Raw genomic sequence first — 57,671 nt, 5'->3', positions numbered from 1 at the left:
GTTCATGTACCAGGGGTCGACGTAGAACGACATGTTGATCACGTCGAGGCCGATGTCCGCGCCGTAGGTCAGCGCGTCCACCACGGGCTGGAGGAAGAAGTAGCCGGAGTCCTGGCCACCGCGGATGTTGACCAGCGACACGTTCGGCGCGACGCCGGACACGCCGAAGCCGTTGGCGGCGGCGCCGATGGTGCCCGCGACGTGCGTGCCGTGGCCGCCGTCGTCGCGGTCGGCGGGGTCGACGCAGCCGCGGAACTCGCACGGCCCGTCCAGCTCGTCGCCGTTGGGGTCGTTCGGGATGTCGATGGTGAAGTTGCGGGACAGCTCGCGGTTGAAGTTCGGCGCGATGTCCGGGTGCGTGCCGTCGACCCCGGTGTCCAGCACGCCGACGTGGACGCGCCGGTCACCGGCCTGCCGGGCGCGGGCGATGTCGGAGCGCACCAGGCGCAGGCCCCACAGGGCGTCGTCGAGCGGGTCGAGACCGGCCGTAGTGCGGGGTTGGCCCTGGGGGGCGGGCCGGGCGTTCGCGCCGACGTGCTCGGTCTCGACCTCGTGCTGCTCGCGGACCTGCCGGTTCGCGCTGCGGGGGGTGTGGCCGATCGGCCGCACCGGGGCCGCGCCGAACACCGCGTCGGCGGCGGTGACGCGCCGGACGAACCCCGTGGCCGGCGCCTTCACGGTCAGCGTGCCGACCGCGGCGTTCTCGGCGGTGACCCGGCCACCGGCGGCCTCGACGGCGGCACGCGCGGCCGGGAGCGGCGCACCGGTTTCCACGAGGACGGTGTAGTCGGCGTCCTGCTGCTGGGCCGACACGGGTTGGACGGTGGCCACGAGCACCACCACCGCGCTCGCCACCGCGAGCACTGGCCGAGCTAATCGTCTGGGTCTCAACGTTGTCTCCTCGCACCGGATCGGATCGCGTCGCGACACCCTGTCACAGGCGACCGCCGGCGGTCAGGGTCCTTCGTCGGGTTCCGGGTACGGGGTACGGGGTGCCGGTGGCGGTTACGCCGTCCGGGCGTACCAGTGGTCTAGACCTCCCTCTAGCGTGGTCCGGACCATCCCGTAGCCACCGCCAGTGCGAGGAGAACGATGTCGATGAAGAGGTGGGGCGCAGCCGTCACGGCCGGCGCCCTGTCGATCGGGCTGCTGGTCGCCGGCGCCCCGGCCCAGGCCCACGACCGCCACGGCTCCGGCGCCGTCCGCACCGTCGGGTACTACACGCAGTGGAGCTTCGCCGACCGCGGCATCCCGGTCCGCTACCTGGTCGACAACGGCACCGCGGCCAAGCTCACCCACCTCAACTACGCCTTCGGCCTCCTCGACGAGCAGGGCAGGTGCGTCAGCTCCGACCCGGTGGCCGACTACCAGCGGCCCTTCACGGCGGAGCAGGCCGTCAACGGCAGGGCCGACCGGCCCGGCCAGGCGCTGGCGGGCAACCTCAACCAGATCAAGCAGCTCAAGCAGAGGTTCCCCGGGCTGCGCGTCTACATCTCCCTCGGCGGCTGGACGGGGTCGAAGTACTTCTCCAACGCCGCGCTCACCCGGCAGTCGCGCGCCGCGCACGTGAAGTCCTGCGTCGACCTGTGGCTGAAGGGCAACCTGCCGGGAGCGCCCGCCGGTGCGGCCAAGGGCGTGTTCGACGGCATCGACCTGGACTGGGAGTGGCCGGCCACCGAGGGCAACGCCGGCAACGTCGTGCGCCCCGAGGACAAGCAGAACTTCACCGAGCTGCTGCGCGAGTACCGCGTGCAGCTGTTCGCGCAGGGTCTGAGGGACCGCAGGTCCTACGACCTCACCGCGTTCCTGCCCGCCAACCGCGAGGCGCTGGACCGCGGTTACGAGGTCGAGAAGGTCTACCGGCTGCTCGACTTCGCCACCGTGCAGGGTTACGACTACCACGGCACCTGGGAGAGGACCACCAACCAGCAGTCGGCCCTCCGCGTGCCCGAGGGCGACCCGACCACGCCCCCGGACAGCGGTGAGATCGTCGTCGACGCGCACCTCCAGCGCGGGGCGCCGCGCCACAAGGTCGTCCTCGGCGTGCCGTACTACGGCCGCGGCTGGACCGGCGTGACCAACTCGAACAACGGCCTGTTCCAGCAGTCCACCGGCCCCGCCCCGGCCACCTACGAGGCGGGCTACGACGACTACCGCCTGCTCAAGAACCTGCTGGCCGACGGGAGCTACAAGCTCTACCGCGACGAGGCGGCAGGCCACGCCTGGCTGTTCGACGGCACCACGTTCTGGACCTACGACGACCCGATCGAGCTCAAGCGCAAGGGTCGGTTCATCCGCGACCGCGGGCTCGGCGGCGCGATGATCTGGTCGCTGGACGGCGACACACCGCAGGGTGAACTGATCAACGGGCTGTACGCCGGTCTGCACCGGCGCTGAGGAGACCCGCGGCTGTGACGACCACGGGGTGCGCCGCGCGAGGCGGCGCACCCCGTGGTGGGTCGGCCCCGTGGTGGGTCAGCCCACCGGCCGGGTCAGGCCGGTGAAGCGGCGGGTCTGCGCGGTGATCGCGTCCTCGACCGGCATCCGCTCCAGCGAGGACGCGCCGTAGAAGCCGTGGACGCCGGTGGTGGCGCCCAGCACGTGCCGCACGTCCTCCGGCTCGGCGATCGGACCGCCGTGGCACAGCACCAGCACGTCGTCCCGCACCGCGTGCGCCGCGTCGGCCCACTCCTGGAGCAGCCCCGCGCACTCGTCCAGGCCGCGCGAGGACACCGCGCCGATCGTGCCGCCGACGGTCAGCCCCAGGTGGCAGACGACGATGTCCGCGCCCGCCTCCGCCATCGCCTCCGCGTCCCGCGCGGAGAACACGTACGGCGCGGTGAGCAGGTCGTGCGCCGCCGCGGCCGCGATCAGCGACACCTCCAGGTCGAACCCCATGCCGGTGGCTTCGAGGTTGGCCCGGAAGTTGCCGTCGATCAGGCCGACGGTCGGGAAGTTCTGCACGCCGCAGAACCCCATCCGCGCCAGTTCGGGGAGGAAGACCTCCGGGTCGAGGAACGGGTCGGTGCCGTTGACGCCCGCGAGCACCGGCGTGCGCGTCACCACGGGCAGGATCTCCCGGCCCATCTCGACGACGACCTCGTTGGCGTTGCCGTAGGCCAGCAGCCCGGCCAGCGAGCCGCGGCCCGCCATCCGGTACCGGCCGGAGTTGAACACCGTGAGCAGGTCGACGCCGCCGTTCTCCTGGCACTTGGCCGACAGGCCCGTCCCGGCGCCGCCGCCCACGACGACCTCACCCCGCGCGGCCTTGGCGCGCAGCCGCTCCAGGACCTCGGCCCGGCGGAACCGCGGCACGGCCGCTACTTCCCGCGCAGGTGACGGAGCACCGCGCTGATGTCGTCGTCGCCCAGGCCGTCCCGCACCGCCGCGGCCAGCCGCTCCCGGGCGCCCGCGACCACGCCGCCGTCGACGCCGCCCGCCTCCAGCACCAGCCGCAGGTCCTTCTCGGCCAGGCCGAGGGAGAACTGGGTGGAACCGGGGTCGTCGAGCTTCTTGCGCACGCGCGGGACCAGCGGGCTGACCACCGTGCCCTCCAGGGCGGTCAGCGCCAGTTCCTGGTCCAGCCCCAGCTCGTCGGCCAGCGCCAGCGCCTCGCCCACCATCACGAACGACGCGCCGAGCACGATGTTGACCAGCAGCTTCACCGAGGCGCCCGCGCCGAGCGGCCCCACGTGCTTGACCTTGCCCAGCACCGCCAGCACCTCGGAGGCGGCCGCGACGTCGTCCGCGGAGCCGCCGGCGTAGATGCCCAGCTCCCCGGAGGACGCGGCGGGCAGGCTGCCCTTCACCGGGGCGTCGACCAGCCGGGCGCCCCCGGGCAGGAGCTCGCGCAGCGCGGCCACCGCCCGCGGCCCGATCGTCGACATCTCCACCACCAGCGCGCCGTCCGCGAGGCCCGCGGCCGCGCCGTCCGGCCCGGCGAACACCGCCTCCACGGCCTCGGGCCCGGTGAGCATGGTGATCACCAGTTCGGCGCCGGCGACCGCCTCCGCCGGCGTGCCCGCGGCGCGGGCGCCCGCGTCGACCAGCGGTGCGGTGCGCTCCGCGGTGCGGTTCCACACGGTGAGTTCGTGGCCCGCCGCCACCAGGCGGCCGGCCATGAGCGAGCCCATTCGGCCCAGTCCGAGAAACGCTAGTCGAGTCACGGGCGTGGACCGTACCGGAGGCGCGCGTTCCCGCAAGGGTCTTTCGGTCGGGTTCATCGCCTATCTATAAACCACTGATCGGTCTAATGGAGATCACGCCCTGTGAGCAGGGAGGCCCAGTTCAAGCCCTGGTAAAGCCCATTCGTTTTCCTTATGGCCACTAACGGTCTATTGGCTGTTCGTCTGTTGTTCACCTAGCGTTGCGGTCGCTCAGACGCCGTGAGGGCGTCGTTGCCACTGGGGGAAGCATTGGCACCAACTGGAGCGCGCGCTGCCGAGCGCGCGCAGTACGAGCACGAGCACAGACGGGGGACCGCCGGCCTTTCTGAGCTGGTGTGGCGTCACGTCCGGGTCCGACCGGAGGCGTGCGCCGTCCACTCGCCCGGCACGGGGGAGTCCCTGACCTACCGACAGCTGTGGGCGCGTTCCGAGCGCGTCGCGGCCGGCTTGGCGCTCCGAGGCGTCGAGCGCGGTGAGGTCGTCGCGGTCGACCTGGGGCGTTCGGTCGACCTGGTGGTGGCGCTGCTGGGCGTGGTGCGCGCCGGCGGGGCCTACCTGCCGCTGGACGCGCACGCTCCCGCCGAGCGCCGCGCCCTGCTGCTGGAGGAGGCCGGTGTCCGCACCACGCTGACCGCGGCCGACCTGGAGGACACCGGCGCGCGGGAGGACGAGGACCGCGCCGTGGACGGGACCGATGTGGACGCGGCCTATGTGGACGCGGCCGACGTTGACGGGACCGTCCCGCGCGGGACCGACGTGCGCGCCGCCGGCGACGACCCCTGCTACGTCAACTTCACCTCCGGTTCCACCGGGCGCCCCAAGGGCGTCGTCGTGCCGCACCGCGCCGTGGTCCGGCTCGTCTCCAACGCCCGCTACTGCACCGTCGAACCGGGGGACCGCGTGGCCAACGCGTCCAACCCCGCCTTCGACGCCACCACCTTCGAGGTGTGGCACACCCTCACCGCGGGCGCCGCGGTGGTGGTCTTCCCGGCCGTGACCGAGCTGCGCCTCGACGACTGGGCCGAGCTGGTGCGGACCGAGGGCATCACCACGATGTTCCTGACCACCTCGCTGTTCCACATGGTCGCGCGGGAACGGCCCGGTGCATTCCGGGACCTGCGGACCGTGGTCGTCGGCGGGGAGCAGCTGGACCTGGCGGCCTGCCTGCGGGTGCTGGCCGAGGGCCCGCCCGGTCGGCTCGTCAACGGCTACGGGCCGACCGAGACCACGACCTTCGCCACCTACTACGACTGCACGCCCGACTCGTTGGCGGGCCGCGACCGCGTCCCGGTCGGGTTCCCCCTCCAGGACACCCCGGTCCACGTGCTCGACGCCGAGCTGAGGCCCGTCGAACCGGGTGCCACGGGTGAGCTGTGCGTGGGCGGGCCCGGCGTGGCGCTGGGCTACCTGAACCGACCCGACCTCACCCGCGAGCGCTTCGTGCCCGTCCCGGACGGCGACGGCCCGGTGTACCGCACCGGCGACCTGGCCAGGGTGCTGCCCGACGGCGCGCTGGAGGTGCTCGGCCGGCGGGACCGGCAGGTCAAGCTGCGCGGCTTCCGGATCGAGCTGGAGGAGGTCGAGCGGGCCGTCCTGGCCACCGGCCTGGTGGACAGCGCGTTCGCGGAGAAGCTGGGGGAGGGTCCCTCGGCCTACCTGGCCTGCGCCGTGCTGCCCGTGCCCGGCGCGGACCCCGGCGACGCCGCCGGGCTGCCCGCCGCCCTGGAAGGCGCCCTGGCGCGCTCGCTGCCCGCCTACGTGGTGCCGACCCGCTGGCACGTCCTCGGTGGACTGCCCTACGGGCCCACCGGCAAGGTGGACCGCGCCGCGCTCTTCGCCCCCCTGCGGTCCCCGGCCGAGGAGGACGGGGAAATTCCCGGTGAGGGTGTATCCACGACCGGCGAGCCGGCTCCGATAAGTGTGGCGGGACAGGTCGAACTCGTCTGGAAGGACGTGCTGGGGGTGCCCGCCGCGGCGCCCCGGGACAACTTCTTCGACGTGGGAGGCAACTCGATCCTCGCGATCCAGCTGGCCTCGCGGCTCCGCGAGCGGCTCGCGGTCGACGTGGAGCCCACCGACGTCCTGCTCGCCGAGTCGCTGGCCGAACTGGCCGACCGGGTGGGCGAGCGGGTGTCCGCCAAGCCCTAGCGGCCCGTCCGCCGAACCACCACCCCCGGCACGGCCGGGGCACCACCGCACGTCCCCACGCGCCCCGGGCCGCACCGCGCCCCGAGGTGTCCTCGCCATGCCCGATTCGGAGATCCCACGCGTGAATGACCTGCCTTCCGGCCCCACCAGGCTGGGTGCTCGCGTCGCGCCGCTCTCGTTCGCCCAAGAGCGGCTGTGGTTCATCGACGCCGCCGCGCCCGGCTCCGCGACCTACAACGTCCCGCTCCTGCTGAGCTGGCGCGGGACCGTCGACCCCGCCACCCTGACCGCCGCCCTCAAGGCCGTCGTGGACCGCCACGAGGTGCTGCGCACGACCTATCACCTGCGTGACGGCGCGCTGGTGCAGGAGATCGGCGACACCGGCGAACCGGCGGTCGAGGTCGTCGACCTGTCCGGTGTGGACGGTGCTCGGGACCGCGCCCGCGCCGAGGCCGCCGACCTCGCCCGCCGGGGCTTCGACCTCGCGGACCGGCCGCCGCTGCGCTGCGCGGTGTGGCGCGGCGTGCCCGGCGGGGACCTGGTGCTGCTCGTGGTGCACCACATCGCGGTGGACGGCTGGTCGCTGCCCTCGCTGTTCGCGGACCTGGCCGCGGCCTACGACGCGGTCGAGGCGGGTGAGCCGGCCGCGCTGCCGGAGCTGACCGTCCAGTACGCGGACTTCGCGGTGTGGGACCGGGCCGTGACCGACTCGCCCGCGATGGAGAAGCTGCTCGCCGACCGCGCCGAGCAGCTGAACGAGGTGCCCGGCGACCTCCTGCTGGGCCCGGCGCGCCCCCGCGCCGCGGTGGCCGACGGCGACCGGCCGGGCGAGGAGCACGTGTTCGCGATCCCGGCGGAGCTGTGGACCGGCGTGCGGGACCTGGCCCGGACGCTGCGCGCCACCCCGTTCGTGGTGCTGTTCGCCGCGTACCAGGCGGTGCTCCAGCGGTGGTCCGGCCGCGACGACTTCCTGGTCGGCACGGTCACCGCCAACCGCCCGCACGCCTCGGTGGAGCAGCTGGTCGGCTTCTTCGTCAACACCGTGCCGCTGCGCTGCCGGCCCGAGCCGGACCTGGCGTTCGCCGAGCTGTGCAAGCGGGTGCGCACCGAAGCGTTCCAGTCGCTGACCCACCAGCGCATCCCGTTCGACCGGCTGACCACCCGCACCTCGCGCGGCACGGCCACCATCAGCTTCGCGCTCCAGAACATGCCCGCCCCGGGCGCGGACGGGCGGTGGACCGGACCGGAGCTGCTGCCCACCCGGACCGCCAAGTTCGACCTGATCCTGATCGTCGAGGAGGAGCTGGGCGGCCCGCGCGGGCGGATCGAGTTCGACACCGACGTCTACCCCGCCGAGGTCGCGGCCCGGCTCGCCGGGAACTTCCTCACCCTGCTGACCGCCGCCGTCCGCGACCCCGGCACCACCGTGGCGCGGCTGCCGCTCGGCGCCGCCCGCGAGGGCGTCCTCGTCGGCGCGGACCAGGACCTGGACGGGGCGGTGTCCGTGCTCGACCTGGTCGGCCGCGGCTTCACCGACCCCGGCGCCACCGCGGTCAGCGCCGCCGGCGACCGCGTGTCGTGGCGCGAGCTGGACACCTGGTCGCGCGCCGTGGCGCACCACCTCGCCGACCGCGGCGCCGGACCCGGCGCGTTCGTCCCCGTGCTGGCCGCGCGCGGCCCGGCGCTCGTCGCGGGCTGGCTGGGCGCGCTGCGCACGGGCGCCGCCTACGCGCCGCTGAGCCTGGACACCCCGGCCGACCGGCTGGACCACGTGCTCACTGAGCTGGACGCGCGGGTCGTGCTGGTCGACCACGCCGGCGCGGCGCTCCTCGCGGCGCACGGCACGCGGGTGGACGCCGTGCGGATCGAGGACCTCCGCGCCGCGCGTGACCTGCCCGAACCGGTGCCGACCGAACCGGTGCCGACCGCACTGGCGCTGCCCGAATCGACGCTGCCCGAACCGACGCCGACCGCACCCACGCTGCCCGACCCGGTGCTGACCGGCCGCGAACCGGCCGTGGTCATCTACACCTCCGGCACGACCGGCAGGCCCAAGGGCGTGCTGGTGCCGCACGGCGGGATGCTCAACACCGCCGTGTGGTGGGCGCGCGACATCGACCTGGGCCCGGCCGACCGGGTGCTGTGCACCTGGTCGACCTCCTTCGACGGCGCCACGCACGAGGTGTTCCGCTCGCTGATCGCCGGCTCCGAGCTGGTCTTCGCCGACGACGTGGAGCGGCGCGACCCCACGGCGCTGGCCCGGCTGCTGCGCGGGGTCACCGTCACCTCGATGACCCCGAGCCTGCTGCGCGCCGTCCTCGACGCCGACGACGATCCCGCGCCCACCGCGCTGCGCACCCTGTACGTGGGCGGCGAGGGGCTGCCCACCGCGCTGGCCCGGGAGTGCCTGGACCGCTGGGGCGTGCCGATGCGCAACATCTACGGCCCGACCGAGGCGTCCTGCATCAGCACGTTCGCGCCGGTGGACCTGGCCGACGGGCGGGCGCCCGCGATCGGCGTGCCGCTGCCCCGCACCCGCGCCTACGTGCTGGGCGCGCACCGGGAGGAGCTGCCGGTGGGCGTCCCGGGCGAGCTGTACGTGGCCGGCGCGGGCGTGGCCCTCGGCTACCTCGGGCAGCCCGAGCGCACCGGCGCGGCGTTCCTGCCCGACCCGCACGGCGAGGGGCCCGACACCCGGATGTACCGCACCGGCGACCGGGTCGTGCTGCGCGAGGACGGCCTGGTCGAGTGCCTGGGCCGGGTGGACGACCAGGTCAAGGTGCTGGGCAACCGCATCGAGCTGGGCGAGGTCCGCAAGCTGCTGGAGGAGCGGCCCGAGGTGCGCGCCGCCGCGGTCCAGGCCGAGGGCGAGCCCCTGCGGCTCGTGGCGTGGATCGAGCTCGCCGAGCCGGACGCGCCGCTGCCCACCCGTGACGAGGTGCTCAAGCCCCTGCTGCGCTGGCTGCCCGCGGCGGTGCTGCCCGCCGAGGTGCACGTGGTCGACGCGCTGCCCATGACCGGCAACGACAAGACCGACTTCGCCGCGCTCGGCGCGCTGCGCTCGGTGCGCCTGCCGCACGCCACCGCGCCCGCGGGCGAGCTGACGCCGGACCAGGAGCGCGCCGCGCGGCTGTTCGCCGACGCCCTCGGCCGCGACGTCGCCGAGTTCGGCGTGGACGCCGACTTCTTCACCAGGGGCGGCCACTCGCTGCTCGCGGTGAAGATGCTGGCCGGCACGCGGGCGGCGCTGCGGGACTTCCTGGCCGACCCGACCGTGGCCGGGCTCGCCGCGCTGCTCACCGCGCCCGAGCCGGAGGCCGTCGCCGCGCCGGCGGCGGACGACCGCTTCCCCGTGACCGCGGTGCAGCAGCGGTTCTGGTTCATGGACAAGGTCTCCGCGCTGCGGTCGGCCTACCTCGCGCCGGTGCTGACCGAGTTCACCGGCCGGGTCGACCTCGACGCCCTGCGCCGCGCCGTGGAGCTGGTGCTGGGCCGCCACCCGGCCCTGCGTTCCCGGTTCGCGCTGGACGCCAAGCAGCGCAAGGTCTTCTACCGCACCGACGGCGCGCCGCCGGAGGTCGTGGTCACCGACGCCGCCGGCTGGTCCGCCGACGAGGTGGCCGACCACCTGGCCGACGCCTGCTGGACGCCGTTCGACCTCGCGGTCGACGCGCCGGCGCGGGCCGAGGTCGTCGCGCTCGACGACCGCGCCGTGCTCGTGCTCACCGCCCACCACATCGTCACCGACGGGTGGTCGCAGCAGGTGCTGGCCGAGCAGATCGCCGCGGTGTACCGGGGCCGGGACGACCTGGCCGACCCCGTGCACCCGGCCGCGCTGGCCGGCGAGCCGGTCGACGAGGCGCGCATCGCCGCGGTGGTGGAAGCCCTGCGGGGCGCGCCCACGGACGTCGACCTGCCCCGCGACCGGCCGCGGCCGACCGTGCAGTCCACCGGGGGCCGCACCACCACCGCGCTGCTCGACCGCGAGGTCACCGCCGCGCTGCGGGCGGCGGGCGCCGAACTGGGCTGCACCACGTTCATGACCACCGCCGCGCTGCTCGCGGTGGCGCTGGCCCGCCGCGGCGACCAGCGCGACTTCCTGTTCGCCTTCCCCTGGGCCGGCCGGGACCGGGCGGGCGGCGCGGACGCGGTGGGCATGTTCATCAACACCCTGGTGCTGCGGGTCGACCTGCGCGACGAGCCGACCTGGCGCGAGCTGCTGGTCCGCGTCCGCGACCGCAGCACCGCCTGCTACCGCGACGCCGACGTGCCGTTCGACGCCATCGCGGCGGCGCTGCACCCGGGCCGCGACCTGAGCAGGCCGCCGGTGACCCCGGTCTACACCACGGCCCTGCCCGCGCCGGCGGAGCCACCGGACCTCGGGCCCGGAACCACGGCCCGCTACCTGCCACCGGAACCGACGCACATCAAGTACGAGTTCGAGCTCGTGGCCACGGACCTGCCCGACCGGGTGGAACTGGCCGCCTCCTGCGCCACCGGACTGTTCGACGCCCGCACCGCGGCCGGCCTGCTCGCCTCGGTGACCGCCGCGGCGGGCGACCTCGCCGTCGACCTCGACGCGCCCGCACTCAAGGAGATCCGCAAGTGAACACGCAAACCGCCACCGACCTCGCGGCCACCACCGAGGGGGTCCGGCAAGCCTGGGCCGAGGTGCTGGACCGCACGACCGTGCCGGACGACGTCAACTTCTTCGAGATCGGCGGCGACTCGCTGCTGCTCATCGTGCTGCTGGAGCGCCTCGGCGGCATGACCGACCGCGAGCTGGAGGCGGCCGACCTGTTCCAGCACAGCACCGTCCGCGCCCAGGTCGAGCTGCTCACCTCGCCCGACGCCCCGCGCGAGCTGGTCGAGCTGGGCGCCACCAACCGCCGCGGGCTGCTCGGTCGCGCCCGCCGCACCGGACAGGGGGAATGACCCGGTGAGCGACACCGACATCGCGGTGGTCGGGATCGGCGCCCGGTTCCCGGACGCCTGGACCCCGCAGGACTTCTGGCGCAACCTGGAGGACGGCGTGGTCTCGCTGCGGGAGCTCCCGCGCGAGGCGATGCTCGCCGCCGGGGTGACCGAGGCGATGCTGGGCGAGCCCGACTTCGTCCGGGTGGGCACGAGCCTGCCCGGCCACGCCGACTTCGCGGCCGAGTTCTTCGGCTACCCGCCCACCGAGGCGGAGCTGATCGACCCGCAGCAGCGCATCTTCCTGGAAGCGTCGTGGGAGGCCCTGGAGACCGCCGGGCACGCGCCCCGGCCGGGCGGCCCCGTCGTGGGCGTGTTCGCGGGCGGCGCGCAGAGCACCTACACCTCGGTGCTGTTCGCGGCGAAGGCGCAGGCCGAGGGCATGGCCGCGGCCATCGACGACGTGGACCTGCACCTGGGCGGGCTGGGCGACTTCCTGCCCTCCCGGGTGGCCTACAAGCTGGGCCTGCGCGGTCCGACGGTCGGCGTGCAGACCGCCTGCTCGTCCTCGCTGTACGCGGTGCACTACGCGACGCTGAGCCTGCTGTCCGGCGAGTGCGACATCGCCCTGGCCGGCGGCGCGACCGTGCTGGAGCCGATCGCGGGCTACCGCTACCAGCCCGGCGGGCTCATGTCCGCCGACGGTTTCTGCCGGGCCTTCGACGCCAGGTCCACCGGCACCTCGTTCAGCTCCGGCGTGGGCGTGGTGGCGCTGCGCAGGCTGTCCGACGCGCTGGCCGACGGTGACCACGTGCTCGCCGTGGTCAAGGGCAGCGCGGTCGGCAACGACGGCGCCGACCGCTCCGGCTTCACCGCGCCCAACCCGCTCGGCGTGGCCGAGGTCGTCTCCGGCGCGCTGCGCGTGGCGGGCGTCAGCGCGGACGAGCTGCGCTACGTCGAGGCACACGGGTCCGGCACCTCGCTGGGCGACCACATCGAGCTGCGCGGCCTGGCCGAGGGGCTGCGCGCCAGCACCTCGCGCACCGGCTTCTGCTCGCTGGGCACGGTGAAGGCCAACATCGGGCACACCGGCCCGGCCGCGGGCATCGCCGGGTTCATCAAGGCCGTCCGCATCGCCCAGACCGGCACGCTGCCCGCGCACCCGATGTTCGAGCGGCCCCGCGACCCGGGCCTGCTGGCCGAGAGCCCGTTCCACATTGCCACCGAGGCGGGCGCCACCACCGACCGCGACCGGCACGTGCTGGTCAACTCGATGGGCCTGGGCGGCACGAACGTCGCCGCGGTGCTCGCCCCGCCGCCCGCGCCCACCCGGCCCGCCGCCCGCGCGGACGAGGTCGTCCGGCTGGTGCTGTCCGCGCGGACCCGCACCGAGCTGGACGCCATGTCCAAGCGGCTCGCCGACGCGCTCGACCCCGACGCGGCGGCCGACGTCGCGCACACCCTGCGCGTGGGCCGCAAGGCGTTCCCGGAGCGCCGCGTGGTCAGCGCGCCCGCCGGCAGGCTGGCCGCCGCGCTGCGCCTGCCGCGGCCGCCGGCGGCGCGCACGGTCCGCGCCACCCCGCGCCGCGCGCTGGTCGCCGCGGCCGAGGGCGTCGAGCAGGCGGTGCTCGACCGCTTCGCGCTCGCCTTCGGGGCGGACGTGGAGGTCGTCGCCGGGCCCGAGGACAACCCGCCGCCGAACACCCACGTGGTGTCCGCGACGGGGGACGTCGACGAGGCGATCACCGACGCCTGGCTGCACGGCGTCGAGGTGGACTGGGCCGCGTTGTCCGACGGCACCGGCCGCCGCGTGCCGCTGCCCGCCTACCCGCTGTCCCGCCGCCGGGCCTGGGCGCTGGACCGCTACCCGGCCCTGCACGCCACGCCCGCGCCGGCGTGCGCGGCCGTCCCCGCCGCCCCGTCGACCGAACCCGTGGTGGGCGCCGACGACGTGGAGCAGGGCCTGCTGGAGGTCTGGCGCGACCTGTTCGGCGGCGGCCGGGTCGGCCTGGACGACGAGTTCGGCGCGCTCGGCGGCTCGTCGCTGCTGTCCGTGCAGATGGTGCTCAAGATCCAGAAGCGGTTCGACGTGCTGGTCAACGTGCACCGGGCGGGCGGCAGCAAGGCCACCGTGCGGCGCATCGCCGAGATCGTGCGCGGCCTGCGGGCGGGCGCCGAGCGCGGCTCGTCCGACATCGACCCGATCGCCGACGGCGACGGCGACCTGGTGGACCGCGACCTCCAGCTGCCGCTGGGCGAGCTGGCGCCGTTCGAGGCGCCGGGCCGGGACGTGCTGCTCACCGGCACCACCGGCTTCCTGGGCACGTTCCTGCTGCACGAGCTGCTCGCGGCCACCGAGGGCCGGGTGTACTGCGTGGTCCGCGCGGACCACGAGGCGCGGGCCCGGCAGCGGCTGCGCGACGCCTCGGCCAAGTTCGGCCTGCCCGAGCCCGACCCGGCCCGCGTGCACCTGGTCCTGGGCGACCTGCGGGACGTCACCGGGCTGCTGGAGTCCTACCGGGACGGCGAGCTGGCCGGCCGGATCGGCTACGTGCTGCACTGCGCGGCCAAGGTGGTGTTCACCGAGCCCTACCGCGTGCTGCGCGAGGACAACGTCCTGGCGACGGTCGACCTGCTGCGCTGGATGCGCGGGCACGGCATCCGCGACTTCAGCTTCGTCTCCACCGTCGCGGCCACGCACTACGCGCTCGGCACCGACAACAAGATCCTGGAGACCCGCGACCAGCCGCTGGACCCCCAGCAGGGTGGCTACGGCGTCGGCAAGTGGGTGGCCGAGCGGCTGCTGGAGCGCGCCGAGCAGGACGGGATGCGGGTGCGGATCTTCCGGCCCGGGTTCATCCTCGGCTCGACGAAGACCGGCGCCTGCAACGACAAGGACCTCATCTGGAACGTCCTCACCAGCGGCCTCGCGGTCGGCGCGCACCCGCTCGACGACCGCGCCATGCCGATGGCCCCGGTGGACGTGGTGTCCAGGGCGATGGCCGAGCTGACCGTCTCGCCCGGCTCGGTCGGGCGGGTCTACCACCTGGTGGACCGCAAGAGCTTCAGCCCGCGCCGCCTGTTCGGGCTGCTGGCCGGCGCCGGCTGGCGGACCGAGGCGGTGACCCCGGAGACCTGGCAGCGGCGGGTCGCGGACAAGGCGCTGGAGACCGGCAGCGGGCTGCTGTCGACGATGGCCCTCTACGAGCTCGACGGCCACGAGCTGGACGAGGACGGCCTGGAGGCGGTCGCCTGGCGGCCGTGGCTGGAGCGCGCCGAGCTGGGCTCCGCGCCGACCGGTGACCTGCTGCGGCGCTGCCTGACCTTCCTCGCCGAGCGACACCCGAAGTTCGGCGACCTGATCGGCGACCTGCTCGTCCGGTCCGACGTGGACGACCAAGACCTGGTGGAGGTTCGATGAGCGAGCAGGGGATCAACCGGCTCGGCGTGGTGGGCGCGGGCACGATGGGCACGGCCCTGGCGACGCTGGCGATCGGCCGCGGCCTGCCCGTGGTGCTGGTCGACGTGGACGACGCCGTGCTGGAGCGCGCCCGGGACAACGTGGCGCAGCAGCTGCGGCTGGCCCAGCTCATGGGCAGGCTGCCGCGCACCGCGTCGGTCGGCGAGCTGGTCACCACCACCTCGGTGGGCCGGCTGGCCGACGCCGACGCCGTCATCGAGGCCGTGACCGAGCTGCCCGAGGTGAAGGCCAAGGTGCTGGCGGAGGTGTCCGCGGCGGTGCGCCCCGGCACGCTGCTGGTGACCAACACCTCGGCCATCCCGGTGGACGAGCAGGCCGACTGGACCGCCCGGCCCGAGGAGCTCGTCGGCATCCACTTCATGAACCCGCCCTACCTGATCCGCACCGTCGAGGTCATCCACGGCCCGCGCACCGGGCAGGACGCCAAGGACCGCACCGACGCGCTGCTGGCGGCGCTCGACTGCGAGGGCGTCGTGGTCGGGGACGGGCCCGGGTTCGTCATCAACCGCATCCTCCAGCGCATGATCAACGAGGCGGCCCGCATCGTCGAGGAGGGCCGCGCCACCCCCGAGGCGGTGGACGCCGTCTTCCAGGGCTGCCTCGGGCACCGCACCGGCCCGCTGGCCACCGCGGACCTGATCGGCCTGGACAACGTCGTGGACTCCCTGAGGGTCCTGCGCGAACGCACCGGCGACCTCGGCTACGAGCCGTGCGACCTGCTGGTCGCGAAGGTCGCCGCCGGCGACCACGGCCGCAAGACCGGCCGCGGTTTCTACGAACACGGAGAGGCACAGTCGTGACCCTGTCTACCACCCAGCAGACCACCACCACCGGCCGGAACGACGCCGAGATCGAGCAGCACGTGCTGCGCTTCATCGAGCAGCACACCAAGAAGACCTGGGCCCCCGACACGGACCTGTTCGCCTCGGGCGCGGTGTCCTCGCTGTTCGCGCTCCAGCTCGTGATGGCGCTGGAGAAGGCGTTCGACGTCTCGGTGGCGGGCGAGGACCTCAAGCTGGACAACTTCCGCACCGTCAACGCGATGGTCGCGCTGGTGCGCAGGCTCCAGGACGAGGGCAGCGGTGAGTGACGACCTGAGCGAGGCCCGCGTGCTGGTCACCGAGCTCGTCGGCGACCGCGCTGGCGAGTGGGACCGCGCGGGCCGCATCCCCACCGAGGTGGTCCGGCGGCTGGGCGAGGAGGGCCTGCTGTGCGCCGAGGTGCCCGCCCGCTTCGGCGGGCGGGGCTGGTCCAGCCTGGACAACGGCGGGTTCACCGCCCACGTCGGCTCGCTGTGCAGCTCGCTGCGCAGCCTGATGACCTCGCAGGGCATGGCGGCGTGGGCGGTCCAGCGGTTCGGCTCCGCCGCGCAGCGCAAGCACTACCTGTCCCGCCTCACCGGCGGTGAGCTGGTCGGCATCGGGTTCAGCGAGCCCGGCGCGGGCAGCGACCTGTCCGCGATGGGCACCACCATCCGGGTCGAGGGCGACGCGGTGGTGGTGGACGGCACCAAGGTGTGGCTCACCGGCGCCGGGTACGCGGACCTGCTGGTCGTGGTCGGGCGGTTCGGCGACGGCGCCGCCGCGGTGGTCGTGCCGACCACCGCCGCGGGCGTGTCCGTCCGCCCGGTGCCCGACCCGATGGGCTGCCGCGCGGCCGGCCACTCCACGGTGGAGCTGCGCGACGTCCGACTGCCGCTCGACGCGCTGCTCAGCGGCGCGGGGCAGCCGGTGTCCATGCTGGTCACCACCGCGCTGACCTACGGCCGCGTGTCCGTGGCCTGGGGCTGCGTCGGCATCCTGCGGGCCTGCCTGACCGCGGCGACGCGGCACGCGGCCTCCCGGGTCCAGTCCGGCAAGCCGCTGGCCGAGCACCAGCTCGTCGCCGGGCACCTGGCGGACCTGCTGGTGGCCGAGCAGGTGGCCACCCGGGTCTGCGAGCACGCCAGCCGGTGCTGGGACGACAGCTCGCCCGAGATGGTCACCGCCGCCGTGGTGGCCAAGCACGTCAGTGCCACCAACGCCGCGCGACAGGCTTCGACCGCCGTGCAGGTGCTCGCCTCCGCGGGCGCCGAGGACGGCCACGTCGTCGCCCGCGCCTACCGGGACGCGAAACTCATGGAGATCATCGAGGGCAGCAACGAGATCTGCCGGCTCGTGCTGGCCGAGCACGCCCTGGCGGTGGCGTCGTGAGCGCCCCGACCGGAGCCGGGGACGCCGGCATCGGCATCGGCGCCATCCGCTGCGTGCTGCCCGACGACCGCGCCAAGGTCGTCGACCTGCCCGAGTTCGCCTCGCTCGCCCACGAGGAGGCCGAGTTCGCGCGGGCCGCGGGCGTGGAGACCGTCGCGGTCTTCGACGAGGAGCCCACCACGGACCTGGCCGCGCGGGCGTGCCGCGAGCTGCTCGCGGCCAACCCCGGGCAGCCGGACGTGCTGATGCTGGTCAGCCCCCGCTCGCCGGAGGTGCTGCTCGGCTCGGACGTGGGCGCGGTGGCCCACGGCAGCGGCCTGGCGTCGTTCTCGTTCACCGTGGACGGACTGGGCTGCACCGGCTCCAGCGCGGCCTGGGCGCTCGCCCGCGACCTGCTGGTGGCGGACCCGTCGCGGGAGAGCGTCCTGATCGCCCACGCCAGCAGGCCGACCGGCGCGGACCGCATCCGCTACCCGGTCACCGTCATCGGCGACGGCGCGTACGCCATGACCGTGGTGCGCGGCGGGCGGCCCGTGCTGCGGGCGCACCGGATGGAGACCGACGGCAGCTTCCACGACCTGTTCCGGGTCGACTACAAGCAGGCCCCCTGGTACGAGTGGCGCGAGGAGTGCCAGTCGGCCGACCGCTACCGCTTCGACCTGGCCATGCACAGCCAGAAGCGGCTGGACCGGCTGGTCGACCAGGTGCTGGCCGACGCGGGCGTGACCAAGGCCGACGTGGGCGCGACGCTCATGCAGAACGTCACCGCGAGCGCCTACGACTTCTACACCACCCTGCTCGGCGTGCCCATCCACCCGGTGTGCGGGCAGCACCTGCGCGAGCTGGGGCACCTGGGCGCGATGGACGTCGTGCTCAACCTCGACCGCCTGCTGGCCTCCGGGGAGCTGGGGCGGGGAGACCTGGTGCTGGTGCTCAACAACAGCCCGGTCGCGGCCTGGGCGGTGACGCTGTGGGAAGTGTGAACGAAGGGGGAGCACGGGTGAGCGAGCAGCCGGCGGTCAAGTGCCTGGTCTGGGACCTGGACAACACGCTGTGGCGGGGGACCCTGCTGGAGGACGGCGAGGTCGAGCTGGTCGACGAGCTGCGCCGCGTCGTCGTCGAGCTGGACTCGCGCGGCATCCTCCAGTCCGTCGCCAGCCGCAACGACCACGACCAGGCGTGGGCCAAGCTGGAGGAGCTGGGCCTCGCGGAGTACTTCGTGCTGCCGCAGATCGGCTGGAGCCCCAAGTCGGGCTCGGTGCGGGCGATCGCGGACGCGCTCAACTTCGCGCCGCGCACCATCGCGTTCATCGACGACCAGCCGACCGAGCGCGCCGAGGTGGCCTACCACCTGCCCGAGGTGCGCTGCTACGAGGCCGAGCGGGCGCTGACCCTGCTCGACCTGCCGGAGTTCACCCCGGTGGTCACCGAGGACTCCCGGCAGCGGCGCCGGATGTACCAGGCCGGGTTCCAGCGCGACGCCGCGCGGGCCGAGTTCAGCGGCGCGGACGAGGAGTTCCTCCGGTCGCTGGAGCTGGAGCTGCGCATCGAGCGGGCCGGTGAGGAGGCGCTGGCGCGGGTCGAGGAGCTGACCCTGCGCACCAGCCAGATGAACGCCACCGGCGTGCACTACTCCGACGCCGACCTGCGCGCGCTGATCGCCGACCCGCGGCACGAGGTGCTGGTGGCGACGCTGAAGGACCGCTTCGGCCCGCACGGCGCCATCGGCGTGATGCTCATCGAGAAGCACGCGGGGGTGTGGAACCTCAAGCTGCTCGCGACCTCGTGCCGCGTGGTCGCGTTCGGCACCGGCGCGGTGATCCTGCGCTGGCTGACCGACCAGGCCGCCCGCGCGGGCGCCCACCTGGTGGCGGACTTCCGGCGCACCGACCGCAACCGGATGATGGAGGTGGCCTACCGCTTCGCCGGGTTCACCGACACCGCCTGCCGCTGCGCGGCCGAGCTGGCGCCCCCGGTGGGGCCGGAGGGCGTGGAGCGGCTGCACCTGGTGCCCACGCGGCAGCCGGAGACGACCACCATGTCCGTGCACGCGCCCGAGCTGGGCGGTCGCACCCTCTACGAGTGGTTCGAGGGCTCGGTGCGCCGCCACCCGGACCGGCCCGCGCTGGAGGTCCGCGGCGAGGCCGTGACCTACGCGCGGCTGCACCGCGAGGTCGTGTCGCTGGCCGACCGGCTGCTGCGGGAGCACGGCGCGCCGCCGCGGCGGCTGGCGCTGCTGGCGGCCCGCAGCCGGGTCGCGTTCACCGGCTACCTGGCCGCGCTGCGGCTCGGGGCCACCGTGACCCCGCTCAACCCGGCCTACCCGGCCGACCGCAACCGGATGGTGTGCGAGCTGGCGGGCGTGGACCTCGTCGTGGTCGACGAGTCCGGCGCCGCCCAGCGCGACGCCGAGCTGGACGCGCTCGTGCCGACGGTGGTGCAGCTGACCGAGGCCGACATCACCGACACCGGCGCGGACGAGGCGGAACTCCCGCCGTACGCGGTGTCCCCGGACGACGTGGCCTACGTGCTGTTCACCTCCGGGTCCACCGGGCGGCCGAAGGGCGTGCCCGTCCGGCACCGCAACCTCTCGCCCTACATCGCGCACAACATCGAGCGCTACCGGGTCGAGCCGGGCTGCCGGATGTCGCACACGTTCGACCTGACCTTCGACCCGTCGGTGTTCGACCTGTTCGTCACCTGGGGCGGGGGCGCGACGCTGGTCGCGCCGCAGCGCAACGAGCTGCTCACGCCGGTGGACTACCTGGTCAACCACGGCATCACGCACTGGTTCTCGGTGCCGTCGGTGGTCTCGGTCAGCGCCGAGCTGGGCAACCTGCCCACCGGCCTGGTGAACACCCTGCGCTACAGCGTGTTCATCGGCGAGCAGCTGACCGTGCGGCAGGCCGCCGCGTGGCACGCGGTCGCCCCGGACGCGGTCGTCGAGAACGTCTACGGCCCCACCGAGCTGACCGTGGCGTGCACCGAGTACCGGCTGCCCGACGACCCCGCCGACTGGCCGGAGACGTCGAACGACACCGTGCCGATCGGTCCGGTGTACGACTTCCTGGACCGGGTCGTGCTCGACGAGGACGGCCGCCCGGCGCAGGAGGGCGAGCTGTGCGTGCGCGGCTCCCAGCGCTTCGACGGCTACCTCGACCCGGGCGACAACGCCGGCCGGTTCCTCGCCTTCGACGGCGGGCGCGCCGAGCCCTACGACGGCGACGGCCCGCTGACCCCCGCGCACTACTACCGCACCGGCGACCGCGTGCGGGTCGAGCGGGGGGAGTGGGTCCACCTGGGCCGGCTCGACAACCAGGTGAAGGTCCGCGGCTACCGCATCGAGCTGGGCGAGGTCGAGGCCGCGATGCGCAAGCACCCGGACGTCTCGCAGGCCGTCGTCATCGCGCACCGCAGGGGTGACGACACCGAGCTGGTCGGCTTCCACACCGGCAGCCCGGTCGAGTCGACGGCGTTCCTGCTGTGGCTGCGCAAGAAGATCCCCGTGCACATGGTGCCGCGGCGCTACGTCCACCTGGACGCGCTGCCGCTCAACGCCAACGGCAAGGCGGACCGGGGCAGGCTCCGCGAGCTGCTCACCGCGCCGGACCTCGTCTGACCCGAACCAGGAAGCAGAGGAACACCCCCATGGCGGCCGTACCGTCCTTCGTCCGGCACCTCATCCCCGACCGCGGGCCGATCCGGGTCCTCGCCGCGAGCAACCTGGCGCGGACGGTCGGCAACGGTGTGCTCATCTCCGTCACCGTGCTGTTCTTCACCCGCTCCGTCGGCATCCCCGCCACCCAGGTGGGCCTGGGCATGACGATCGCGGCCGTGCTCGGGATGCTGGTCAGCATCCCGGCGGGGCGCGTGGCGGACGTGCTGGGCGCCCGCACCGCGGCGATCGCGTTCGTGGCCCTCCAGGGGCTGACGATCTGCACCTACGCCCTCGTCGGCGGCTTCGTCGGGTTCGTCCTCGCCTCCACGCTGGTGATCTCGGCGCAGTCGGCGGCGGACGCGGCCCGCGGCGCGCTGGTCGCGGGCGTGACGAAGGGCAAGGACCGGGTGCGCGCCAGGGCGTACCTGCGGTCGATCACCAACATCGGTGTGTCGATCGGCGCGGTCGCCGGCGGGGTGGCCCTGCACTTCGACTCGCGGCCGGGCTACGTGTCGCTGCTGTTCGCCGCGGGCGTGCTGTACGTGGTGGCGGGCCTGGTGTTCCTCAAGGCGCCGAACGTGCCGCCCGCGGCGAAGTCGGCGGAGGGCGACGGCCCCACCTGGGTGGTGCTGCGCGACCGGCCGTTCGCGGTCGTCGCGCTGCTCAACGCGGTCCTGGTGATGAACGGCGGCATCCTCACCGTCGCCCTGCCCATCTGGATCGCCGAGCGCACCGAGGCCCCGACCTGGGTGTACTCCGCCATCCTGCTGCTCAACACGATCATGGTGGTGCTGTTCCAGGTGCGCGCCAGCCAGGGCAGCGAGGACGTCGAGGGCGGGGCGCGGGCGCTGCGGCGCTGCGGCGTCCTGCTCGCGGTGTGCTGCGGCCTGTTCGCCCTGGCGGCGGATCAGCCGGCGTGGCTGGCGGTGGTGGCCCTGGGCCTGGGCGCGCTGGTGCACGTGTTCGGCGAGCTGCTCTACAGCGCGGGGTCGTGGGCGCTGGCCTACGAGCTGGCCCCGGAGCACGCGCAGGGCCAGTACCAGGGCCTGTTCGGCATGTCGACCCAGCTCGGCTCGGTGATCACGCCGGTCGCCGCCACCACGCTCGTGATCGGGTTCGGCTGGCCGGGCTGGCTCGTCTTCGCCGTCGTCCTGCTCGCCGCCGGCCTGGCCGCGCCCGCCGTCGCCCGCTGGGCCCAGAGCACCAGGCCGCAGCAGCCCGCCGAGAGCGCCCTCCCGGCCTGAACCACACCCTTGGGGGACACGATGGACTTCAGCCTCTTCTACTTCGCCAACGACAGCCGCGAACTCGACACCGACCGCTACCGGCTCCTGCTGGACGGCGCGCGGTTCGCCGACCGCAACGGCTTCACCGCCGTGTGGACGCCCGAACGCCACTTTCACTCGTTCGGGGGGCTCTACCCCAACCCGTCGGTGACCGGCGCCGCCGTCGCCACCATCACCGAGCGGATCCAGATCCGGGCCGGCAGCGTCGTCGCGCCCCTGCACAACCCGCTGCGCATCGCCGAGGAGTGGTCCGTCGTGGACAACCTCTCGGGCGGTCGCGTCGGCCTGTCCTTCGCCTCCGGCTGGCACGCCGTGGACTTCGCGCTCAAGCCGGAGAACTACGCCGACCGCCGGCAGGTGCTCATCGACTACACCGACCAGGTGCGCCGGCTGTGGCGCGGCGAGCAGGTCGACGTGGTCGACGGCACCGGCGCGCCGCAGCGGGTCGGGGTCTTCCCGCCGCCGGTGCAGCCGGAGCTGCCGGTGTGGATCACCAGCGCGGGCGGCGTGGAGACCTTCCGCAACGCCGGCCGCGCCGGGGCCGGGCTGCTGACCCACCTGCTGGGCCAGGACCTCGACGAGCTGGCCGGGAAGATCGCCGAGTACCGCGCCGCCTCCCGGGAGAACGGCTCGGAGGGGCACGTCGCGCTCATGGTGCACACCTTCCTGGGCGAGGACGAGGACGTGGTGCGCGAGCAGGTGCGCGGCCCGATGTGCGACTACCTGCGCAGCTCGCTCGGCCTGCTGCTGGGCTCGCAGCAGGGCAGCGCCCGCAAGGTCGACCCGAGCAAGCTGCGCGCCAAGGACGTGGACTTCCTCGTCGAGCGGGCGTTCGACCGCTACTACGACGACGGCGCGCTGCTGGGCACGGTCGACAAGGCGGCGCGCGTGGTCGAGCGGGCGCGGGCCATCGACGTGGACGAGATCGCCTGCCTGATCGACTTCGGCCTGCCGCAGCGGACCGTCCTGGCCGGCCTGGAGCAGCTCAACCGGCTGCGGGAGCTGACCTCGGCGCCGCTCGCGGCCACGACGTGAGCACCGCGGTGGAGCCGGACCTGGGCAGGCGGTTCCGCCACGCCGCGGGCCGGTTCCCGACCGGGGTGACCGTGCTGAGCACGGTCGAGGACGGCCTGCCGTGCGGCATGACCGTCAGCTCGTTCACCTCGATCTCGCTGGACCCGCTGCTGGTCCTGGTGTCGCTGGGCAACGGTTCCCGGACCTGCGAGCGGCTCCGGCGGTCCGGGGTCTTCGCGGTCACCGTGCTCGCCGACGCGCAGCAGGAGGTGGCGCGGTGGTTCGCCGGTCGGGTCCGGCCGGACGGCGCGGGCGCGTTCGACGGCATCCCCTGGCGGCCCGCGCCGCACTCCTCGGCGCCGATCCTCACCGACGGCGTCAGCTTCTTCGACTGCGTGGTGGAGCAGGTCCACGCCGCCGGTGACCACACGGTGGTGATCGGCGCGGTCCGCGCGTTCGACGTCCTGTCCGACCGGCCGCCGCTGCTGTTCGTGCGCAGCCGGTTCGGCCGGCTAACCGAGTGAGAGCAGGTCAACCCATGCTGGAGATCGTCCGCGAGTGCTACGGCTTCCGCGTCGTGTGCTCGGTGCACCCCGAGGCGCGCGAGGCCGTCGACCTGTTCTTCGGCGTCGCCGAGCCGCCCGCGTCGGCCCCGGAGGTGCACCTGACCTTCGAGGTGACCGACGGCGCGGGCGTGCCCACGGTCGACCCGCCGCACACGCTGGAGGTGATCGCGTCCGACCCGATCACCATCGACACCGGCAACTCGCGCGCGGTGGTCGAGCCGGACGGGTGGCGGGCCACCGTCACCCTGGCCCGCGGCGACCTGGACGACCAGGTCGTGTGGGGCCGCTTCATCCTGGAGCGGCTGTTCCTCTACCTGGTGTGCCGCTCGCCCCGCCACTACCCGCTGCACGCCGGCGCCGTCGGCGTCGACGGGCAGGTGGCGCTGGTGTCCGCGCCGACCGGCACGGGCAAGTCGACGTTCAGCTTCTGGTGCCTGGAGCGCGGCGCCGACCTGGCCGGCGAGGACATCATGGTGCGGCACCTGGACGACGAACCCGGTGTCGTGTGGGGCTACCCGCGCGCCGTCTACCTCGACCGCGCCACGATCGACCGCGCCACCGTGCTCGACGGCGCGCTGATCAGCGAGATCGACGAGGGCCGGAAGAGCCGCGTCCGGCTGCCCGACGCGCTGTCCGACCGGCTGCGCCCGCGCGCCCGCCCCGAGGCCGCGGTGTTCCTGGTCCGCGACGGTTCCACCGGGACCCGGCCGCTGGGCGTGACCGAGGCCGTCGAGCTGTGCCGCGGCGACTTCGCCACCGGCAAGACCGACCCGGCGGTGCTCGCCGCGGTGGAGGCCGACCTGCGCGGCTTGCTGGCCGGGTTGCCGGTGCACGAGTTCTCGCTGTCGGAGGACCTGGACGAGTGCTTCGACGGGATGCGCGCGTTGCTGCGCGCGCCGCAGGCGGTGCGCTGACCGCCGTGCGGTGCGAGGTGTGGTGGGCGCGCCCGGTCGACGGGGTGGCCGGGCTGCTCGACCCCGACGAGCGCGCCCGGTGCGCCCGCTTCCGCGACCGGGACGCGCTGCTGCGCCACGTCACCGGCCGGGCCCTGGTCCGGTTGCGGCTCGGGCGGGAGCTCGGGGTCGCGCCGACCGGGGTCCGGCTCACCACCTCGTGCTCGCGGTGCGGGTGCGCCAACGGCAAACCGCGCCTGGCCGAGCCGCACGGGGTGCACTTCTCCGTGTCGCACTCGGGGGACCGGGTCGTGGTCGCGTTCGCCTGGGGCGCCGAGGTCGGGGTGGACGTCGAGGAGGTCCGTCCGGTCGACCCGCGCGTGGCCGAGCTGGCCGGCTGCCCGGCCGGGCCGGGGTTCACCCTGGCCTGGGCGCGCAAGGAGGCGGTGCTCAAGGCCACCGGCCACGGCCTGTCGGTGCCGCCGGGCTCGGTGCGGCTCAGCGCGCCGGACGAGCCGCCCCGCCTGCTCGGGTGGTCGGGCCCGGAGCCGCTGGGCACACCGGTGACGCTGCACGACCTCGACGCGGGCCCCGGCTACGCCTCGTCGGTGGCGCTGCTGACCGACCGGCCGTGGACCCCGGAACCGCTCGACGCGGTGCCGCTGCTGCTGGCCCACGACGACGGCACCCGCTGCGACGTCAGCGGGTGAGCGCGCATCGCACGCGATCGATCCCGGTCAGGCCCTCGGGTCACCGGCACGTTGACTGTACCCCCATGAGGGGTTATACATGGGGTTAGTCAGATTTCGTCCGGCGGAACGAAGGGCGTCCGCGATGCCGAAGATCAACGTGTACCTGCCCGACGACCTGGCCGAAGCGGTCAGGACGACCGGGGTGCCGGTCTCGGCGATCTGCCAGCGGGCGCTGGAGCAGTCGGTGCGGCGCGTGACCGCGATCCGGGCGACCGTGCTGGGCGACCTGGAGACCGACGACCCGACCGCCGGGCTCTCGCAGTTCACCGAACGCACGCGCGCGGTGGTCGCACTCGCCGTCCGGCGAGCGCGGGAGGCCCGTGCCGCCGACGTCGACACGGAACACCTGCTGCACGGGCTGCTCGCCGAGGGGACCAACCTCGCGCTGCACGTGCTGCGCGCGATGGAGGTCGACCCCGCCCACGTGGCACGGGCGCTGTCCGACGCCTCGCCCGAACCCGGGGCTTCCGACACCCCGTCGGCGACCCGGTTCAGCGGCCCCGCGGCCAACGCGGTGGAGCTGACCGTGACCGAGGCCCTCGCGCTGGGGCACAACTACGTCGGCTGCGAACACCTGCTGCTCGGCCTGGTCGGCGAACCCGACGGAACCGCCGGGCACGCGCTGCGGGAACTGGGCGTCGACCTCCGCACCGCACGGCGGACGGTCGTGGCCGCCCTCACCGGCTACACCCACCTCCGTGCCCAGGCGGGCACCACCACGCCTGCGGCCGACGCGGACGTGGTCGCCACCGCGGTCCGCCGGGAACTGCGTCCCGTCCTCGACCGCGTCGAACGGTTGGAGCGGCAGGCCGGCCTCGCCGCCGGGAGCTGACCGTCCACTCGGTACGCGGTGCGGGCACCGCGGCACACCCCTCCCGCGCGCAACGATCCCGTCGGTGGTGTGCGGCGTGATCGCGCCGTGGCCGGACGCGATGCCCCTGCTGCCCGCGCACGACGGCGGCGCCCGTTGCCGCGTCAGCGGGTGAGCGCGGGCCGCACGCGGTCGATCCCGGTCAGGTCCTCGAGCACGTCGACCGCCCCGGCGGCGCGCAGCTCCGCGACGTCGGGGCGGCCGCTCGCCATCGCGATGACGTGCACCCCGGCCGCGTGCGCGGCCTCCACGTCGCGCGCCGTGTCGCCGATGAGCACGGTGTCGGTCCGGTCGAACAGGACACCGGTCCGCTCGGCGGCCCGGTCTCGGGCGATGCGCACCAGCTCGGCCCGCACGGTGTGGTCGTCGCCGTAGCGGGTGAAGCCGCCGATGACCCGTTGCGCCTCGCCGTGACCCGGTGGGACCCGGCCCGGGTGCTGACGCCTGGACTGCCCCACCGATCCTGTCGGTGGTCTGCGGCAGGATCGCGCCATGGCAAAACCGGAGATCGTGTCGGCGCGGGAGTGGCAACGGGCGCGCGACGAGTTGTTGTTGGCGGAGAAGGAACTCACGCGCGCCCAGGACGCCCTGGCCGCCCGACGCCGCCGCCTGCCGATGGTCGGGTTCGGCAACGGCTACACCTTCGCCTCACCGGACGGGCCCAGGACGCTGCTCGACCTGTTCGAGGGGCGCCCGCAGCTGGTGGTGTACCAGTTCATGGACAACGGCCCGGACCACTACTGCCCCGGCTGCACCGGGTTCACCGACAACGTCCCGCCGACCGCGCTGCCCGGCCTGGCCGCGCGCGGCATCAGCTGGGCGACGGTGTCGAACATGCCGTTGGCGCAGATCGAGGAGTACCGGGCGCGCAAGGGCTGGACGCTGCCGTTCGTGTCCTCGCACGGCACGTCGTTCGCCGAGGACTGCGGTGCGGGCGGCGGCTTCATGCTGAGCGTGTTCCTGCGCGACGGCGAGGAGGTGTACCGCACCTACAACACCACCTCCCGGGGCGTGGACCGGTTGGTCTTCAACAACGTCGTCTCCGACCTCGCCCCCTACGGCCGCCAGGAGGACTGGGAGGACTCGCCCGCCGGCTGGCCCCAGCACCCCACCTACGGCTGAGGGGCCCCCTCCGGTGCCGCGGAAACAGCGATGTCGGAGAACAAAAGGATCGTTGTGCCGATCCGATCGTGGTCCGAGGTAATTCCTCCGGGTGAATCCCACGAAATCCCCACCGGCACAACCACTTTCCCCCGCCGTGTCCACGGAGCGGGAAAGGCGTTCGGGGGATGTGCGTTTCTGTACATTCGCCGCCGACCGCTTTTCCCGCCCCCCGCACGGAGTCCCCATGGCGCAGGAGGAACGACGCGGTGCCGCGCTGTCGGCACCGCACTCGGTGCTGGTGCGCGTGGCCGCGGTACCGGTGCTGCTGGCGATCTGGCAGCTGCTCGTGCTCGCGGAGTTCTGGCCGTCGGCCGTCCTCCCCGGGCCCGGACAGGTGTGGGACCAGTTGCTCTCCGCCTCCGACGCGGGCAACGGCCAGGGCGGGTACGCGGGGTCCACCGTGGTCGAGCGGCTGGGGGTCAGCCTGCGCCGGGTCGGCTACGGCGTCCTCTACGGCGTGCTGGTCGGCATCGGGCTCGGGCTGGTCATGGGCCTGGTCCCGCTGGTCCGCGCGGTGGCCGAGCCGTTCGTGACGTTCCTGCGCGCGCTGCCGCCGCTGGCCTACCTCAGCCTGCTGGTCATCTGGTTCGGCATCGACGAGGAACCCAAGGTCTACCTGCTGGTGGTGGCCGCGTTCCCACCCGTCGCGGTGGCGACCGCGGCCGCCGTCACCGGGGTCAACCGGCAGTACGTCGAGGCCGCCCACGCGCTCGGCGCGAACCGGTTGGGCGTCGTCACCGCGGTGGTCCTGCCCGCGTCCGCGCCGGAGATCCTGACCGGCGTGCGGCTGGCGGTGGGCATCGCCTACAGCTCGGTCGTGGCCGCCGAGACCGTCAACGGCGCGGACGGCATCGGGGGCATGGTCCTCAACGCCCAGCGCTACAACCAGACCGCGGTGGTCCTGCTCGGTCTCGTCGTCATCGGCGTGACCGGGTTGCTCATCGACACCGCCCTCCTCGCGCTGCAACGCGCCGTCTCGCCGTGGCGCGGGCGGGCGTGAGCGCCTACACCGGGAGCACCACCATGCCCGTCACCCGCAGGTCCGTCCTGTCCCTGCTCGCCGCCGCGCCGGTGCTGGCCGCGTGCGGGGTCGGCGGCTCGTCCTCCTCGGGTGCCGGCGAGCGCCCCCGGGTCCGCATCGCCTACCAGAACTTCGCCGACAGCACCCTGCTGGTCAAGGACCGGGGCGTGCTGGAGGCGGCGCTGCCCGACCACGAGGTCACCTGGACCTCGTTCGACTCCGGCGCGAGCATCAACACCGCCTTCCTCGGCGGCGCGATCGACCTGGCGGTCATCGGCAGCAGCCCCGCCGCGGCCGGGTTGAGCGCGCCGCTGAACATCCCCTACCAGGTCATCGAGCTGCTGAACGTCATCGGTGACAGCGAGGCCCTGGTGGTGCGCGAGGACAGCGGCGTCACCGACATCGCGGGCCTGGCCGGCCGCAAGGTCGCCGCGCCGTTCAGCTCGACCGCGCACTACAGCCTGCTGGCCGCCTTCGAGCGGGCGGGCGTCGACCCGGCCTCGGTCACCCTGGTGGACCTGGAGCCGCAGAACATCCAGGCCGCCTGGCAGCGCGGCGACATCGACGGCGCGTACGTGTGGACGCCGGTGCTCGGCGTGCTCCAGCAGGACGGCGTAACGCTCACCGACAGCGCGGAGCTCGCCGCCGAGGGCAAGCCGACCTTGACGTTCACCGTGGGGCGCAAGGAGTTCATCGAGCGGAACGGCGACGTGGTCGACCGGTGGCTGGCCGCCACGGACGACGCGCTCAAGAAGATCAAGTCCGAGCCGCGGGTGGTGGCGGAGGCCGTGGCGCGGCAGCTCGGCGCGGGCGTGGACGACGCGCTGTCCCAGCTGGAGCAGAACATCTACCTCGACCACGCCGAGCAGCTCGCGCCCGAGTACTTCGGCCCGCCCGGGTCCCCCGGCCGGCTCGCCGAGCAGCTGCGGGCCACCGCGGAGTTCCTGCACGGGCAGAAGAAGATCGACTCGGTGCCGGACCTGGAGACGTTCCGCGCGGCCCTGCGGGCGCCCCGTGGGTGAGCCGCTGGTGGAGCTGGTCGGCGTCGAGCACCGGTACCGGGCCGGCCGCGCCGGGGTGCCCGCCCTCGGGCCGCTGGACCTGCGCGTCGACCCGGGGGAGTTCCTGGTGGTCGTCGGGCCCTCCGGCTCGGGCAAGAGCACCCTGCTGCGGCTGGTCGGCGGCTTCGAGCGGCCCACCACCGGCGAGGTGCGGGTGCTCGGCGGCCCGCCCGTGCCCGGCCGCGACGTCGGCACGGTGTTCCAGCAGCCCCGGCTGTTCCCGTGGCAGACCGTCGGCGGCAACATCGGCACCGCGCTGCGCTGGGCGGGCGTGCCGCGCGCGGACCGGCCGCGGCGGACCCGCGAGCTGCTCGACCAGGTGGGCCTGGCCGACCTCGCGCAGCGCCGCACGTGGGAGGTCTCCGGCGGCCAGCAGCAGCGGGTGGCGATCGCCCGCGCCCTGGCCGCCCGGCCCCGGCTGCTGCTGATGGACGAGCCGTTCGCCGCGCTGGACGCGCTGACCCGCGAACGGCTCCAGGAGGACGTCCGCTCGCTGACCGACGGCGAGCGGGGCGTGGTGTTCGTGACGCACGGCGTGGACGAGGCCGTGTTCCTCGCCGACCGCGTCGTCGTGCTGTCCGACCGGCCCGGTCGGGTGGTGCTGGACCTGCCCGTGCCGCTGCCGCGCTCCGGCGTGCCGGCCGACGAGCTGCGCGGGTCGGCGGAGTTCGCCGCGCTGCGCGGCGAGGTCGCCGGAGCCGTCCGCGCGGTCGCGGCCTGAACCCAGTGGGGAGAACCATGACGCACTTCGAACCGCTCACCCCGACCCTCGGCGCCCGGGTGACCGGCGTCGACCTCAACGACGCCGCCTCCGCCGAGGAGGGCGCGCGGCTGCGCGCGGCCCTGGTCGAGCACAAGGTGCTCGTGTTCCCCGGCCAGTCGCTGACCCCGACCGCGCACCGCGCGTTCGCCGCCGCGCTGGGCGAGCCGACGCCGGCCCACCCGGTGGTGCCGGGCCTGGACGCCGACCACCCCGAGATCTACGTGCTGGACGCGGGCGACGGCGGCAAGGCGCCCGTGTGGCACACCGACGTCACGTTCATGGCGCGGCCGCCGCTCGGGTCGGTCCTGCGGGCCGTGACGCTGCCGCCCACCGGCGGCGACACGTGCTGGACCGACCTGGAGGCGGCCTACCTGTTCCTGTCCGGGCCGCTGCGCGCGCTGGCGGACGGGCTCACCGCGCTGCACGACGGGCGCAAGGACTTCGAGGAGTACCTGCGCGACCGCCTCGGCGGCGAGGGCGGCACGTGGGAGGGGGAGCGGATCCGCTCGCTGGAGCCGGTCGAGCACCCCGTGGTCCGGGTGCACCCGGAGTCGGGGCGGCGGAGCCTGTTCGTGAACCCCGGCTTCACCACGCGGCTGCTCGGCCTGACCGAGGGGGAGAGCCGGGCCCTGCTGGACGTGTTCTTCGCCGCGGTGGGCCGGCCGGAGTTCACCGTGCGCCACCGGTGGACCGAGGGCGACGTGGTGGTGTGGGACAACCGGAGCACGGCCCACTACGCCGTGGACGACTACGGCGACCTGCGGCGCGTGATGCACCGGATCACGCTGCGCGGGGACGTGCCGGTCGGGGTGTGAGCCGCGCACCGCCGGGTAGGCCGATCGGTGGTACCTGGACCCGTTCTCCGCCGGGGCGGCATCCCGGCCGGCCGCGGTGGGAACCCCGGGAGGGACGCACCCCACGCGCCGGAACGGAGTACCCCGATGGACTTGACGCGCGAACTCGTCGCCGGCAGCACCGGTGAGTTCATGACCGTGCGGCACCTCGTGGTGTCTGGCAGCCAGTCCGAGGTCGGCCGCGCGCTCGCCGAGGAGGCCAGGGGCCGGGGCTGGCGCCCGGTGCCCGCCGACCCGACCGTGGGCCGGGCGCGGCGCACCTGGTTCGAGCGCAACTGGCCGCAGCACCACGCGCGCATGGCGGGCGCGGCGCAGGTGGCGGGCGTGGCGCCGGACGACGACGCGGTCCACCTCGACGGGCTCACCAGCCTGCCGGTCGGCTCCGGCTGCTCGGCCACCTGGAGCGCGCCGTCGCGGACCGCCGACAGGCACACCCTGGTCGGCCGCAACTACGACTTCTTCACCCTCGGGCAGCAGCAGTTGGTCGCGATGATGACCGGCGAGCAGGGACCGGAGGACGAGCCGCCGATGTCCTCGCGCCCCTACGTGATCACCAGCGTCCCCGACGACGGGCCGGCCACCACGGTGGTGACGATGAACGAGCTGGACGGCTGCATGGAGGGCATCAACGAGCACGGGCTCGTGGTCGTGCTCCTGGTCGCGGACGCGGAGAGCACGAACGCGCCCGTGCCGGCCGGGCCGCAGGTCGGCATCAGCTCGGGCCAGCTGCCCCGGTTCGTGCTCGACACCTGCCGGGACGTCGAGGAGGCCAAGCAGGCGCTGCTGACGGCCAAGCAGTACGACCTGGGCACGCCGCTGCACTACCTGGTCGCGGACCCGTCCGGCCGGGCCTTCGTCTGGGAGCACGGCCACGGCGGCGTCGAGCACATCGTCGAGGCCGACGGCGACTCGCTGAGCGTGACCAACCACCTGCTCCACCGGCGTCCCGACCCGGCGGACCCGCCCCGGGACAACGAGGACACCATGCTGACCCACCAGCGGCTGGAGAAGCTGGGGGAGCGGGTGAAGGCCGGTCCGATGTCGCCGGAGCGGCTGCGCGCGGCCCTCGACGAGGTGCGGTTCGACGGTCGGAAGTCCGGGGACTCCCCGCTGCGCACGCTGTGGCGCACGGTCTTCGACCTCGACGACCGCACCATGGCGACGCGCTTCTACCTCGGGGATGCGGTGGACGGCGAGCCCCGGTACAGCCCGGAAACCGTCTTCCGCCCGGCCCTGACCTGAGGCCGGCGGTGCCGGGCGCGCGGGTCGACCGCCGTGCGCGCCCGGCTCCGGCACACCCCGGCACACCCCCGGCGAGCCCTGGCCAGGCCGCCGTTACCGCTCAGTAGGGCAGGTTGTCCACCCACCGAAGTGGGTGCGTCCGATCGGGTTACAAGGCCGCTGCTGCGAATGACCTACACCGATGTGGTCGCACCTGTGTGCGTTGCATCACACTTTCCCGTTTGCGCGTAATACTTCGGTGTCGACGCGATGACGCGGCCGTGTCCGCGGGTGAACCGCATCCGGGCTCCGGTGGAGAACACCGCAGATCGGCGCTGCTTTGTCGGAAAGCAACAAGCACCGGCCTTGACATGTTCACAAGGGTGAGGACAAGGGTTCGGGGCGTTGACCGCGACGGACCGGGTTGCCTTCACTACTCCACGTCATCGGCTCTGCCGAAGCGTGCTGCCGGGAGTAATGCATGGTCAACCGTTCCGACCTCGTCATCGCGCTGAACCCGGTGCACCGCCCCGCACCCCGGCTGACCGCCGCCGTCGCCCGCGCCGGCGGGCTCGGCGTGCTGGAGCTGCCCGCGGGTGACCCCCGGGCGGTGGCCGACGCGCTGGACCTGGCCGCGCGGTGGACCGCCGGGTCGTTCGGCGTCCGGGTCCGCCCCGGCTGCCCGGAGGTGGACCTGCCCGACAGCGCGGGCACCGTGCTGCTCGCCGACCCGGTCCGCCGGCCCGACGAGTTCCCCGGCCGCCGCGTGCTGGTCGAGGTCACCGACCTGGGCGAAGCCCGGTCCGCGGTGGCCTCGGGCGCGGCCGGTCTGGTGGTGCGCGGCCGGGAGGCCGGCGGCCGGGTCGGCGAGCTGAGCACCTTCGTGCTGCTGCAACAGGTGCTCGCCGCGGTCGACGTGCCCGTGTGGGCGGCCGGCGGCATCGGACCCCACACCGCCGCGGCCGCGGTCGCCGGCGGCGCGGCGGGCGTCGTGCTCGACACCCAGCTCGCGCGCTACCCCGAGGCCGGGCTGCCGCTGGAGGTCACCGCCGCGCTCGACGGCCTCGACGGTTCCGAGACCGTGCTGCACCAGGGCTTCCGGGTGCTGCGCCGACGCGGCCCCGGCGCGCCGGAGCTGCCCGCCGAGGGCATCGGGGACCGGCTCGGGGCCGACGACCCGCGCGAGCAGTTCCTGCCGGTCGGGCAGGACGTGGCCCTGGCGACGGTGTTCGCCCGCCGCTGGCGCACCCCCGGCGCCGCCGTGCGCGCGGTCCGCGACGCCGTGCTGGCCGCCCTCGCCGACGACGCGGCCCCCGCCGTGCTCGGAGCGGGCTCGACGGGCGCGCGGCACCTGGGCACCGCCCTGCCGGTGGCGCAGGGCCCCATGACCAGGGTCAGCGACCGGCCCGGCTTCGCCGCGGCGGTGGCCTCGGCCGGCGGCCTGCCCTTCCTCGCGCTGGCCCTGTCCGGCGCGGCGCAGACCCGCGGGCTGCTGGAGCGCACCCGCGCCGAGCTGGGCGACGCGCCCTGGGGTGTCGGCGTGCTGGGCTTCGCCGCCGAGGACGTGCGCACCGCGCAGCTGGAGGTGGTGCGGGAGGTCCGGCCCACCCACGCGATCATCGCGGGCGGGCGGCCCGCCCAGGCGGCCGACCTGGAGGCCGCGGGCATCGCCGCGTTCCTGCACGTGCCCTCGCCCGGCCTGCTGCGGCAGTTCCTCGCGGCGGGCGCGCGGCGGTTCGTGTTCGAGGGCGCGGAGTGCGGCGGCCACGTCGGGCCGCGCAACAGCTTCCCGCTGTGGGAGTCCCAGGTGGACGTCCTGCTCGACCACCTGGCCTCGGGCGGCGCGGCCGACGACCTGACCGTCCTGTTCGCCGGCGGCGTGCACGACGAGCGGTCCGCCGCGATGGTGGCCGCGCTCGCCGCGCCGCTGGCCCGCGCGGGCGTCGGCGTCGGCGTGCTGATGGGCACCGCCTACCTGTTCACCGCCGAGGCCGTCGACACCGGGGCCATCGGACCGGTGTTCCAGCGGCAGGTCGTCGCCGCCGCGCGCACCGACCTGCTGGAGACCGCCCCCGGCCACGCCACCCGGTGCGTGAGCAGCGGGTTCACCGGGGAGTTCACCGCGCTGCGGGAGCAGCTGCGCGCCGACGGCGTGCCCGACCGGGAGGCGTGGGAGCGGCTGGAGCGGCTCAACGTCGGCCGGCTGCGCCTGGCCAGCAAGGGCCTGGAGCGCGTCGGTGACGAGCTGCGCCCGGTGGCGGAGGACCGGCAGCTGGCCGAGGGCATGTTCATGGCGGGTGAGGTGAGCGTGCTGCGCGACGCCGTCACCACAGTCGCCGACCTGCACGAGGCGGTCGGCGCGTCCGCCGCCCGGTGGTTGCGGGACCGGGCGGGCGCGGTGCGCGCGGCCCTGGCCGAACCGGTCGTCGAACCCGGGCCCGAGCCGCTGCGCGTGGCCGTGGTCGGCATGGCCTGCGTGTTCCCCGGCGCGCCCGACCTGGCCTCGTTCTGGGCCAACGTGCTCGCCGGCCGCGACAGCGTCACCGAGGTCCCCGCCGAGCGGTGGGACCCGGGGGTCTACTACGACCCCGAGGGCGACGGCGAGCGCACCCCCTCGCGGTGGGGCGGCTTCCTGCCGCGCATCCCGTTCGACCCGCTGGGCTACGGCATCCCGCCCGCGTCGCTGGGCGCGATCGAGCCCGTGCAGCTGCTCGCGCTGGAGGTCGCCCGCCGCGCCCTGGTCGACGCCGGCTACCCGCACACCGGGGCCGACCACCGCCGCACGTCCGTGGTGTTCGGCGCGGAGTCGGGCAGCGACCTGTCCAACGCCACCACGCTGCGCACCGTGCTGCCCTCCTACCTCGGGCAGGTGCCGCCCGCGCTCGACGCGCAGCTGCCCCGGCTGACCGAGGACTCCTTCCCCGGGATGCTGGCCAACGTCATCGCCGGGCGCGTGGCCAACCGCCTCGACCTCGGGGGCGCCAACTACACCGTCGACGCCGCGTGCGCGTCCTCGCTGACCGCGGTCGACGTGGCCTGCAAGGAACTGGTCACCGGCACCAGCGACCTGGTCGTGTGCGGCGGCGCCGACCTGCACAACGGCATCAACGACTACCTGCTGTTCTCCTCGGTGCACGCGCTCTCGCCCAGCGGCCGCTCCGCGACCTTCGACCGGTCGGCCGACGGCATCGCGCTGGGCGAGGGCGTGGCGTGCGTGGTGCTCAAGCGGCTGGACGACGCGGTGCGCGACGGCGACCGGGTCTACGCGGTGATCGACGGCGTGGGCAGCGCCAGCGACGGCCGCGCCCTCGGCCTGACTGCACCGCGCCCCGAGGGGCAGCGCGCCGCGCTCACCCGCGCCTACCGCAACGCGGGGATCCCGCCCTCGCGCGTCGGCTTGGTGGAGGCGCACGGCACCGGCACCGTGGTCGGCGACCGCACCGAGCTGCGGGTGCTCACCGAGGTGTTCGCCGAGGCGGGCGCCGAGCCCGGCTCGTGCGCGCTCGGCTCGGTCAAGTCGCAGATCGGGCACACCAAGTGCGCCGCCGGCCTGGCCGGGCTGATCAAGGCCGTGCTGGCGGTGCACCACGGCGTCAAACCGCCCACGCTGCACCTGCGCGCCCCCAACGAGGCGTGGGAACCCGGCCGCAGCCCGTTCGCCTTCCACACCGCGGCGCGGCCGTGGGCGGCGGAGGCGGCCGACCGGGTCGCGGGCGTGAGCGCGTTCGGGTTCGGCGGCACCAACTTCCACGTGGTGGTGCGCGCCCACGAGCAGGCGCCCGCCGCGCACGCCCTGGACCAGTGGCCGGCCGAGCTGTTCGTCTTCCGCGGCGCGGACCCGGCGGCGGCCCGGCGCGCGGCGGCCGACCTGCTGGGCCACGCACCCGGCGCGCGGCTGCGCGACCTCGCCCTGCGCGCGGCGACGCGGGCCGACGTGGCGGCGGCCCGCGGTGAGCGGGCGTGGCTGGCGGTGGTCGCCGCGGACGTGGACCAGCTGCGGGCGGCGGTCGCGGGGGAGCGGACCGAGGGCGTGTTCCACGCCGACGGCGAACCGGCGGGCGAGGTCGCGTTCCTCTACCCCGGCCAGGGCAGCCAGCGGCCGGGCATGATGGCCGAGCTGCTGGTGGCGTTCCCCGAGGTGCAGCGGCACCTGCGGCTGGGCGCCCGGTGGGCGGACGTGCTCTACCCGCCGGCGGCGTTCGACGAGGGCGCGCGGGCCGAGCAGGTCGAGCGCATCACCGACACGCGGGTGGCGCAGCCCGCGCTCGGCGTGGTCGAGCTGGCCGCCACGGACCTGCTGGCCGCGGTCGGCGTGCGACCGGACCTGGTGGCCGGGCACAGCTACGGCGAGCTGTCCGCGCTGGCCGCCGCCGGGGTGTTCGCGCCGGCCGACCTGCTCGCCGCGAGCGCCGCGCGCGCCGAGGCGATCCTGGCCGCGGTCCGCGACGGCGACCCCGGGACGATGGCGGCGGTGTCCGCCGACGCCGAGCGCGTGCAGGCCGTGCTGGGCGACCTGCCGGTGGTGGCCGCCAACCGGAACTCGCCCCGGCAAACCGTGGTCTCCGGGCCCTCCGACGCCGTGGCGCGGGCGGTCGACGAGCTGCGCGCGGCCGGGCTCGACGTGAAGCCGGTGCGGGTGGCGTGCGCGTTCCACAGCCCGCTCGTGGCGGGCGCGGGAGAGGCGTTCGGGCGCGTGCTGGAGACGTTGCCGCTGCGCGAGCCGACCCTGCCGGTGTGGTCCAACCGCACCGCCGGCACCTACCCCGCCTCGGTGGCCGGGGTGCGCGCCGAGCTGGCCGCGCAGATCGGCGCGCCCGTGCGGTTCGCGGAGCAGGTCGAGGCCATGCACGCGGCGGGCGCGCGGGTGTTCGTCGAGGTCGGGCCGGGTCGGGTGCTCAGCGGCCTGGTGGACGCGGTGCTCGGCGACCGCCCGCACCGGACCGTGCCGCTGGGTGACGGCCTGGTCGGCTTCCTCACCGCCCTGGCGCGGCTGGCCGTGGCCGGGGTGGACGTGCGCACCGGCCCGCTGGTGCGCGGTCGCGACGCGGTCGACCCGGCCGCCCTGCCCGCCGCGCCCGGCTGGACCGTCGACGGCCACCTGGTGCGCCGCGCCGACGGCACCGCCCAGCCCGGCGCCCTGCAACCCGCCCGACGTGTCACGGAGGCGTTCGTGCCCGAGCAGCACACCCCGGCGGCGTCCTCGGACGCCGTGATCGCGGACTTCCTGCGCACCAGCCGGGAGCTGATCGCGGCGCAGCGGGACGTCCTGATGACCTACTTCGGGGCGTCCGGGGTCCCGGTGCCGCCCGTCGCGGTGACCGGCCTGCCGGTCACCGTCGAGCCCGTGGCGGTCGCGCCGCTCACCGTTGCGCCGCCTGCCGTTGCGCCGCCTGCCGTTGCGCCGCCTGCCGTCGAGCCCGTGGCCGCCGGGCCGGTGGACGTGCTGGCGGCGGTGGTCGAGGTGGTCGCGGAGCGGACCGGTTACCCGGTGGAGATGGTCGAGCCGGGGTTGGACCTGGAGGCGGACCTGAGCGTGGACTCCATCAAGCGGGTGGAGATCGCGGGTGACCTGGCGGCCAGGCTCGGGCTCCCGCTGGACGGCACGACCGGCCTGGACGACCTGGCGCGGGCGCGCACCGCCGCCGGGCTGGCCGAGGCGCTGTCGGGCCTGCTCACCGCGCCTGTGGCGGTTCCCGCGGCGGTCGGACCCGTCGACGTGCTGGGCACGGTCGTGCTGGTCGTGGCGGAGCGGACCGGCTACCCGGTGGAGATGGTCGAGCCGGGGCTGGACCTGGAGGCCGACCTGAGCGTGGACTCCATCAAGCGCACCGAGATCGCCGGCGAGATCGCGACCCGGCTGGGCCTGGACCTCGGCGACGGCTCGGGGATGGAGGCGTTGGCGGCCGCGCGCACGGCGGCGGCGATCGCGGACCTGATCAGCGCACGGGTGACCGGCACCGCCGCGCCCGCTGCCGCCGAGCTGCCCGCACCCGGTTCGGCCCTCGGTTCCGCCCCTGGCTCGACCCCCACCCCCGCCTCCACCCCCGGTCCCGCCGCCGTGGTGATCCCCCCGAAGCGCCTGGTGTTCGAGCAGTTCGAGCTGCCCGCCCCGTCGCTCGACGTGCGGGGCGCGCGGGTCGTGCTGGTCGGCGCGGGCTCCGCCGAGGTGGCCGCCGGGCTGCGCGCGGCCGGCGTCGAGGTGGTCTCCGACCCGGCGGGCTCCTTCGTGGTCCACCTGGGCGCGCTCGACGCCGCGGAGTCCCTGCTGCCCGAGGAGTTCCCTGTCCTCCAGGCGCTGCTCGCGGCCGGTCCGCGCGGCCTGCTGGCCGTGGACCGGCGCGGCGCCGGGGCGGCGACCGGCCTGCGCGGCTTCTTCCGCACCCTGGCCCGCGAGTACCCGGACGTGGTCACCACCCTGGTCGAGGTCGCCGACGGCGCCGACGTCACCGCCGCGCTGCTGGCCGAACTGGGCGCGACCGAGCACGAGCCGGTGGTGCTGGCCGGCGACGGCCGGCGCGGGCTGCGGCTCGCCGTGACCGACCTGGGCCCGGTCGCCGCCGCCGGGGCCGGTCCCGCCGGTGACGGCGCGGCCGAGGCCGAGGCCGCCGGGCTGGACCGGGACGCGGTCGTGCTCCTGGTGGGCGGCGCGCGCGGCATCACCGCACGCTTCGCCCGGTCGCTGGCCGCGGCGGGCCGGTGCCGGGTCGAGCTGCTCGGCCGCACCCCCGCGCCGACCGGGCCGGAGGACCCGGCCACGGCCGGCCTCACCGAGCGGGCGGTGCTGCGGTCGGCGTTCATCGGCCGCGGCCTGACCTCGCCCGCCGAGATCGAGCGGGCGGTGTCCGCCCTGCTGGCCGAGCGCGAGGTGCGCACCACCCTGGCCGACCTGACCGCCCTGGGCAGCCCGGTGCGCTACCACGCGGTCGACGTGCGCGACGCGGAAGCCGTGCGCGCCACGGTGAAGCGCGTCCACGACGACCACGGCCGGCTCGACGCGGTGGTCTACGCGGCGGGCGTGATCGAGGACAAGCTGGTGGCGGAGAAGTCCGTGGAGTCGTTCCGGCGGGTGTTCGGCACCAAGGTCGACGGCGCGCGCACCCTGCTCGACGCCGTGGACACCCTGCCGGACGGCCCGCGCTACGCCGTGCTGTTCGGCAGCGTCGCCGCGGCCCTGGGCAACCGCGGCCAGTGCGACTACGCGGCGGCCAACGACGCGCTGGAGGAGCTGGCCCGGCGCTGGTCCCGGCCCGGTCGGCGCGGCCTGACCGTCCACTGGGGACCGTGGGCGGCGGCGGGCGGCGGCATGGTGACGCCGGAGCTGATGCGGTCCTACGCGGCGCGCGGCATCTCGCTGATCGACCCCGACGAGGGCCCGCTGTGCCTGCTGCGCGAGCTGGCGTGGGGCCCGGCCGACGAGCACGCCGTCGTCTACACCGCCTCCGGGTGGTGACCGGGGTGGTCCCGCAGACCGCGGACGCCGTGGCGATCGTCGGCATGGCGGTGCTGTTCCCGGGTGCGCCCGACCTGGACGCGTACTGGCGCAACATCGTCGACGGCGTGGACGCCATCGGCGAGGTGCCGCCGGACCGGTGGGACGGCGAGTTCTACGACCCGGCCGGGCCGCGGCGCGCGGACCGCGTGTACTGCCGGCGCGGCGGGTTCGTCGAAGCCGCGGTGGACGTGGCCGGGTTCGGCGTGATGCCGGGGTCCGTGCCGGGCACCGAGCCCGACCAGCTGATCGCGCTCCAGGTCGCCGCCGACGCCATCGCGGACGCGGGCGGGGACGCGGTGCTGCCCGCCGACCGCCGCCGGGTCGGGGTGGTGCTCGGCCGGGGCGGCTACCTCACGCCCGGCCTGGTGCGGCTGGACCAGCGGGTCCGCACCGCCAACCAGGTCGTGCGCACGCTGCGCGAGCTGGTGCCCGAGCTGGACGACGACCGGCTGGAGCGGGTCCGCGCGGCCTTCGCCGACCAGCTCGGACCCGAGGCCCCGGAGTCGGCGATCGGCCTGGTGCCCAACCTCGCCGCCTCGCGCGTGGCCAACCGGCTTGACCTGCGCGGCCCGGCCTACACGGTGGACGCGGCGTGCGCGTCGTCGCTGGTGGCGGTGGACCAGGCGGTGCGCGAGCTGACCGGCGGCCGGTGCGACGTGGTGCTGGCCGGCGGGGTGCACCACTGCCACGACATCACGCTGTGGAGCGTGTTCAGCCAGCTCGGCGCGTTGTCCCCGAGCCAGCGCATCCGCCCGTTCCACCGCGGCGCGGACGGCGTGCTGATCGGCGAGGGCACCGGGGTGGTGGTGCTCAAGCGGCTGGCCGACGCCGAGCGCGACGGCGACCGGGTGTACGCGGTGATCGCCGGGACGGGCGTGGCCAGCGACGGGAGGTCCGCGAGCCTGCTCAACCCCGACCCGGGCGGCCAGGTGCGTGCGGTGCGCCAGGCGTGGGAGGCGGCGGGCCTGGACCCGCGCGAGCGGGACGCGGTGGGCCTGCTGGAGGCGCACGGCACCGGCACCCCCGCCGGCGACGGCGCGGAGCTGGAGACCCTGGCCGAGGTGTTCGGCCCGGCGGACGGCCCGCGCGCCGCGCTCGGGTCGGTCAAGTCGATGATCGGCCACACCATGCCGGCCGCCGGGATCGCGGGCCTGGTCAAGGCCGCGCTGGCGGTGCACCACCGGGTGCTGCCGCCGACCCTGCACTGCGACGAGCCGCACCCCGCCCTGGCCGCGACCCGGTTCGAGCCGCTGGCGCGGGCCCGGTCCTGGGAGCCCCCGGCGAGCGGCGCGCCCCGCCGGGCGGCGGTCAACGCCTTCGGGTTCGGCGGCATCAACGCGCACGTGGTGCTGCACGAGGCGCCCGCCGCCACCGCCCGGGTGGCGGTCACCGAGCCGACGCGGGTGCTGCGCCTGGCCGCCGCCTCCCCGGCGGACCTGCTGGACCTGCTGGACGCCGGGGCGGAGGGCCTGGACGAGCGCGCCGCCGTGGGCGAACCGTGCCGCCTGGGCATCGTCGACCCGACGCCGCGCAAGCTCGCGCTGGCCCGCAAGGCGGTGGCCAAGGGCGTGCCGTGGCGCGGCCGCAGCGACGTGTGGTTCAGCCCGCGACCGCTCGGCGGGCGGACCGCGTTCCTGTTCCCCGGCCTGGAGGCCGAGTTCGAACCGGCCGTGGCCGACGTGGCGCGCCGGTTCGGCCTGCCCTGGTCGGTCGACGGCGGCACGCGCGTCGGCGACGTCGGGCGGCACGGCGTGGCGGTGTTCCAGGTCGGCCGGGTGCTCGACGCCGCGCTGCGCGGGCTGGGCGTCGTGCCGGACGCGGTGGCCGGGCACAGCGTGGGGGAGTGGACCGCGATGGCGGCCGGCGGCATCCACGCCCCGGACGAGGTGGACGCGTTCCTCGCCGCGTTCGACCCCGGGGCGCTGCGCGTGCCCGGCGTGGTGTTCGCGGTCATCGGCACCTCGGCGGAGCGGGTGGTCGAGGCGCTGGCCGAGCACCCCGGCGTGGTGCTGTCCCACGACAACGCGCCCAGCCAGGCCATGGTCTGCGGCCCGGAGGCCGAGGTGGACGCGGTGGTGCGGCGGTTCCGCGCGCAGGCCGTGATCAGCCGGGTGCTGCCGTTCCGCTCGGGCTTCCACACGCCGATGCTCGCGCCCTACCTGGACCCGATCCGCGAGGCCGCGCAGGGCTACACCCTGCGCCCGGCCTCCACCCCGGTCTGGTCGGCCACCACCGCGGCCCCGTTCCCGGACGAGCCGGGCGCGGTGCGGGAGCTGTTCATCCGGCACCTGCTCGAACCCGTCCGCTTCCGTCCGCTCACCAGCGCGATGCACGACGCCGGCTTCCGGACCTTCGTGCAGGTGGGGCCGGGTCAGCTGGGCTCGCTGGTGGACGACACCCTGGCGGGCCGGGATCACCTGGTGGTGTCCGCGCACGGTGGCCTGGCGCAGCTGCGGAGGGTGGTCACGGCCCTGTGGGCGCACGGTGCCGAGGCCGACGCCGGTCCGCTGCTGCCCGCCCGCGCGCCGGTCCGCGCCGCGCGCCGCGCCCCGGTGCGGCTGGAGCTGGGCAACCCCCTGGTCTCCCTGCCGGAGGACCGGCGGGCGGAGCTGGGCCCGGCCGCCGCGCGCACGCGGCCGGTGGCTGTGCCGCCGTACCCGATGACGGCGGCGCCGCACCCGGTGGCCGCGCCGCCGCACCGGGTAGCTGTGCCGCCGCACCCGGTCGGCCTGCCCGGCGACCCCCTGGCCGGTCTCGCCGGGAACCCGCTGGCGGCCGAGCTGTCCGCCCTCCTGCACGACACCGCCGGGATCGCGGCCGAGCTGATCAGCGCCCGCGCCTCGGCGGCACGCACCGCGACCCGCCTCCCGGTCCCGCGCCCGGCGACCCCCGCGCCGACCAATTTCGCGCCGGCCGGTCCCGTCCCGGCCACCTCTGCGCCGGCTACCCCTGTGCCGGCCACTTCCGCGCCGACCGGCTCCACCCCGGCCGGCGCTGTCCCAACCGGTCCCGCGCCGGCCGGTCTCGCGCCGACCCGCCCTGTCCCTGTTGGCCCCGTCCCGGCCGGCTCCGTCCCGCCCGCCCTGGTCGCCCCGCCCGGTTTCGCCCCGCCCGGCCGCGTCGCCCCGAGAGGCTCCGCCACCCCCGTGCCGCAGGTGTCGTCGGTCCTGCGCGTCAGCCTCGACGAGATGCCCTACCTGCGCGACCACTGCTTCTTCCGCCAGCGCCCGGACTGGCCGGACGAGGCCGACCGCTGGCCCATCGTCCCCGCCACCACCGTCATCACCCACCTGATGGACCTCGCCGAACGCGCCACCCCGGGCCGGCGCGCGGTGGCCGTGCACGACGTGCGGCTGCTGAAGTGGATCACCGCGATCCCCGCCGCCGACCTCCCCGTCTCCGTCCGCCGGGTCGCCCCGGACCGCGTCGAGGTGTCCCTGACCGGGTACTCGCGGGCGGTCGTCGAGCTGGGCGACCGGTACGCCCCGCCACCCGAGCCGTGGCCGCTCGACGCCCCCGAGCGCACCCCCGACCTGACCGCCCGGCAGCTCTACGACGAGCGCTGGATGTTCCACGGCCCGCTGTTCCAGGGCGTGGCCGAGCTGACCGCGATCGGGGACCGGCACGTGCGCGGCGTCCTCGCGGACCTGCCGACCCCGGGCGCGTTGCTGGACAACGTCGGCCAGCTGTTCGGCTACTGGGTGATGGCCGTGCTGCCCGAGCGCACCACGGTCTTCCCGACCCGCCTGGACCGCCTCGTGCTGCACGGCCCGCGCCCCGAGGGGCCGCTGGACTGCCACGTCCGGATCACCGGGGTCACCGACCTCACCGTGACCGCGGACGTCCAGCTCTCCCAACACGGCCGGGTGTGGGCGCGGATCACCGGCTGGACCGACCGCCGGTTCGACACCGACCCGAACATCCGCGCCGTGGACCGGTTCCCCGGCGCGCACACGCTGTCCGCGGTGGACGACGAGGGCTGTGCCGTCGTGCACGAGCGGTGGCCGGACCTGGCGACGCGCGAACTGGTCATGCGCAACGTCCTGGGTGGCGTCGAGCGCGACGCCTACGAGGCGCAGCCGCCGAGCCGCAGACGGCAGTGGCTGCTCGGGCGCATCGCCGCCAAGGACGCCGCCCGCACCGTGCTGTGGCGCGGGGGAGTGGGCGACGTCTACCCCGCCGAGGTGGCCGTGGACGACGACGACGAGGGCCGACCCCGCCTGCGCGGTGTGCACGGGCGCGACGTGTCCGGCATCGAGGTCTCGATCGCCCACCGCGCGGAGGTCGGCGTGGCGCTCGCCGCGCGCGGGCCCTGCGGCATCGGGGTGGCGGAGGTCCTCGACCAGCAGGTTCCTGACCAACCGGTCTCCGGCCGGCCGGTCTCCGACCAGTGGGTCCCCGACCCGGCGCGGCGGGCGCTGCCGGGCGGCCCACCCGACAACCCACCCGGCGACCCGAACCGCTGGGCCGCCGCCCACCGGGCCGCCGCCCAGGCCGTCGCCGCGCGGTGCGGCACCGGACCGGAGGAACCCGGGGTCGTGTCGGCGACCGGGGACCAGCTGTGCGTCGAGGTGGCGGGCGCGGCGTACACCGTGCGGGTCCGCGACCTGGTCAACCCGCCGGGCCTGCCGCCGCGGCGGTACGTCGTCGCGTGGACCGCACAACGAGGAGAGGCACCATGAGCACCGAGACCACCACGCCCGCGACCGACCCCGGGGCCGTGCTCGACGACATCACCGCGATGCTGCGCGAGCTGCTCGACGAGCAGGGCCTGGACGACGTCGAGATCACCCGCGAGGCCACCTTCCACGGCGACCTGGAGCTGGAGAGCATCGACCTGGTGACGCTGTCGGCGGCGCTGCGCGAGCACTACGGCGACCGGGTCAACTTCGCCGAGTTCGTGGCCGAGCTGGAGCTGGACGAGATCATCGGGCTCACCGTCGGCCAGCTGGTGGACCACGTGGTCGACGAGCTGCGGGCGGCGTGATGGCGAAGCTCCGCACCGGTGGGATCACCACGCACGTGCAGCGCCTGCCCGCCGCGGGCGGTGGCGCGGACGTGCCGGTGGTGGTGTTCGTGCACGGCCTGCTCACCGACAGCCTGGCCAGCTACTACCTCACCGTCGGGCCGGGGTTCGCCGCGGCGGGCGTGGACGTGCTGATGTACGACCTGCGCGGGCACGGCCGCAGCGACCGGCCGGCCACCGGCTACCGGCTGGAGCAGTTCGTCGACGACCTGGCGCACCTGCTCGACGCCCTGCCCGAGACCCGGCCCGTGCACGTGGTCGGCAACTCGTTCGGCGGCACGGTCGCCGCGGGCCTGGCCGCCTGGCACCCGAAGCGCGTGGCCACCGTGACCATGATCGAGTCCGAGCCGCCGGTGGCGACCTGGCTGGAGCACATGGCCGACGGCCTGGCCGACGCCAAGGCCAGGCTCGCGCGCGAGGAGGTCATCGGCTGGATCGAGGCCAACCACGGCTCCCACACCGCCCGGCTGTCCCGGGGCGCGAGCCGGATCCTGGAGGCCACCACGCTGGCCGAGGACGTGCCGCGCAGCCGGGTGATCGACGACGACCTGTCCGCCCTCGGCTGCCCGCTGCTGGCGGTCTTCGGCGACCGGTCCGGGCTGGCCGCCCAGGTGCCCGACCTGAAGGCCAGGCTGTCCGACTGCCGCACCGTCGTGCTGCCCGACCAGGGCCACTCGGTGCTCATCGAGCGCCCGCACGAGACCCGCGAGCTGGTCCTGGGGTGGGTGCGCGACCACCACGCGCTGACGGGCGTGACCGGGTGAGCCGGTTCCTGCTGGTGGTGCCGCCGCTGGTCGGTCACGTCAACCCGCTGATGGCGGTGGCGGCGGAGCTGGGGGACCGGGGGCACGAGGTGGCCTGGGCCGGGCACGCCGACCTGGTGCGCCGGCTCGCCGGTCCGGGCGCCCGGGTGTTCGACTGCGACCTGCCGCCCTCCGGGGGGCTGGTCCGGCCGCCGGGGCTCACCGGCCCGGCCGCGTTCCGGTTCCTGTGGCGGGACTTCTTCGTGCCGCTGGCCGAGGCGATGGCCGACGGCGTGGCGGCGGCCGTGGCGGACTTCCGCCCGGACCTGGTGCTGGCCGACCAGCACGCGGTGGCCGGGCCGCTGGTGGCCGAGCGCCTGGGCGTGCCGTGCGCGGCGTCGGCCAGCACCTCCGCGGAGCTGGTCGACGTGCTCGCGGGCCTGCCGAAGGTGCGCGACTGGCTGACCGACCTGCTCGGCGCCCTGCGGTCGCGGATCGGGGACCCGGCGGCGGTCGGTGACCCCCGCCACCCGCCGCTGGGCGTGATCGGCTTCACCACCCGCGCGCTGGTCGGGGACGTCGACCTGCCCGCCGGGGTGCGGCTGGTCGGCCCGGCCGTCACCGCCCGGCCGGCCGGGGAGTTCCCGTGGGACCTGCTGGCCGCGGACCGGCGGGTGGTGCTGGTCAGCCTGGGCACGGCGAACGTCGACGCGGGCGGGCGCTTCCTGGCCGCCGCCGCGGCCGCCCTGGTGGCGCGGCCGCACCTCCAGGGCGTCGTGGTCGACCCCGGCGGGGTGCTGGCCGAGGCGCCGCCGGAGGTGCTGGTGCTCCCGCACGTGCCGCAGCTGGAGCTGCTGGCCCGGTGCGCCGCCGTGGTGTGCCACGCGGGCCACAACACCGTGTGCGAATCGCTGTGGCACGGCGTGCCGCTCGTGCTCGCGCCCATCCGCGACGACCAGCCCGTGGTGGCGGACCAGGTGGTCGCGGCCGGTGCGGGCGTGCGGGTGCGGTTCGGGCGGGTGGGCGCCGAGGGGCTGGGCGAGGCGCTGGACGTCGTCCTGGACCCGGCAGGCGGTCACCGGGCCGCCGCCGCGGCGATCAGCCGGTCGTTCCGCGAGGCCGGCGGCGCGAGCGCGGCGGCCGACCACCTCGAACGGCTCACCGCCGCCCTGCCCGCACCCACCGGTGCCCTGCCCGCGCCCACCGCCACCGGCCGCTGAGCCGCGCTCCTCCCCGACGCCCCACCGACCTCCCCGGGACCGAAGATGACTGAACCGGCCAAGCCCCTGCGCGTGCTGCTCACCTACGCCCGGCCGCACCGGGCGGTCCTGCTGGGCAGCCTGCTGCTCGTGCTGGCCGCGAGCGCCTGCGGGCTGGTGCAGCCGCTGGTGGCCCGGGACGTGCTGGAGTCGCTGGGCACGGGCGAGCCGCCGCTGCGGCCGGTGCTGCTGCTGGCCGCGCTGGTGGTCGCGGGCGCGGCGCTGACCGGCGTGCAGTCGTGGTGGCAGCAGCGCACCGCCGAGCGGGTGGTCCGGCAGGTGCGGCGGGACCTGGTGTTCCGGTTGATCAGGCTGCGCGTGCCGGAGCTGGACCGCCGCCCGCCCGGCGACCTCACCGCCCGCGTCACCTCCGACAGCACGCTGGTGCAGAACGCCGCCACCGAGGGGCTGGTGATGGTCGCCAACGGCCTGCTCACCACGCTCGGCGCGGTGGCGATGATGGCGACGGTCCACGTCGGCCTGCTCGGTGTCACCGCGGGCGTGATCGTGTTCGTGGCGGTGCTGCTGCTGGTCGTGCTGCCGCGCATCCGCGTCGCGGTGGCCCGCGCGCAGTCCGCGGTGGGCGCGGTCGGCGCGGCGCTGGACCGCGCGCTCGGGGCGGCCCGCACGGTCAAGGCCAACGGCGCCGAGGCCCGGGAGACCGCGCTGGCCGGCGCGGCCGTGGACGAGGCGTACGCCGCCGGGCTGGTCGGCGCGAAGTACGTGGCCGTGGTGAAGGTGCTGACCGGCGTGGCGATCCAGGGCGCGTTCCTGGCGGTGCTGGGCGTCGGCGGCGCGCTGGTCGCCGCGGGCGGGATGACCGCGCCGGAGCTGATCGCGTTCCTGCTCTACGTGTTCTACCTGGCCTCGCCGATCGGGTCGCTGGCCGCGGGCCTGGGCGTGCTCCAGCAGGGCCTGGGCGCGGTGGGGCGCATCGACGAGGTGCGCGGGATGCCGGTCGAGGAGGACGTGGACCTGCCCGTGGCCGCGCCGGACGGCCCGCCGCCCGCGGTGGAGTTCGACGGCGTGGAGTTCGCCTACCCCGGCCGCGAGCCGGCGTTGCGCGGGGTGTCCTTCACCGTCGCGCCGGGCACGCAGACCGCGCTGGTCGGCCTGTCCGGCGCGGGCAAGACCACCGCGTTCGCGTTGCTCCAGCGGTTCTACGAGCCCACCGGCGGCACCGTCCGGGTCGACGGCGTGGACGTCACCACCATGCCGCGCGCCGAGCTGCGCAGGCTCATCGCCTACGTGGAGCAGGATTCGCCCGTCATGGCGGGCACGCTGCGCGACAACCTGCTCTACGCCGCGCCGGACGCCACCGCGGCGGACGTCGAGGAGGCGCTGCGGGCGACGCGGCTGCTGGAGTTCGTGGAGCGGCTGGACGCCGGGCTCGACACCGAGGTCGGCACGCGCGGCGTGGCCCTGTCCGGCGGTGAGCGCCAGCGGCTGGCCATCGCCCGCGCCCTGCTCCGCAAACCGCGGGTGCTGCTGCTGGACGAGGCCACCGCGCAGCTCGACGCCCGCAACGAGCACGCGCTGCGCGACGCGGTGGACCAGGCGTCCCGGCGCTGCACGGTGGTGCTGATCGCGCACCGGCTGTCCACGGTGACCGACGCGGACCAGATCGTGGTGCTGGAGCGGGGCGAGGTGCGGGCCTCGGGCACGCACGCGGAGCTGGTCGCGGTCGACGGCCTGTACCGGGAGCTGGCGACCACCCAGCTCCTGGTGCCCGCCGGTGGCTGAGCCGGGCCGGGGCGCCCGCGCGCGGCGGGCGCCCCGGTTCCCGTCACGCGCCCGTGATGCCCGCGGTCAGCGAGTTGAGCGTGGCGTAGTAGCCGTCGCGGTGACCGGCCACGTTCGGGTGGTAGGACTCGTTGATCTTGTCCCATTCCAGGCTGGTGACCCACTTGCTGCCGCTGGAGCACAGCGAGTGCGGGTCGAACACCGGCCGCGCGTCGAGGAAGGTGAACCCGGCCTCGGCCGAGCGCTGCGCCATGATGGCGGACAGGGTGTCCGAGGCGGAGTTCAGCGCGGTGCGCTCGGTGTCGCTGAGCCCGAAGATGCCGCAGGAGCCGCGGATCGTGTAGAGCCGCGGGTAGCCGACCACGATGACCCGGGCGGACGGCGCCTTGGCCCGCACCGCCGCGTAGAGCTGCGCCAGGCCGGGGGAGAGGTAGGCGTTCGCGGCCTGCTTGGCGAGCTCGACGCCGTTGACGCAGTCGCGGTCGTCGATGGTCAGCACGCAGTTGGTCAGCACGTCGACGAAACCGACGTCGTTGCCGCCGACCTGGAGGGTGATCAGCGTGGTGTCCGCGGTGACCAGCGGGAGCTGGTCGGTCATCATGGTGGTGGTCGTGGCGCCGGAGCAGGCGGCTTCCACGAAGGCCACGGACGGGTGGGCCGCGGCCCACAGCCGCGGGTAGGTCAGCGGACCCCGGCGGCACGCGTCGTTGGGGTTGTCGTAGGTGCGGGTGCCGGGGGCGGTCGTGTAGGAGTCGCCGAGGGCGACGTACTTGCCCGCCAGGGGCGCCGCCTGGGCGGGCGCGGCGATGACCGCGGTGGCGATCAGCGCCAGCAGTACGGGGAACAGGGCCCGTGGTGCGCGCATGGATCTCGTCTCCATCGGGGTTGGGTGGAGCGGACCCTTTCAGGACTAACAGTTGATGTTGTGGGTGAATACCCCACAAAGGGTGGCAAAGGGTGAATTTGTCACTAATGGTGCGGGATCCCGAGGGGGCGGCGCTCACCAGGGGAGGCGCAGACCGGCCAGGTGCTCGGTGAGCAGACCGGCGATGATCCGGTGGTCGTGCAGCGAGAAGTGCCAGTCGCAGCCGAGGCGGTCCAGCTTCGGGTCGTCGTAGTACCAGTAGCGGACCCGGTCGTCGCCCCGGGCGTTGCGCTCGCGCACCACCCGCTCGGCGGCGTCGGCGAACGCGGTGGTGCCACCCGCGGCGGTCGCGCCGACCACGATGGTGGTGCCGGGGCCGTACCGGTGGCGCAGCCGGTCCAGGAACCCGTGGTAGGCCGTCCGGTAGGCGGTGACCAGGCTCTCCGCGGTCCACGGCTCGCCGGGGTTGATCGCGGTGGAGAAGTCGTTGGTGCCCAGGCCGATCACGACCAGTTGCGGCCGCCACCCGTCGTGGCCGCGTCGGCTCTCGTCCAGGTGCTGGAGCACCCGGTCGTAGTAGGTGCGGAAGGTGACGCCGGGGTCGCCGCCGTTGTAGTTGCGGACCATGCCGAGCCCGGACTGGGCGTTGACCCGGTAGTCCGCGCCCAGGGCGCGGGCGGTGAGGGGGCCGAAGGCGAGGTCGGTGTTGGTGTTGCGGGCGACCCCGCCGTTGGCCGAGCAGTCGCGCGTGGTGGAGGTGTTGCCGTAGCCCGCCGTCAGCGAGTCGCCGATGAACTCGATCCGCCGGTGCCGGGCCCGGGGCTTCGCCAGGAGCCGGCCTCCGGGCTCGGCGGTGAAACCGCCGAACGCGCCCGCGGCCCACGGGCTCTCGGTGCGCTTGACCAGCCGCACCCGGTGCTCGGCGTCGGTCAGGCCGGTGATCCGGTGGGTGGTCCGACCCGGGGTGACCAGGGTGGCGACGGTGGTCCCGTCCACCTGGACGTCGTAGTCGTTGTGGGGGTCGTCGAGCACCACCCCGACCCCGGTGCCGCGGAAGCGGCCCTCGAAGTAGACGCCCGGCCAGGTGTACCGGACGAGGTCCGGCCCGCTCTGCACCCGACCCGCGGTGTGCGCCCGGGAGAGGGCGCCGGGGGTCGCGTGGGCGGGGGCCGCGGTGGCGGCGACCGCGGCCGCGGCGACCAGGGCCGCGAACCGGAACCGACGGGTGAGGTGCATCGCCATCCCTCCGCGAGGCGTCGCCGGCGGGTCGTCGGCCTCGGTGCTCGACATGCTGGGAGCGTTCCCAGGGCGACGGTAGCGAAGACCGGTCGGAACGTGAAGGCCCCTCCGGTCGGGTGTGCGCGACGATGTGGGAGGCGCGCACCCGGGCACGGGCCGCGCCGATGTGGATCATCCTTTCGATATCTCGACCCCGACCGCACCGGCCGGCACCGTGCCCGACATGGGTCACGCGGCAACGGGTTACGGGGAAGCGCTGCGCCGGGCGGTGGCGTCGAACCGGGTCACGCCGGTCATCGGCGTCTTCGACATGCTGTCGGCGTCCGTGGCGGCACGGCACTACGACGCGCTGTTCGTCTCGGGCTTCGGCCTCGCCGCGTCCCACTACGGCCTGCCCGACCTCGGGTTCATCGCCTGGCCGGACGTGGTGTCGTTCGTGCAGCGGCTGCGGCTGGCGTTCCCGCGCCACCACCTGCTGGTGGACATCGACGACGGTTACGTGGACCCGGAGGTCGCCTGCCACGTGGTGCGGAGCCTGGAGCAGGTCGGCGCCTCGGGCGTGGTGCTGGAGGACCAGCGGCGGCCGCGGCGGTGCGGGCACGTGGGCGGCAAGCAGGTGCTGCCGCTGCCCGAGTACCTGGAGAAGCTGGGGCGCGTGCTCGACACCCGCACCGACCTGTTCGTGGTGGCCCGCACCGACGCCACCGAGGAGCCGGAGATGCTGCGCCGGGCCGCCGCGCTGGCGGGGACGGACGCGGACGCGGTGCTGGTTGACGGGGTGCCGTCGGTCGAGGTGATCCGCGGGGTGCGGGAGGCGGCGGGCGCCACGCCGGTGGTGTTCAACCAGATCGCGGGTGGTCGCTCGCCGCGGTTGGACCTGGCGGACCTGGCCGGGCTGGGGGTGGACGTGGCGATCTACAGCACGCCGTGCCTGTTCGCCGCGCACGCCGCGATCGACGACGCCCTGGTGGAGCTGAAGCGGCGTGACGGCGCGCTGCCGGACGGTCCGGTCGGGGTGGCCGAGTCGCAGGCGCTGCTGGCGCGCAACACGGGTGACCGCGAGGTACCCGTGCCGCGCGCCGCGCGGGCGCTCAGCGGCTGACCGGTCCGCTCCTGCCGCTCAGCCCGCGCCGCTCAACCCCGGCCGCTTCGGCTCGACCGGTCCCTCCTGCCGCTCGGCCCCGACCGCTCACCCCGCGACCGGCGTGGGCCGCCACTCCTCCTGCCAACCGTGGCGGGTGTCGTAGGCGGCGGCCAGCAGCCGCAGCACGTCGTGGTTCCCGGTGCCCTCCACCTCCTCGCGCAGCCAGCGCGCCTTCTCCTCGAACGGCACGGGGGTGCGCTCCGTCATCGCCTGGGCGGGACCGGGCACGAGCACCAGGCCCTGCCGGTCATCGGTGCGCAGCACCCGCAGCCTGCCCTGGCGCTCGGCCTCGTCCAGCAGCGGCAGCTCCTCGCGCTCCAACCGCCGCTCGTCCTCGTCCAGCCCGTCCAGCACGAACCGGCGCAGGTCCTCGTCGGTCACGTTCGCCTCGGCATCCATGCCGGTGGGGTATCCCGCCGCCGTCGCGATCACACCCGCCGCCGTGCGGGTGATCGCGACGGCGAGTAGGAAGAGGGGGTGACCAGCGCGTACGAGCCCGACCCCCGGCGGTGGCGGGCGCTGACGGTGACCTTGGTGGCGGGCTTCATGAGCCTGCTCGACGTCAGCATCGTGTCGGTGGCGCTGCCGTCCATCCAGCACGGCCTGGGCACCACCCCGGCCGGGGTGCAGTGGGTGGTGTCGGGCTACGCGCTGGCCTTCGGCCTGGCCCTGGTGCCCGCCGGGCGGCTCGGCGACGCCATCGGCCGGCGCACCATGTTCCTGTGGGCGCTGGGCGGTTTCGTGCTGTTCAGCGCACTGGCCGGGCTCGCGCCCACCACCGGGGTGCTGGTGGTGGCCAGGCTGTTGCAGGGCGTGTCGGCGGGCGCGCTGGCACCGCAGAACTCCGCGCTGATCCAGCAGCTGTTCCGGGGCGCCGAGCGCGGCCGGGCGTTCGGGTTCTTCGGCGCGACCGTGGGCATCTCCACGGCGGTCGGCCCGGTGGTCGGCGGCGTCATCCTCGCGGTGGCCGGCGAGGACGAGGGGTGGCGCTGGATCTTCTACGTCAACGTGCCGATCGGCGTGGTCGCGCTGGTGCTGGCGGCCCGCCTGCTGCCGCGCCGGAGCGGCGGGCGGCGCGGGCAGCTCGACCCGCTGGGCGGTGGGCTGCTGGGCGCGGGCGTGCTGGCGGTGATGCTGCCGCTGGTGCTGGCCGAGGCGGGCGGGCTGGCCGAGCTGTGGTGGCTGTTCCTCGTCGGCGCGGCGCTGCTGGTGCTGTTCGTGGGCTGGGAGCGGCGGCTGGCCGCGCGCGGCGGCGACCCGGTGCTGGACATCGGGCTGTTCACCGGCACCCCCGGTTACGGCACGGGCGCGCTGCTGGGGATGGTGTACTTCGTCGGCTTCAGCGGGATCTGGCTGGTGTTCGCGCTCTACTTCCAGACCGGCCTGGACTACACGCCGCTGGAGTCCGGGCTGGCCGTGACGCCGTTCGCGGTGGGTTCGGCGGCCTCGGCCGTGGTCGGCGGGCGGCTGGTGGAGCGGTGGGGCCGCAGGCTGACCGTGACCGGGCTGAGCCTGGTCACGGCGGGTCTCGCGGTGACCGCGCTGGTGCTGCGGCTGGCGCCCGCGCACGTCGCCGGGTGGGCCGTGGCGCCCGCGCTGCTGGTGGCGGGCATCGGCGGCGGCTGGGTCATCTCGCCGAACACGACGCTGACGCTGCGGCACGTGCCGGTGTCCATGGCGGGCGCGGCGGGCGGCGCGTTGCAGACCGGGCAGCGCGTCGGCGCGGCGGTCGGCACGGCGGCGCTGGCGGGCGTGTTCTACGCGGTGCTGTCGGCCTCGGACCGGGACTACCGGGTGGCGGTGTCGGTGGCGATCGGCTGCGCGGTGGTGGCCGTGGCGCTGTCGCTGGTGGTGGCCGTGGTCGAGCTGCGCGCCCGGCCCCGGTGCCCGGCCGCGGTGGAGGGCGTCGACCCGGTCGCCTCCGACGTGAGCTGACCGGGCGGGCGGGACCGGGCACGATGTCCGGGTGGACCCGCTGACGCTCGTCGAGGACCTGATCGCCATCCGGTCGACCGCCGACCGGCCCGACGACCTGCGGCGCGCGTTGGACCTCGTGCTCGACGCCGTGGGACCCGGCTTCGCGGTCGAGCGGTTCTCCTCGCGCGGCAAGCCGGGCGCGCTGGTGCACGCGGGGGACCGGCGACCGCACTTCCGGGTGATCTTCAACGCCCACCTCGACGTGGTGCCGGGTGCGGACGAGCAGTTCCGGCCCCGCCGCGAGGGCGATCGGCTGATCGGCCGCGGCGCACAGGACATGAAGCTGTCCGCGCTGGTGCTCGCCGCGGTGTTCCGGGAGCGGGCGCGCGACCTGCCGTTCCCGCTCGGGCTCCAGCTCGTCACCGACGAGGAGGTCGGCGGGCGCGACGGCACCCTGCACCAGCTGGAGCAGGGGGTGACCGGCGACTTCGTGGTGATCGGGGAGCACAGCGCGCTGCGCGTGGTGCACGAGTCCAAGGGCCTGGTCGTGGCGCGGCTGCGCGCGACCGGGCGCGCCGGGCACAGCGCCTACCAGTGGCTGGGCGACAACGCGGTGCTCAAGGTGGTGCGCGCGGTGGACGCCGTGCTGGCGGAGTACCCGGTGGCGGTCGAGGAGGAGTGGCGCACCACGGTCAACCTCGCCCGGATCACCACCGACAACCAGGCGCTCAACCAGGTGCCCGCCGACGCGACCGCCCACCTGGACATCCGGTTCCCGCCGGAGGACCCGGACTTCACCGGCCGCACGCCCGAGGAGGTGGCCGCGCACCTCACCGCGCTGTGCCCGCCGGGCGTCGTCGCGGAGGTCGACGCCGTGGAGCCGCCCCACCGGGCCGATCCGGGGAACCCCGACGTGCGGGCGTTGCGGCGGGCCGCGCGGGCGCAGGGCTACTCGGGTGAGCTGCTGCGCAAGCACGGCGCGGCCGACTCGCGGTTCTGGTTCCAGCGCGGGGTCGACGCGGTGATCTTCGGGGTCGGCGGGGACGGGCAGCACGGACCCGACGAGTACGCCGACCTGACCACGGTCGAGCCGTACCGGCGGGCGCTGACCGCGTTCCTGGACGACCTCGCCGGGGGCCCGTTGCCGAACGCGTAACCCATTGGTTACGCTTCCGGGTGTGGACGACGTGGCGGGTGCGATCGCCGACCCGGTGCGGCGCCGGGTCCTGGAGATGCTGCGCGACGACGGCCCGCTGTCCGCCGGGCAGATCGCCGAGCGCTTCGCGATCAGCCGCCCCGCGGTGAGCAGGCACCTGCGCGTGCTGCGGGAGAGCGGTCTGGTCCGCGACGAGCTCGTGGGCAGGCAGCGGTTCTACGACCTGGACACCACCCGCCTGACCCCGCTGGCCCGCTGGCTCGCGGGCTTCGACCGCCCCGCCGGCCTCGCGCACCACCTCGACGCACTGGAGACCGAGGTCTACCGCGCCCGGCGGGAACGCCGCACCGACCGACCCGAGGAGAACACGGCATGACCCGCATCCCCACCGGCCGCCTGTTCCGCACCGCCACCGGCAGCGACCTGGTGCTGACCCGCACCTTCCGGGCGCTGGCCGACGACGTGTGGGCCGCCCTGACCGAACCGGAGCGCACCGCCCGGTGGTTCGGCCCCTGGGAGGGTGAGGGCGGACCGGGGGGCACGGTCAGGGTGCGGATGGTCTTCGAGGAGCAGGCGCCGTGGATGGAGGTCCGGGTCGACGCCTGCGACCCGCCCCGCCGGCTGGCCGTGTCCACCCAGGACGAGGCGGGCGTGTGGCGGCTGGAGGTGCTGCTGGTCGAGGTGGACGGCGACACCGAGCTGCGCCTGGTGCACCACCTGGACACCGAGGAGGGCATCGGCGAGGTCGGTCCGGGCTGGGAGTTCTACCTGGACATGCTGGTCGCCTCGCGCGAGGGCACGCCGCAGCCGGTGTTCGACGACTACTACCCCTCGATGAAGGGCTACTTCGAGCGGCTGCGCGAGGGGGAGCGGGCGGCGTCGCGGCTGCCCGCGACGTCGTGACGCGGCTGACGGTCCCGCCGGCTGCTTCTCAACCGGCGGGACCACCGGGCGGGCCAGGACGTGCACAACCCCGCCCGCTGCCATCGAACTGCGCGGCCGGTGCTCCGGCAACCTCCACGTTCCTGAGCAGCGGGATCGCCTCACCGGGAGTACGGTTCGGGCACGCAGGAGGTTCAAACCGGAAGCCACTGCCTTCTTCGTCCACGAGGAGGCCGCGCCGTGGGAACAGAGCAGTTCGACCCGTCGCTCCGGATCGAGCGCGAGGTGCACGGGTACGCGATCGTGGTGCGCGTCGCCGGCGAGGTGGATTCCTCGACCGTCGGCCACCTGGCCCGGGAGATCGCCGTGGCGCTCGCCCTGGCGACCCCGCCCGCGCCGGTCGTGGTCGACCTCGGCGAGGTCGACTTCCTCTCCGCGGCGGGCCTCAACCAGCTGCGCCGCGACCACCTCGCGGCCAGGGAGGCGGGGGTCCGGCTGCGCGTGGTCGCCCGGCACCGGCACGTGCTCAGGCCGTTCGAGGTCACCGGGCTCGTCCACGACCTGCAACCCGTCGCCACGCTCGCGGAAGCCCTGCGCCGAGAGGTCGTCGACGGTCGGCGTTTCGTGCTGGGGGGATGAACCGGAAAACCACCGGCATTCCGCACCCGGTCTTCCGTAAAGTGCCCGCGTGATCGACTACGAGTGGCGCGGCCGGTTCGACAACCACGAGGTCAACACCCTGCACGCGGAGGGCTTCGCGCACCGCGTGCTCGACGACGACTGGTGGGGCCAGGTCAACCGGCACAGCCTGGGCTGGGTGTGCGCCCGCGACGGCGCGGACCTGGTCGGCTTCGTCAACGTCGCCTGGGACGGCGCGGCCCACGCGTTCGTGCTGGACACGCTGGTCGCCGGGCCGGTGCGGCGCCGGGGCGTGGGGCGGGAACTGGTGGCCCGCGCGGTCGAGGGGGCCCGCGCCGCCGGGTGCGAGTGGCTGCACGTCGACTTCGACGACGGGCTGGGGCCCTTCTACTTCGACAGCTGCGGGTTCCGGCCGACCGAAGCGGGATTGATCGCGCTGTAGAACAGCGCGAATACCCCGGATTTCGCATTTCAAACATCCGGTTTTCGGAGTGTTCGACAACGAAGAGATAAATGCGTCCGTGCCATACTGCGGGGATCGGTGATCGATCACGAGGGTGGTGAGGCGGAATGGTCTTGGACGACGCGGCGCGTTCGGGCGGGGCGGACCGGACCGCCCGGCGCCCCGGGGTGCCGGCGGTGACCGAGCACGCAGGAGTGGTCCGCGGGAGGCGGGCCCGACGACATCGCGGTGCGGGTCGCGCCGCGGGAGGTGGCGGCGTGACGGACACGGTGCGGGTGGCGGACGTCCTGGCGACGAGTCGGGTGGAGCTGATGAGCGCGTTGGCCGAGGCGGACGAGCGCGGAGCGGTCGACCTGGTGCTGGACCTGCTGGACGCGGGCGTGCCCGCCGAGACCGTGCTGCTGGAGCTGGTCGCGCCCGCGCAGGCCGAGATCGGCAGGCTGTGGCAGGCCGACCGGTGGGGCGTCGCGCAGGAGCACGCGGCGACCGCCGTGGTGGAACAGGTCGTCGCCGCGATGGGCGGCCGCGTCACCACCGCGCGGACGCGGGGCCACGTGGTGGTGGCCTGCCTGGAGGGCGAGCGGCACGCCCTGCCGCCGCGCCTGGTGGCCGAGGTGCTGCGCGGGCGCGGCTGGCGGGTCACCTTCCTGGGCGCCGGCGTGCCGGTCGCGCACCTGGTGCCCTACCTGTGCGAGCACAGACCCGACGCGGTGGCGTTGAGCTGCACGCTGGCCTCGAACCTGCCGCAGGTCCACCAGGCCATCACCGCCTGCCGCGACACCGGGACCCCCGTGCTGGTCGGCGGTCGCGGGTTCGGCGCGGACGGCCGGTGGGCGCGGGCGCTGGGCGTGGAGACCTGGGTGCCCGACGCCGTGGCCGCCGCCGACCTGCTCGACCGGCCGGCGTGGCGCGGTGCCGCCCACCCCGCGCCGCGACCCGTCGACCCCCGGCGCACCGCGCTGCTCGCCCGCCGCGCCGAGCTGGTCGAGGTGGCCGCGGCGGCGCTGGACGAGCGGTTCCCGCCGGCGCGCGCCGACGAGCGGCAGCCGGACGCGACCGCGGAGGAGATCGGCGAGCT

43 protein-coding genes and 1 pseudogene (2 of these 44 running past the window's edge) are annotated in these 57,671 nt (G+C 75.1%); 37 read left to right on the top strand and 7 right to left on the bottom strand.

Features of this window, described 5'->3' with window-relative positions; genetic code table 11:
* Positions 1-864, bottom strand: partial view of a S8 family serine peptidase gene (locus Q5530_RS24650; protein ID WP_415365121.1) — the 5' portion only. Its footprint begins 837 nt before the window's first position; only the first 864 of its 1,701 coding nucleotides appear in the window; its start codon is at positions 862-864; the stop codon falls past the left edge of the window.
* 228 nt (positions 865-1,092) lie between these two features.
* Here Q5530_RS24650 and Q5530_RS24645 point away from each other — a divergent pair, with 228 nt between their 5' ends.
* Complete coding sequence (locus tag Q5530_RS24645) at positions 1,093-2,397, top strand: glycoside hydrolase family 18 protein (protein WP_415365120.1); 1,305 nt, start codon at positions 1,093-1,095, stop codon at positions 2,395-2,397.
* Positions 2,398-2,475: 78 nt separating this feature from the next.
* Here Q5530_RS24645 and Q5530_RS24640 read toward each other — a convergent pair whose 3' ends face one another.
* Together Q5530_RS24640 and Q5530_RS24635 are read right to left on the bottom strand one after the other, a co-directional pair.
* Positions 2,476-3,315 (bottom strand): phosphoenolpyruvate hydrolase family protein, encoded by an 840-nt coding sequence (locus tag Q5530_RS24640; RefSeq protein WP_415365119.1) that lies wholly within the window; start codon positions 3,313-3,315, stop codon positions 2,476-2,478.
* Between the two features lie 5 nt (positions 3,316-3,320).
* Complete coding sequence (locus Q5530_RS24635; RefSeq protein ID WP_415365118.1) at positions 3,321-4,223, bottom strand: NAD(P)-dependent oxidoreductase; 903 nt, start codon at positions 4,221-4,223, stop codon at positions 3,321-3,323.
* 276 nt (positions 4,224-4,499) lie between these two features.
* On the opposite strand from Q5530_RS24635, the gene Q5530_RS24630 reads away from it, so the two are divergent.
* The 16 genes and pseudogenes from Q5530_RS24630 (at position 4,500) to Q5530_RS24555 (ending at position 25,902) form a co-directional block, all read left to right on the top strand.
* On the top strand, positions 4,500-6,314 hold the full coding sequence (locus Q5530_RS24630; protein WP_415365117.1) for a non-ribosomal peptide synthetase: 1,815 nt from the start codon (positions 4,500-4,502) through the stop codon (positions 6,312-6,314).
* A 121-nt stretch (positions 6,315-6,435) separates the two neighbouring features.
* A complete protein-coding gene (locus tag Q5530_RS24625; RefSeq protein WP_415365116.1) occupies positions 6,436-10,923 on the top strand; it encodes an amino acid adenylation domain-containing protein in 4,488 nt (1,495 codons plus the stop codon).
* On the top strand, positions 10,920-11,249 hold the full coding sequence (locus Q5530_RS24620; protein ID WP_415365115.1) for an acyl carrier protein: 330 nt from the start codon (positions 10,920-10,922) through the stop codon (positions 11,247-11,249). The genes Q5530_RS24625 and Q5530_RS24620 overlap by 4 nt, the downstream gene beginning before the upstream one ends.
* 4 nt (positions 11,250-11,253) lie before the next feature.
* Complete coding sequence (locus tag Q5530_RS24615; RefSeq protein ID WP_415365114.1) at positions 11,254-14,649, top strand: thioester reductase domain-containing protein; 3,396 nt, start codon at positions 11,254-11,256, stop codon at positions 14,647-14,649.
* Complete coding sequence (locus Q5530_RS24610; RefSeq protein WP_415365113.1) at positions 14,646-15,509, top strand: 3-hydroxyacyl-CoA dehydrogenase family protein; 864 nt, start codon at positions 14,646-14,648, stop codon at positions 15,507-15,509. The genes Q5530_RS24615 and Q5530_RS24610 overlap by 4 nt, the downstream gene beginning before the upstream one ends.
* Entirely contained in the window at positions 15,506-15,799 is a 294-nt protein-coding gene (locus tag Q5530_RS24605; RefSeq protein WP_415365112.1) for an acyl carrier protein, read from the top strand. Before Q5530_RS24610 ends, Q5530_RS24605 begins: the two co-directional genes overlap by 4 nt.
* Positions 15,792-16,901, top strand: coding sequence for an acyl-CoA dehydrogenase family protein (locus Q5530_RS24600; RefSeq protein WP_415365111.1), 1,110 nt, complete (start codon positions 15,792-15,794; stop codon positions 16,899-16,901). Before Q5530_RS24605 ends, Q5530_RS24600 begins: the two co-directional genes overlap by 8 nt.
* Positions 16,898-17,884: a 3-oxoacyl-[acyl-carrier-protein] synthase III C-terminal domain-containing protein gene (locus tag Q5530_RS24595; RefSeq protein ID WP_415365110.1), complete on the top strand. Its 987-nt coding sequence runs from the start codon at positions 16,898-16,900 to the stop codon at positions 17,882-17,884. The genes Q5530_RS24600 and Q5530_RS24595 overlap by 4 nt, the downstream gene beginning before the upstream one ends.
* A gap of 17 nt (positions 17,885-17,901) precedes the next feature.
* Positions 17,902-18,963 (top strand): annotated as a pseudogene (locus Q5530_RS24590) (HAD-IIIC family phosphatase); the annotation flags it as partial.
* A complete protein-coding gene (locus Q5530_RS24585; RefSeq protein ID WP_415365138.1) occupies positions 18,940-20,520 on the top strand; it encodes an amino acid adenylation domain-containing protein in 1,581 nt (526 codons plus the stop codon). The pseudogene Q5530_RS24590 and the gene Q5530_RS24585, both read left to right, overlap by 24 nt.
* Positions 20,521-20,549: 29 nt before the next feature.
* Positions 20,550-21,803, top strand: a complete 1,254-nt coding sequence (locus Q5530_RS24580; RefSeq protein ID WP_415365109.1) for an MFS transporter — start codon at positions 20,550-20,552, stop codon at positions 21,801-21,803.
* A 21-nt stretch (positions 21,804-21,824) separates the two neighbouring features.
* Positions 21,825-22,880 carry an LLM class flavin-dependent oxidoreductase gene (locus Q5530_RS24575; RefSeq protein ID WP_415365108.1) on the top strand — a complete coding sequence of 352 codons (1,056 nt, stop codon included), beginning with the start codon at positions 21,825-21,827 and terminating at the stop codon, positions 22,878-22,880.
* On the top strand, positions 22,877-23,383 hold the full coding sequence (locus Q5530_RS24570) for a flavin reductase family protein (protein ID WP_415365107.1): 507 nt from the start codon (positions 22,877-22,879) through the stop codon (positions 23,381-23,383). The genes Q5530_RS24575 and Q5530_RS24570 overlap by 4 nt, the downstream gene beginning before the upstream one ends.
* Before the next feature lie 14 nt (positions 23,384-23,397).
* Entirely contained in the window at positions 23,398-24,339 is a 942-nt protein-coding gene (locus Q5530_RS24565) for a hypothetical protein (protein ID WP_415365106.1), read from the top strand.
* Positions 24,340-24,344: 5 nt separating this feature from the next.
* The gene (locus Q5530_RS24560) at positions 24,345-25,028 is read left to right on the top strand and encodes a 4'-phosphopantetheinyl transferase family protein (protein ID WP_415365105.1); all 684 of its coding nucleotides are present in this window, start codon (positions 24,345-24,347) and stop codon (positions 25,026-25,028) included.
* Between the two features lie 124 nt (positions 25,029-25,152).
* On the top strand, positions 25,153-25,902 hold the full coding sequence (locus Q5530_RS24555) for a Clp protease N-terminal domain-containing protein (protein ID WP_415365104.1): 750 nt from the start codon (positions 25,153-25,155) through the stop codon (positions 25,900-25,902).
* Positions 25,903-26,045: 143 nt separating this feature from the next.
* Here the strand turns inward: Q5530_RS24555 and Q5530_RS24550 are convergent, their stop codons facing one another.
* On the bottom strand, positions 26,046-26,399 hold the full coding sequence (locus tag Q5530_RS24550; protein WP_415365103.1) for an HAD hydrolase-like protein: 354 nt from the start codon (positions 26,397-26,399) through the stop codon (positions 26,046-26,048).
* Positions 26,400-26,433: 34 nt separating this feature from the next.
* On the opposite strand from Q5530_RS24550, the gene Q5530_RS24545 reads away from it, so the two are divergent.
* The 12 genes from Q5530_RS24545 (at position 26,434) to Q5530_RS24490 (ending at position 48,288) form a co-directional block, all read left to right on the top strand.
* Complete coding sequence (locus tag Q5530_RS24545) at positions 26,434-27,063, top strand: DUF899 domain-containing protein (RefSeq protein WP_415365102.1); 630 nt, start codon at positions 26,434-26,436, stop codon at positions 27,061-27,063.
* A 226-nt stretch (positions 27,064-27,289) separates the two neighbouring features.
* Entirely contained in the window at positions 27,290-28,105 is an 816-nt protein-coding gene (locus Q5530_RS24540) for an ABC transporter permease (protein WP_415365101.1), read from the top strand.
* On the top strand, positions 28,102-29,148 hold the full coding sequence (locus tag Q5530_RS24535) for a glycine betaine ABC transporter substrate-binding protein (protein ID WP_415365100.1): 1,047 nt from the start codon (positions 28,102-28,104) through the stop codon (positions 29,146-29,148). The genes Q5530_RS24540 and Q5530_RS24535 overlap by 4 nt, the downstream gene beginning before the upstream one ends.
* Positions 29,141-29,908: an ABC transporter ATP-binding protein gene (locus Q5530_RS24530; RefSeq protein ID WP_415365099.1), complete on the top strand. Its 768-nt coding sequence runs from the start codon at positions 29,141-29,143 to the stop codon at positions 29,906-29,908. The genes Q5530_RS24535 and Q5530_RS24530 overlap by 8 nt, the downstream gene beginning before the upstream one ends.
* 17 nt (positions 29,909-29,925) lie before the next feature.
* Entirely contained in the window at positions 29,926-30,765 is an 840-nt protein-coding gene (locus Q5530_RS24525) for a TauD/TfdA dioxygenase family protein (RefSeq protein ID WP_415365098.1), read from the top strand.
* A 126-nt stretch (positions 30,766-30,891) separates the two neighbouring features.
* Positions 30,892-32,046, top strand: coding sequence for a C45 family autoproteolytic acyltransferase/hydolase (locus Q5530_RS24520; protein WP_415365097.1), 1,155 nt, complete (start codon positions 30,892-30,894; stop codon positions 32,044-32,046).
* 460 nt (positions 32,047-32,506) lie between these two features.
* The gene (locus Q5530_RS24515; RefSeq protein WP_415365096.1) at positions 32,507-39,475 is read left to right on the top strand and encodes an SDR family NAD(P)-dependent oxidoreductase; all 6,969 of its coding nucleotides are present in this window, start codon (positions 32,507-32,509) and stop codon (positions 39,473-39,475) included.
* A complete protein-coding gene (locus tag Q5530_RS24510; protein WP_415365095.1) occupies positions 39,472-44,199 on the top strand; it encodes a beta-ketoacyl synthase N-terminal-like domain-containing protein in 4,728 nt (1,575 codons plus the stop codon). Before Q5530_RS24515 ends, Q5530_RS24510 begins: the two co-directional genes overlap by 4 nt.
* Positions 44,196-44,504: an acyl carrier protein gene (locus tag Q5530_RS24505; RefSeq protein ID WP_380639222.1), complete on the top strand. Its 309-nt coding sequence runs from the start codon at positions 44,196-44,198 to the stop codon at positions 44,502-44,504. The genes Q5530_RS24510 and Q5530_RS24505 overlap by 4 nt, the downstream gene beginning before the upstream one ends.
* Complete coding sequence (locus tag Q5530_RS24500; protein ID WP_415365094.1) at positions 44,504-45,307, top strand: alpha/beta fold hydrolase; 804 nt, start codon at positions 44,504-44,506, stop codon at positions 45,305-45,307. Before Q5530_RS24505 ends, Q5530_RS24500 begins: the two co-directional genes overlap by 1 nt.
* Positions 45,304-46,506 (top strand): glycosyltransferase, encoded by a 1,203-nt coding sequence (locus Q5530_RS24495; RefSeq protein ID WP_415365093.1) that lies wholly within the window; start codon positions 45,304-45,306, stop codon positions 46,504-46,506. Before Q5530_RS24500 ends, Q5530_RS24495 begins: the two co-directional genes overlap by 4 nt.
* Before the next feature lie 45 nt (positions 46,507-46,551).
* Positions 46,552-48,288 carry an ABC transporter ATP-binding protein gene (locus Q5530_RS24490; RefSeq protein WP_415365092.1) on the top strand — a complete coding sequence of 579 codons (1,737 nt, stop codon included), beginning with the start codon at positions 46,552-46,554 and terminating at the stop codon, positions 48,286-48,288.
* Positions 48,289-48,331: 43 nt separating this feature from the next.
* Here the strand turns inward: Q5530_RS24490 and Q5530_RS24485 are convergent, their stop codons facing one another.
* Together Q5530_RS24485 and Q5530_RS24480 are read right to left on the bottom strand one after the other, a co-directional pair.
* Positions 48,332-49,153 carry an SGNH/GDSL hydrolase family protein gene (locus tag Q5530_RS24485; protein WP_415365091.1) on the bottom strand — a complete coding sequence of 274 codons (822 nt, stop codon included), beginning with the start codon at positions 49,151-49,153 and terminating at the stop codon, positions 48,332-48,334.
* Positions 49,154-49,288: 135 nt separating this feature from the next.
* Entirely contained in the window at positions 49,289-50,443 is a 1,155-nt protein-coding gene (locus Q5530_RS24480; protein WP_415365090.1) for an SGNH/GDSL hydrolase family protein, read from the bottom strand.
* A gap of 172 nt (positions 50,444-50,615) precedes the next feature.
* On the opposite strand from Q5530_RS24480, the gene Q5530_RS24475 reads away from it, so the two are divergent.
* The gene (locus Q5530_RS24475; protein WP_415365089.1) at positions 50,616-51,494 is read left to right on the top strand and encodes an isocitrate lyase/PEP mutase family protein; all 879 of its coding nucleotides are present in this window, start codon (positions 50,616-50,618) and stop codon (positions 51,492-51,494) included.
* An 87-nt stretch (positions 51,495-51,581) separates the two neighbouring features.
* Here the strand turns inward: Q5530_RS24475 and Q5530_RS24470 are convergent, their stop codons facing one another.
* Complete coding sequence (locus Q5530_RS24470; RefSeq protein ID WP_380639210.1) at positions 51,582-51,935, bottom strand: hypothetical protein; 354 nt, start codon at positions 51,933-51,935, stop codon at positions 51,582-51,584.
* 147 nt (positions 51,936-52,082) lie between these two features.
* On the opposite strand from Q5530_RS24470, the gene Q5530_RS24465 reads away from it, so the two are divergent.
* The 7 genes from Q5530_RS24465 to Q5530_RS24435 all read left to right on the top strand — a co-directional run.
* Positions 52,083-53,471, top strand: coding sequence for an MFS transporter (locus Q5530_RS24465; protein WP_415365137.1), 1,389 nt, complete (start codon positions 52,083-52,085; stop codon positions 53,469-53,471).
* Between the two features lie 31 nt (positions 53,472-53,502).
* Positions 53,503-54,609 carry a M20 family metallopeptidase gene (locus tag Q5530_RS24460; protein ID WP_415365088.1) on the top strand — a complete coding sequence of 369 codons (1,107 nt, stop codon included), beginning with the start codon at positions 53,503-53,505 and terminating at the stop codon, positions 54,607-54,609.
* Positions 54,610-54,631: 22 nt separating this feature from the next.
* Entirely contained in the window at positions 54,632-54,985 is a 354-nt protein-coding gene (locus tag Q5530_RS24455; protein ID WP_415365087.1) for a metalloregulator ArsR/SmtB family transcription factor, read from the top strand.
* Positions 54,982-55,512 (top strand): SRPBCC family protein, encoded by a 531-nt coding sequence (locus tag Q5530_RS24450; RefSeq protein ID WP_415365086.1) that lies wholly within the window; start codon positions 54,982-54,984, stop codon positions 55,510-55,512. Before Q5530_RS24455 ends, Q5530_RS24450 begins: the two co-directional genes overlap by 4 nt.
* 219 nt (positions 55,513-55,731) lie before the next feature.
* Positions 55,732-56,130, top strand: a complete 399-nt coding sequence (locus tag Q5530_RS24445; protein ID WP_415365085.1) for an STAS domain-containing protein — start codon at positions 55,732-55,734, stop codon at positions 56,128-56,130.
* Between the two features lie 49 nt (positions 56,131-56,179).
* A complete protein-coding gene (locus tag Q5530_RS24440) occupies positions 56,180-56,572 on the top strand; it encodes a GNAT family N-acetyltransferase (protein WP_415365084.1) in 393 nt (130 codons plus the stop codon).
* Between the two features lie 278 nt (positions 56,573-56,850).
* Positions 56,851-57,671, top strand: the 5' portion of a protein-coding gene (locus Q5530_RS24435; RefSeq protein ID WP_415365083.1) for a B12-binding domain-containing protein. The gene runs 208 nt beyond the window's last position; only the first 821 of its 1,029 coding nucleotides appear in the window; its start codon is at positions 56,851-56,853; the stop codon falls past the right edge of the window.

Source organism: Saccharothrix sp. BKS2, assembly GCF_047689505.1.
GTDB classification, from domain to species: Bacteria; Actinomycetota; Actinomycetes; order Mycobacteriales; family Pseudonocardiaceae; genus Actinosynnema; species Actinosynnema lopnurensis.
This window is presented reverse-complemented; position numbering and strand designations above follow the sequence as displayed.

Bases quoted from the DNA above. Each gene is read 5' to 3' on its own strand.
- Q5530_RS24575 (WP_415365108.1), top strand. From the start codon at position 21,825: ATGGACTTCAGCCTCTTCTACTTCGCCAACGACAGCCGCGAACTCGAC.
- Q5530_RS24585 (WP_415365138.1), top strand. From the start codon at position 18,940: ATGTCCGTGCACGCGCCCGAGCTGGGCGGTCGCACCCTCTACGAGTGG.
- Q5530_RS24555 (WP_415365104.1), top strand. From the start codon at position 25,153: ATGCCGAAGATCAACGTGTACCTGCCCGACGACCTGGCCGAAGCGGTC.
- Q5530_RS24505 (WP_380639222.1), top strand. From the start codon at position 44,196: ATGAGCACCGAGACCACCACGCCCGCGACCGACCCCGGGGCCGTGCTC.
- Q5530_RS24635 (WP_415365118.1), bottom strand. From the start codon at position 4,223: ATGAACCCGACCGAAAGACCCTTGCGGGAACGCGCGCCTCCGGTACGG.
- Q5530_RS24545 (WP_415365102.1), top strand. From the start codon at position 26,434: ATGGCAAAACCGGAGATCGTGTCGGCGCGGGAGTGGCAACGGGCGCGC.
- Q5530_RS24485 (WP_415365091.1), bottom strand. From the start codon at position 49,153: ATGCGCGCACCACGGGCCCTGTTCCCCGTACTGCTGGCGCTGATCGCC.
- Q5530_RS24490 (WP_415365092.1), top strand. From the start codon at position 46,552: ATGACTGAACCGGCCAAGCCCCTGCGCGTGCTGCTCACCTACGCCCGG.
- Q5530_RS24525 (WP_415365098.1), top strand. From the start codon at position 29,926: ATGACGCACTTCGAACCGCTCACCCCGACCCTCGGCGCCCGGGTGACC.
- Q5530_RS24565 (WP_415365106.1), top strand. From the start codon at position 23,398: ATGCTGGAGATCGTCCGCGAGTGCTACGGCTTCCGCGTCGTGTGCTCG.
- Q5530_RS24520 (WP_415365097.1), top strand. From the start codon at position 30,892: ATGGACTTGACGCGCGAACTCGTCGCCGGCAGCACCGGTGAGTTCATG.
- Q5530_RS24480 (WP_415365090.1), bottom strand. From the start codon at position 50,443: ATGTCGAGCACCGAGGCCGACGACCCGCCGGCGACGCCTCGCGGAGGG.
- Q5530_RS24645 (WP_415365120.1), top strand. From the start codon at position 1,093: ATGTCGATGAAGAGGTGGGGCGCAGCCGTCACGGCCGGCGCCCTGTCG.
- Q5530_RS24515 (WP_415365096.1), top strand. From the start codon at position 32,507: ATGGTCAACCGTTCCGACCTCGTCATCGCGCTGAACCCGGTGCACCGC.
- Q5530_RS24475 (WP_415365089.1), top strand. From the start codon at position 50,616: ATGGGTCACGCGGCAACGGGTTACGGGGAAGCGCTGCGCCGGGCGGTG.
- Q5530_RS24540 (WP_415365101.1), top strand. From the start codon at position 27,290: ATGGCGCAGGAGGAACGACGCGGTGCCGCGCTGTCGGCACCGCACTCG.
- Q5530_RS24465 (WP_415365137.1), top strand. From the start codon at position 52,083: ATGAGCCTGCTCGACGTCAGCATCGTGTCGGTGGCGCTGCCGTCCATC.
- Q5530_RS24450 (WP_415365086.1), top strand. From the start codon at position 54,982: ATGACCCGCATCCCCACCGGCCGCCTGTTCCGCACCGCCACCGGCAGC.
- Q5530_RS24610 (WP_415365113.1), top strand. From the start codon at position 14,646: ATGAGCGAGCAGGGGATCAACCGGCTCGGCGTGGTGGGCGCGGGCACG.
- Q5530_RS24500 (WP_415365094.1), top strand. From the start codon at position 44,504: ATGGCGAAGCTCCGCACCGGTGGGATCACCACGCACGTGCAGCGCCTG.
- Q5530_RS24580 (WP_415365109.1), top strand. From the start codon at position 20,550: ATGGCGGCCGTACCGTCCTTCGTCCGGCACCTCATCCCCGACCGCGGG.
- Q5530_RS24470 (WP_380639210.1), bottom strand. From the start codon at position 51,935: ATGGATGCCGAGGCGAACGTGACCGACGAGGACCTGCGCCGGTTCGTG.